The following is a 57,671-nucleotide window of genomic DNA, read 5'->3' on the forward strand; positions in this document are numbered from 1 at the left end:
CTGATGCATTAAATAAATATTTCGGAACAGGACTGGGATTAAAAATCATGGATAAGACAGTTGAAAAAACCACAGAATTCATCTATGGAACTCCGGCAAGACGGTTTGCAGAAAATCTGGCTGATGCTGGCGGAAATGTTTATTTGTTCAGAATTCATTCAAAACTGAAAGACAGTCATATCGGGGCTCCTCACTGTATTGATCTTCCTTTGATCTTTGGCAATGAATCTGCGTGGAAATTTTCCGAACTGCTGAAAGATATACCTTGGAGTCGTATTCATGAAAACGGTAAGAAATTACGAGCACTCTGGGCCGAATTTGCCAGAACCGGGAAAATATCTGATGTCTCCGAAAAACCGGAAATCCTGCAACTCAGAAAAATGTAGCATACTAAGTGTATAAAATCTCTAATCTTAACAAATATCCCTATTGAGGACGTAAACATTCCCCTCCCTCGGAGGGGTGGCAAAAATTCAAAGAATTTTTGACGGGGTGGTTCGTCATATTCTCAATATTTATTTTTAATAATGAAAATTATATATACTAAATCAAGTATTTGGTGATAAATACTTATGCATAATTGTAATTTTTAACGTATATTTAATTACTAAACCATTAAAAATAATAATTATGAAAACAAACAAAGATTTCAAAGTAAAAAAACTTAAACGTGAGCAACTGAAGACCCTAAAGGCGGGAGATCTAAATTGGGGTAAAGTATGCTGTACTTCCAACGAAGACGGACAATGCTGCGAATGGGCTACAGATATTTGGAATTGCCGATATATTTATTGCTAATTGAAAGCCTTGTCAAGGTTTTAAACCTTGACAAGGCTCTTACTCAGGAATCCAAACGCTTACATTTCCTGCCGGAACAGGGAAATTTCCCCATCCATTTTCATCAATGGTTACTTTTTCTTTGAATCTCTTCAAAAGATCTTTAAATTTTTTTCCTGCGTAAAGCTGTCCTACTTCCATAGGTTTGTTGTAAGCATCTTTATTACTTAATACGACAGCACATCCTGAATGTTCATTATCACCTGTACGAACCCACCCAAGGCAGTTGGCATCCTCAAAATAATCATGCTGATCACCATATGCATGATCTTTTCTGGCTTTTAATAGCTCTTCAATTCCATCTATTTTAGGCATAAATATTTCCTGATCGTTGCCCTCTCTATCTTTATCCGTATAATGGGCACCATACAAATCAGGATAGAATACACAAGGATAACCTTCTTTTCTCAATAGAATAAGGGCATAAGCAATAGGCTTAAACCACGGTTCTACAGGAGCTTCAAGATCCTGTAAAGGCTGGGTGTCATGATTAGCTACTATACTTACCGAATGTAGGGGATCTGCCTGGGTAAGAGTTTCATCAAAAATTCTGCGGAGATCATATGAACTTCCTTCTTTTGAAGCATTATGAAAATTGTTCTGAAGGGAACTGTCAAAAAGACTCATACAGCCCTCTGTCACCTCAATATACTTTTGAAGCAGATGAAGATATCCGGGAGCCCAGTATTCACCGACAGCAAAAATATTTTTCCCCGAATTAGAACGAAGCATAGTGAGCCATTCTTTATAAAAGTCGAACGAAATATGCTTCAAGGCATCCAGTCTCACTCCACCGAAATCTGTCTGATCAAAATACCATTTTGCCCAAGTGTTAAGCTCTTCCCGTACAAAAGGATTTCGGTGTTCAATATCGTTGTACATCAGGTAGTCATAATTTCCTTTTTCATCGTGAATCATTTCTTCCCAGTCATCTCCATATTCAGACTGTATTTTATAGATGTGGGATTCCATACCTTCTGCGTAATCTACGCCGCTGAAGCAGGTGAAGTTCCATTCAAAATCAGAATATTTTTTTCCTCTTCCGGGAAAGGTGAATTTAGTGTAAGACTCGATTTCAATGACATCGGAAATAACTTTCTCCCTGTTTTCTTCATCTACTTTTACCACTTTGAATTTTTCCAGCTCATCACCTCCGGCTTTATGCCCCAGAACAATATCTACAATTACCTGTATATTTTGTTTCTTTAAGGCTTTAATAGCTTTTATATAATCGGTTTTAGTGCCGTATTTTGTAGCAACGGTTCCCTTTTGGTCAAATTCTCCGAGGTCATAGAGATCATAAGCATCATATCCGGTAGAGTAACCTCCATTTGTTCCTTTATAGGCAGGAGGAAACCACACAGAAGTAATCCCCAGCTTTGCTAAATATCTGGCCTGTTTTTCGGCTTCTTTCCACAACTTTCCGTCTCCTTCAGAATACCAGTGAAAAAACTGAATCATGGTTGGGTTCATAAATTTGCTGATTTGGTAGATACAAGTTAGCGAAAAAATATGACCTACTCACTTTCAAATTCTTCAAACGGGATTTTTAGTTGAACGGAAACCTGTTTTTTTTCTTCCGTATTCAGGTGGGAGAGAGATAAGCCGAGAAGGCGTACTGCCTTATCAAAAGGGCGGAGTTCCCAGAGCTTTCTTCCTGTATTAAAGTACTGTTCCGGTGATGAGAAATAATCTTCTCTTGTGATGCTCCTTGTAAAAAGAGAGAAATCTTTATATTTTATTTTTAACGTTAAAGTTCTCCCGAGAATATTATTTTTCTGTAATCTCTGATGAAGTTCCTGTCCGAGGCTTTCCAGTTTTTCATTGATCTGCTGATCATCCAGGAGGTCCTCAAAAAAGGTTCTTTCTACAGCCACACTTTTCTGGATACGATGAGGTTTTACTTCGGAAGTATGAATTCCACGTACTACGTTGTAATAATGTTGTCCGGACTTCCCGAAAAGTCTTACCAGATCTTCAAGTGATCTTTTCTTTAAATCTTTTCCTTTATAAATTCCTAAGCTAAACATCTTGTTAGCTGTCACTTTCCCAACTCCATAAAATTTTTCTACAGGTAATTCTTCCAGGAAATGCTCCATTTTATCAGGATGAATGGTTTTCTGGCCATTCGGTTTATTGATGTCGGAAGCTACTTTAGCCAAAAACTTATTCACTGAAATTCCTGCAGATGCCGTCAATCCTGTCTGTTCAAAAATTTTCTGACGGATTTCTTTGGCAATCAGGTTAGCAGATTCCATTCCTTTTTTATTTTCGGTGACATCCAGATAGGCTTCATCCAGAGAAAGAGGTTCTACCAGATCAGTATATTCATAGAAAATTTCCCGGATCTTTTTGGAGATCTCTTTATATCTGGCAAATCGGGGAGGAACAAAAATAAGATGCGGACATTTTTCCTTTGCGGTCTTGCTGGGCATTGCAGAACGGACTCCATATTTTCTGGCTTCATAGCTTGCTGCAGCAACTACACCACGATGCTGACCTCCAACTGCAATAGGCTTGCCTTTCAATGTAGGATTATCATGCTGCTCCACAGAAGCATAGAATGCGTCCATGTCAACATGAATAATTTTACGAAGCGGCAAAGAAAAATCCATATACAAAGATATGGATTCCTTTATTGACGGTAAATTTTTTTGTAGAAAGGAAGTCTGAAGCTGGGAGAGGGAAGTTAATGAAAACGATATAGAAATGGATGATCCATTTATTAAAAGTTAGCTAAAAGACTAGCTGATCATTCATGGTACTTAAATTACTTCCATCTTCGATCTTTCTGCTTCAAACCTCTTACGGTTTCAGTCTCATAGTGAGAAGATGAGGTTCAAAACCTGCTTTTTCATAAGCTTTTATGGCAGATTCATTCTGAGCATATACATCAAGTCTTACCTCACTGATTCCCCTTGATTTTGACCAGGAAACAAGTTCATCTGTAATCACTTTATTAATCCCTTTACCTCTGTGCTCGGGTTTTACGTACATAAAACCGAGATAGGCATATTCTTTAAACTGATAATAATCTTTGGCTGCTTTTTTGATCAGAGCATATCCTGATGCAACGATTTCATCATTCTCCTCTGCAACAATTACAGTTGCATCCGGAGACTGTATAAGATGTTTTAAATCATAATAATGAATTTCTCCTTCAATAAGTGTGCTGTTGAAAGGTCTTTCGGCAGTTACAACTCCCTGTTCGAATTCTAAAAGGGTTTTTAAATCCTGTTCTGTGGCTTCTCTTGTGATCATGGTGTTATCTATGAAATTTTAAAACTCATTGAAAGTTGAGGTTTCCAATGAGTTTTTTATGTTTTTTTGGATTAAAATAAATGAAGTTATTTTAAAAGTTTATCTATGGTTTGCTGAAGTTCAGGATCTTCAGGTGATATTGCATAATATTTTGCGATAGAAGATTTCTGATCGATTACCATATATCTTGGAATCCAGTTAAGATCTACATAATTGTTGAAATCATTTTTCCATCCTGTGGAAAACCAATAATTTTCTTTGTCTTTCATCTCAAATCTTTCCAGACTTTTTTCAAACCCTTCTTTTGAACGGTCTAATGATAAAAATACAAAATCAATATTTTTGTTGTTATCTTCCAGTTCTTTAGCTTTTGGAAGTGCCTTTAAGCAATCTCTACACCATCCTGCCCAAAAATCAATGACTAAAACTTTTCCTTTATGCTGGTCAAGAATCTGCTGGATGGTAACGGCTTTTCCTTCTTCATCTTCCAGTTTCTGCTGTAAAGCCTCTTTTGAAAATCCCGTTTTAAGAACGGCAGGAACTTGTTGTGAATAACTTATCCCAAAAATACCTATCATAAAAATTAGTATCAACTTTTTCATCTCGTACAATTTCATTTGTACAAATCTAAACAATGAATTGCAATCTGAGATTGATTTCTGCTGAATTAGGAAAAATTTATAATATTGATGGATTCTATGGGGTATGAGGATGGGTATGTGTAAACCACTCCGTCAAAAATTCTTTGAATTTTCCCCACTCCTCCGTGTGAAGGGAATATTACATCTTCAGTTGTGATTTTCTGATTGAAATTTTTTACTGATAGTTTTTAATCAAGCCTTTCACAACGGCAATTACATTGGGCATTGCTTTATTGGCTGCATTTAAAACTTCTTCGTGAGAAACGGCAAAAGCTACATCCGGTCCGCCAAGATCTGTGATTACGGAAACACAGAAAACATCCATTCCCATATGTCTGGCGACAATGACCTCAGGAACGGTACTCATTCCTACCATATCACCGCCGATGGCTTTGATCATGCCATATTCAGCCGGAGTTTCAAAAGTTGGTCCTTGTAGTGCTACGTAAACTCCCTGATGGATTTTTATTTGGTGATCTGCAGCAGCCTTTTCCGCTGTGGCAATCATTTTTTTGTTGTATGGCTCGCTCATATCCACAAATCGTGGTCCAAGCTCATCTATATTTTTTCCCCGAAGTGGATGCTCAGGCATCATATTGATGTGATCTTTCAGAATAACAATATCTGCAACGCTGTAAGCAGGATTTACGCCGCCACATGCATTGGAAAGAATAAGGTTTTGAATACCCAATAAATGAAAAACTCTTACAGGAAAAGTTACAGTTTCCATCGAATGTCCTTCGTAATAATGGAAACGGCCGCTCATCATCAGTACTTTTTTACCTTCCAGAAGTCCATAAATCAGTTTTCCGGTATGTCCAGCTACTGTAGTTTGTGGAAAATGTGGGATGTCTTTGTACTCTAAAACATGGATCGGTTCTACTTCATTCTGTAATTTTCCCAGTCCGGATCCTAAAACAACCGCAAAATCAGGTGTTTTCTGAATGATATTTTTAATAAAATCTGCGGTCTCTTTAATTTTTTCTAACATAATCTAAGATGATTTGATTGAATTCTTCTTTCTTATCAATCAGTACATTGATAGGCCAGTAGTAAACAATTTCTCTAAGATAGTCAAAAGTTTTCAGACGTACATAGTCTTTCTCTGTGGTTAATATCAGTTTATATTCCCCTAATTTTTTGTACTCGGCAAGGATTTTTTTAATATCATCATCCGTGAAATTATGATGATCTCTGAACTTTAAATGCTTTACCCTTTTTGAGAATTTTGCCAGATGTTCCAGAAGGGGGTTAGGATTGGCAATTCCGGTGATCAGTAAAATATCATAATAATTCAGGTTATTATCCGGAAGCATTTTATCTTTTCCGTATACATTTTCGTCATAACCGATGGATGAAAAGAATACTTTCTGTCCATAAGAAGGTCTTATTCTTGAAATATAATATCTTTTTGTTTCCTCAGTCAGTTCATCAGGACATTTGCTGACCATAATGATGTTGGCTCTTTTATATCCTGCTCTGGATTCTCTCAGATCTCCTGCCGGAAGAAGGTAGTCTTTGAAAAAAGGATCATTAAAGTCGGTCATCAGAATATTGAATCCTGCCTTGATGGCTCTGTGCTGCATGGCGTCATCCAGTACCAGAACTTCAAGGTCCATATCTTCAATTACTTTTTTGGCTCCGGGAACACGTTCTTCTGAAACAGCAATAACAAAACGGTTTTTAAAACGTTCAAAAAGCTGCATCGCTTCATCACCCACCATTTTGTAATTACTTTCATAATTCGTTACCTCATAGCCTTTTGTCAGCCTTCCATAACCTCGTGAAAGTACTCCTGTTCTGTAATGTTTGGATAAATATTGGGCAAGATACATCACCATGGGTGACTTTCCGCTTCCACCCACAGAAAGATTTCCGACATTGATTATCGGAGTTTTGAATTTTGTCGATTTAAAAATTCCCAGATCATACATTGTGTTCCGGATACCCGTTACCAAATGATAACCAAGGGAAAAAGGATAAAGGTACCATCTTTTCATACGATTGCAAAAATAGGGATTTTCATAAGCATTTGGTATATTATTCTCAAAGACTTTTCAACAAATATTTCGTTAAATTAAAGTATTTTTGTGGAGTTATTACAATACATTGAGATACTTTATAGAATTTTCTTACAACGGGAAGAATTATTTCGGCTACCAGATACAGCCGGATGCCATTTCTGTGCAGGAAGAACTGGAAAAAGCACTTTCCACAATTTTAAGGGAAGAGATTAAAACTACGGGAGCAGGAAGAACTGATACAGGGGTTCATGCCAAGAAAATATTTGCTCATTTTGATACGGAAAAGGAAATAAACGATCAGCTTCCACGCAGACTGAACAGTTTTCTCCCGCCTGATATTTCCATTAAAAGGATTTTTCCTGTAAAAGATGATTTTCACGCCCGTTTTGATGCTACATACAGAACCTATGAGTATTATATCTCACTGGAAAAAAATCCGTTCACTCAGGAATCGGCCTGGCAGCACTGGAAAAGAGGATTGGATATTGATGCCATGAACGAAGCCTGTAAAATTCTTTTTGAATACGAGGATTTTACCAGTTTTGCCAAATTAAAAACCGACAACAAAACCAATATCTGTAAAATCTACAAAGCAGAATGGGAGCAGAATGGCTCAGAACTGAAATTTACTGTTTCGGCTAACCGATTTTTGAGAAACATGGTTCGTGCGATTGTGGGAACAATGGTAGAAATAGGAACCGGAAAACTGAAACCAGAAGATCTTCGTACTGTGATTGAAGATAAAAACCGCAATGCTGCCGGAACTTCAGCTCCGGGACATGGGTTGTATCTGGTGGATGTGGGATATGAATTTTAAATAAAAACTAAAAACAGAATAATAATCATGTTATCAATCTTTATTCTTATCGTTGCCTATCGATATTACGCACAATTAGCAGAAAGGTTTGGAAAAACAAAATGGCAGTACGGTGTTCTGGCAATTGGTATTTATCTGGGAACTCAGCTTTTGTTAGGTTTCGGTTATGGTATGTATTTGGGATTAACAGATCCTGAATCCGCAGAAAATGTGAATTATACAGGTTTTTCCGGAGTGAATATGGTAGGTTGGTTAATCTCTATCGTTGTAGTTTGGGGTGTTTATAAATTCCTTGAAAATAAATTTATAAAAGAAAGACCTGTAAAGCCCATCATTGAAATCGAAGAGATAGGGAAAACTACTGAACAGTAAGATTTCTTTTTTAGTATCGGAAATTAAGATTATTTTTAAATAATGTAAGGAATACTAAAAAAATAACCATGACTGAAATTGATAAACTAGCCTTTGCATTGCATCATTTTGCCGGACTTTCTGAAGAAGATTTCAGTCTGTCTGAAAATTTTTGGATGCCCAGAGAATATAAAAAAGGAGAATTTTACAATCTTCAGGGAAATGTATGTTCTTATCTGGGATTTATAGTTGATGGTGTTTTCCGTTCTTATGTCATCAATGGAGATACGGGTGAAGAAAAGAATGTTTTTCTTTATTCTGCCAATGGATTTGTGGTTCCTTTTAAAAGTTTTCTCAATCAGATTCCCTGTGATTATTTTACTCAGGCTCTTACAGATGCTTCTATTATTTTTATCCGGCACACAGATCTACTTTCTCTTTATCTGCAGTCGCATCAATGGGAGAAATTTGGGAGGCTCCTTGCACAGGCGGCTTTTAATGTTACCATGACAAGGATAGAAGGATTTTTATTAAAGTCTCCTGAAGAGCGTTATCTGGATCTGATGAAAGAACATCCGGATATTTTCAGTAATGTTCCTCTTTATCATATTTCTTCCTATCTTGGCATTCAGGGGCCTTCTTTGAGCAGGATAAGGAAAAGAATTTCAGGTAAATAGTACGATTTTAACCTGAGTTAAAGTTTTCGTCATTTTATCTGCGGAAATTTGTTTCATCAATTTAACAATACAAAAAGTAAAAATTATGAAAACAAAAACAATCGTATTAATTCATGGGTTATTTGTGAATAATACAAGCTGGAAAGAATGGAAAACATATTTTGAGGCTCAAGGGTATACTGTGCATACACCATCCAATCCCGGGCATGCAGGAAATCCTGTAGATTTAAAGAATAATATTCCGGGAGAATTAAGACATGTAGGTTTTGACGATGCAATCAACAATCTTGTGAAACTGATAGACAGCCTTCCTGAAAAACCTATAGTTATTGGACATTCTTTCGGAGGACTTATGGTTCAGAAGCTGATTGATATGGGAAAAGCAGCAGCAGGAGTAAGTATTGATGGTGCTCCTCCGAAAAATATAATGGCTCCTTTTTCTACCATTAAAATCGTTTGGCCGGTGGTGAATTTTTTCAAAGGAAACAGTCCATATCTGGGAACAAAAGAATGGTATCACAAAGCGTTTTTCAATAATTATTCGAAAGAAGAAAGTGATAGATTATACGCAACAGTAGCAGTACCTGAAAGCCGAAAATTAGCAAAAGATCCTTTGTTTAAAGCTTCTGCGAAATTAGATCTGAAGAAACCACACCAGCCACTTCTGTTCATTGCAGGTTCTAATGATCACATTTTTCCGGCAGCATTTTCAAAGAAAATAGCAGAGGCCTATAAAGATTCTAACAGCATTGTAGATTTTAAAGAGTTTGCAGGAAGAAGTCATTTCATCTGTGGAGAAAAAAATTGGGAAGAAGTAGCAGAATATGTTCTGGGGTGGATACAAAAGAATGCTTAATATATTCATATTGTAAATGGTAGGTATCTGAAATTTTCTATGACGATTTGCAAAAGTTGTAAAGGCAGTCCGGTTATAAAGTCTTATTTTTGCATAGAATTTTTATTTTAATTCTTTCTTTCGATTCGTACAATGAAAAAACAAGATACCTGGGGGATTATAAAAAGGCTGTTCTTTATCGGAATGAAGTTCCGTTCATGGTTCATCCTTACGCTTATAATTTCTATTTTCCTTTCCATTGTTTCTACTTACAGGCCGTATCTTACTATGCAGGTGGTGGATAATGATATTACAAAGCTTCATGATAAGGCTTTGATGATGAAACATATCTACATCCTTGTAGGATTGGTGTTTGCTGAAACGATTTTAAACTTTTTCCTGGTTTATTTTTCAAATTTTATCTCACAGAATGTGATCAGGGATATCAGAGAGCGTTTATATGCTAAGCTGATTTATTTTAAGACTTCATTTTTTGATAAAACACCTATCGGACAGCTGGTAACACGTGCGGTAGGAGATGTGGAAACAATTGCCACTGTATATACGGATGGTTTCCTGATGGTTTTCGGGGATATTCTGAGAATCCTGTTTGTGCTGATTATGATGTTCAGTACCAATGTTCATCTGAGTTATATTACGCTGGCTATTTTACCTTTAATGGTAGTCATTACGCGATTTTTTCAGAAAAGACTGAAGAAAGCTTTTGGAGACGAGAGAAACTGGACTGCCAATCAGAACTCTTTTGTTCAGGAAAGACTGGCAGGAATGTCTATTATTCAGGTATTCAACAGACAGGAATCCGAATTCAAGAAATTTGATGATATCAATATTACCCTAAAAACTGCATTGCTGAGAACGGTGTTTATTTTCTCACTGTTCTTTCCTGTAGTAGAACTTATTTCTTCGTTATTCATAGGATTTATTCTTTTCTATGGAGGATATATCACGATCAGTGCCGGAGTCGTGATTGCATTTATTCAGTATATTTCAATGCTGATCCGTCCTTTAAGACAGATTGCAGACCGTTTCAACAATATCCAACGAGGAATTGTGGGAGCAGAAAGAGTACTGGGATTAATGGATGAAGAAAATTCAATGCCGAATAACGGAACGGTGAAGAAAGACCATTTTGCCGGAAAAATTGAATTCCAGAAAGTACATTTTGCCTATGATGAAAAGCAGGAAGTTCTGAAAGGTATTGATTTTAAAGTAAATCCGGGAGAAACAGTCGCTATTGTAGGGGCAACCGGTGCCGGAAAATCTACTATTATCAGCCTGATCACAAGATTATATGATATCAACTCCGGAAATATTCTGATTGATGATGTGAATTTAAAAGATTATGAGCTTTATAATCTGAGAAGCCACATAGGAGTCGTTTTACAGGATGTTTTCCTTTTCCATGGAAGTATTTTTGAAAATCTTTCCTTTGGAGATGACAGCATAACTTTAGATAAAATAAAAGCTGGAGCCAGAGAAATTGAGGTAGATCAGTTTATTCAGCAGCTTCCTGGCGGATATGATTATGTAGTGAGCGAAAGAGGTTCATCAATCTCTTTAGGTCAGAGACAATTGCTTTCTTTTCTGAGAGCCTATTTATCGGATCCGAAAATTTTAATCCTGGATGAAGCAACGTCCTCCATTGACCATGAAAGTGAAAAACTGATCCAGAGAGCAACAGAAAAGCTTACAAAAAACAGGACTTCCATTATTATTGCCCACAGGCTTTCCACTATTGAAAAAGCAGATAAAATTATTGTGATGGAACATGGTAAAATTGTAGAAGAAGGTAAACATCTTGAACTTCTGGATAAGAACGGATATTATTCTACTCTTTACAAAGCCCAGCTGCGTCATGAAGTGGAATTAGAGGAAGAAAAAGAGTCATAATCCATAAGGAATGATAATAAACAAAAAAGAGAGTCATTACGATTCTCTTTTTTATTTAAATATGTAATTCATTAACGCTTTTTAAAACTACAGAAAACAAAATTCTGAACAGTTTCAAAAGGGGTGATATGATCTTCAGTAATGCATTTTATTTTTTCAAAACTTTCTTTAAATCTTTCTGATAATGATTCCTCATCATACTGCTGAATATCCAATCCGCTGCATTTTGTAGGTCCGTTTTTAGAAAAAGTTCCAAGGATTATAAAGTTATTAACATTCTTTTCTGCAATATCAATATATTTTAAAACCTGTTCCGGAGTTGTCAGGAAGTGAAAAGCAGCTCTGTCATGCCATATGTCATAAGTTTCTGTGGGTTGAAAAGCGGTAATATCGGTTGCGATCCATTTTACTTTACCCGCTAAATTTCCGAGTCTTTTTTGTGCTTTTTCCAAAGCGTTGGCAGAAATATCAAGAACTGTAATATTCTCATAGCCTTCTTCAAGAAGAAAATCAACAAGGTTACTGTCGCCGCCGCCAATATCAATAATCTTGGCCTCTTTTCCCAATTCAGAAGATTTGATAAAGTCAAGGGAGGTCTGTGGTTTTTTCTGGGTCCAGCTTACCTGATCAGGATTTTTGGTTTCGTATACGTTTTCCCAATGGTTTTTGTTGTCGGAAGAACTCATGATTCTTTTAATTGATTGTTTATCTCTTCAAATTTATTAATTAATTCATCAAGTTTCCCCTGTTGTTTCTTTATTGTTTTAGGTCTTAAATAAAACCAATTGAAAGCAATCCATGCTAATGTTACCATATAAGTCAGAATCGCTGCGCCTACTGTCATTCTTGAAGTGTATTCATACATATAAAGGCATATTCCCAGAAAAAGCATAATAAAATATAAGTTGAGAATAGTGGTCTGCATCAATTTCTGCTTACTTTTTACCACATATAAACTCTGCAGATATTCATTGTTCGATTGGGTCTGATCAATTTTGTAAAAAACCATAAACATTTTATTATAAGCAAAAAGGAACATAACCATGGCCAGAATCACAAGCACAATCCCGATTTTTGTAGTAATCATCTGAGGCTGGAAACGATACCATATATAAATGATTAATAATGAGGTGATGATTAATGTTATATTGGCCAGAATCAGCTTACGCAGATTTTGATTTCGGAATTTTTTCAACTTACCAATAAGCTCTTCCAGATTGGGTTTGTTGGAAGTCTGCTGCTTCCATATTTTTTTGAAATCGATATTAGAATCCATTTTCTCTAAACTTTTGTGTTAATTTTTCTTTTATTCTGTGAATCTTTACCCGTATGTTGGATTCTGAAAGTCCTACGATATGTGCTATTTCGGCCTGTTTTACCTCTTCCAGCTCCAATGAAATAATAATTCTGTCTGTTTCCGGCAGCTCCGAAATAAACTGATACAGCATTTGTATCTGAGGTTCCATAGATTCCTGCTTTTTTTCTTCCAGATTAGCAGGTAGATCTGTTTTTGTAAATTTCTTTTCCTTTTCAATCTGCCGAAGACAGTTATTAGAAGCTATTCTGAAGATCCATGTTCCTACGCTGGATTCATTTCTGAATTTCGGAAGCTGCTGCCATACAATGATAAATGTTTCCTGGGCAAGATCCTGAGCGAGGTCAGTATCATTCACATATCCCATGCACAGACGGAATATCCTTTGCCAGTAGAGTTCGTATATTTCTTCAAAAGCCATTATTTCGAAGATAAAAAGTGAGTAAGCTGATTAAAGTACCAATCTTTATCATCATACATAATGAAATGCAATCCTTTTGAAGCATACTGCATATTGGCATTTTTTAAATTTTTGTACTGACCTTCAATAGTTGGTTTCAGGTTGGCAAAAAATGATTCCAAAAGAATAAGAGAAGGACACTGTATATTTTTTATTTTTTCTCTCAGATCGGTATTGGAAAAATCACAGTACATTTTAGCGAATGTTTTTCGGTCAGATTTCATGCTCCAGCCGATTACCGTTTCCTGCATAGAAGTATCTGCCAGAAGACGCGGCATCATCTGTGTCTGCATTTTGCGGAACTGGTCTTCACTCATAGCTGTTAATTGAGTAATGGTAGAGGAGCAGTCATTATTTTCTTTAGAGGTAAAATTAGGATCAGATATCGCGGCAAGACAAGGAAGCGTGTCTACAATAACGATTTTCCCTACCAACTCAGGATAATCTGCAGCAATGGCCAGGGCAAGACCGCCTCCCATGCTGTGTCCGATGATAATAGGTTTGTCAATTTTATTATTCTTTATATAAGCGGCAATTCCTTTTTCCCAATCTTTAAAGCTGGCGTCCGCCTGTGGTTTTATTCCGGCAAATCCTGCCATCGTTAAAGTATAACAAGTGAAGTTTTTTTCAAATTTTGAAGTCGTTTCATTCCATACATCTCCTGAAGAGGCAAATCCCGGAACAAATAATAAAGACTGATTTCCTTTTCCGGTTTTCTTTACTTCAAACGGATAGGCTGCTTCCTGACCGAAGATATTGCATACCGCTAAGAAAAATAACATGATGATAAGAAGGAACGTGAATTTTTTCATGATTTCTAAAGTTTTAAGGTTTATTTGCCTTTTAGAGACGAACTTCAAAAAAATGTTACACTAGATTTTATTTTTTTTGAAAAAAATATTTCTCCTTACTCCGAAACCCTTACCATTAGGGGGAAATTATATGAAAATATTTTAGCACTTTATTCTTAAATGATAAACTTTAATGAATTTTTGAATACCATATTGAAAAAATTAGTCTAATATTTTTCCATAAAACCTGCTGATGTCAAAATAAAATCCCGGAATTTTATATTTGTCTTTTTCAAATTCCTGATAATCGCATTTTCCATTATGGCTTTGTGCCTTGGTTTCCATTTGGAATCTGTTCAGAAGTACATATTCATCAGTCACAGAAATAACGTGAAATCCTGTCTCACACTTCAATCCGTCACCAGAAGTAAGAATAGCATTTAATAATCCATGGAAATTTCCTGCAATCTTTTCAGCAGTAGCATCATCATTATTTAAGTGATATAAATAAGCAAGATAGTTCATGGCACGCAGATCCAGCGGGTTTTCATCCAGTGCATCCAGAAACAGCTGGATTCCCTTGGAAAGATCTTTTTGTGAAATACCTTCCCCACGATAATATTTGGCCACTTCTTCGGCTTTCTTACCTGTTTTATAGGGTTGATAGTCTTTTTGAAAGGTGTAGCCGAAGTAAAGATGACGGTATTGACTGCTTGTAAGAAGCGTATCATTCTGTTTTAATCTTTTTAAAAGCTTCGGATAATACAATTCCGAGTTTTTATCTTCAATATTTTTTTGAATTAAAGAATAATCAGGCGCCTTAAATTCCATTTTTTGTGCTTGCAGGAAAGTAAGCAGTGTTAAAAAGAATAAAGAGAAAAATGCTTTAATATTCATAGTTTATATAACGTTGTTGTGATTTTTTGATGACTTGAAAATACGGAATATGTATCAATAAGATAAAAGTTTACGCACTGTTTGCAAAAAAAACAATAAAATGTTATCAAAGTGTTATTTTGTGTCGATAAATTTACTAACTTTATTCGGAATTTAAGAGGTTACCCCTGACATTGAAAGGGGTCAATGGAATTTTTAACTAAAAAACTAAAAATATTAATGAGCAGTAGTATCCAAGATGAGTTTAAAGTCTTCAAAGACGAATTGAGAAAGTTGAATATCGAAGTACAGAAAGTTGTAAAAGTAGGAAACGGTAGTATGGATTTCCACGAGGTTTTCTACAAATCACCGAGGTATGAAGAGGTAAAAAGTATATATGTCCAGCGTCATAATCTGGATAGTATGATTGAAAAATTTAAACAGGCCTATCATTAAAAAATAGAACATGCGCCGCAGATCCTCTGCGGCGCTCAGTTTTTTATAAAGTTATAGAAACTAATCTTTATCCAGAGTGGAAGTTTTTTTAGTGTCTTTCATTCCGGCATAAACAATCAGGGAAAATAAAATACATCCGGTAATATACCAGTAGAAATAGCTTTCTGCTCCTGCCTGCTTAAACCACAGGGCAATATATTCTGCAGTTCCTCCGAAAATAGCTACTGTCAGTGCATACGGGAGTCCTACACCCAGCGCCCTGATCTCTGAAGGGAAAAGTTCCGCTTTTACAACAGCATTGATGGAAGTATATCCGCTGACAATGATCAGAGATGCCATAATCAGGAAAAAGGCAGTCCACATTGAAGTAGTTGTACTTAAAGCGGTAAGAAGGGGTACGGTGAATAGTGTTCCCAAAATTCCAAAGCCCAAAAGAAGCGGTCTTCTTCCAATTTTGTCTGATAATGCCCCGAAAACAGGCTGCAGACAGGCAAATATAAATAACGAAATAAATGAAATAAGGGTAGATTGCTCTTTAGTCAGATGAACGGTGTTCACCAGGAATTTTTGCATGTAAGTGGTATAGGTGTAAAACGCAAGAGTTCCTCCTAATGTAAGCCCGATTACTGTAAGCAAGGCTTTAGGATGTTTGAGAAGTTCCGTTACCGTTCCTTTTTTCTTTTCACTAAGTTCTTTTTTATTCTCAAATGCTTCGGTTTCGTGAAGATTGGTTCTTAAATATAAAGCGATAACAGAAAGTAATGCTCCAATAACAAAAGGAATTCTCCAGCCCCATTCTTCAAGCTGAGTCTCTGTTAAAAGCAGTTTCTGTAAGATCAATTGTATTCCCAGTGCAATCAGTTGACCTCCGATCAGAGTGACATACTGAAAGCTCGAATAAAATCCTCTTTTGTCTTCCGATGCCATTTCGCTGAGGTAAGTCGCGGAAACACCGTATTCGCCTCCTACACTCAATCCCTGTAATAATCTGGCGAGCAGTAATAAGGCGGGAGCCAGGATTCCAATGGTTTTATAAGTAGGAGTAAGGGCAATCAGCAGAGATCCGAATGACATGAGTAATACAGAAAGTGTCATTGCCTTTTTTCTCCCGATCTTATCCGCAATACTTCCGAATATCCAGCCTCCAATGGGACGCATCAGAAAGCCTACCGCAAATATTCCCGCTGTATTCATTAGCTGTGCATTCAGGTCAGAATCCGGAAAAAATGAATGTGAAAAATAAATGGCAAAGGCAGCGTAGGCATACCAATCATACCATTCTACAAGATTTCCTATAGATCCGCCTATGATGGCTTTGATTCTTTGACCAGTAGTGATAGTGGATGAATTCATAAAGTATTATTTCAGACAAGTTTTTGACATCCAAGATACAAATTTCAGAAAAAAATAAATCGCTCTGAAAAAGAACGATTTACAAGTATAAGCTGTGTGTGTTTAAAATCTATACCCAATAGAAAGCCCGCTTCTGAATCCTGCCCACGGACCATCCACTTTTATTTTGGCTCCGTTGGCATTGGTTTCTACAGTATATTTCACAAATGGAATGTCAAGGTTTTCAATTTCTTTTTTAAGCTGAGCCTGCATATCAGGAGTCAATACATAATCTGAGGTCATGGTAAAATCACCTTTTCCACTTCCGTAGTGTGCACCCGCAATCCAGAAATCGAGGACAAGATTTTGACTTCGGGTAAGGAAAAATTGTACGCCGACCATCAGGCCTCCGCTGTTTCCATTGGTGTCTCCCTGTCCTTTAAGCGGAATTTGATAAGTAACTCCATTGGGGCCATTATAATCATAATAAAAATCAAAAGTATTGGAAGTAACACTTGAATGCCGATAGTAAGGAGCAAAATAAAATCCTTTTCCATAGCCCTTACCAATATAAAATCTGGGTTCTATGGTGAAATTGGTGGCTTTTACCCTAAGATTCTGAAATCTTTTTTCATCTTCATCTTTCAGAAATGCATTGATGAATGGTACTTTTCCCTCCGGCATTGTTCCAAAACCGATATTTACTGAAAACCATTGGTTGATGGCCCGCTCATAAGAAAGATTAATATTTCTGAAAGCATAAGCTGTGACATTAGTCTTGATGATATTCATCTTTTCTGCCGAACTGTTTTGAATTTCCTGAGCTTCCGATACTGAAAAAAGAAAGCACGGAAGTAATATGAATGCTTTTTTCATGACTTTATATTTTGTGGTGTTAAATAATACCAGCAAAAAACGGGCTGTATTTAACATAATAATTAGATTTAAAGGAAATTATTAATAATCTTTAATCATTAGTAATCGGCAATGTAATATACATCGGAGATTGATTGTCCTAATAGTATAATTCATCTTTTGAAATGAAAAAAACTATTTATACCATATTCTTTCTTTGCGGAGCTTTTGCTTTTGCTCAGGAAAAGAAAAATGATACAGCCGATGTTGCCGCAACAAAAGAGATTCAGGAAGTTATTTTAAAATCACAACGTAAAAAACAGTTTGCGGATAAAGCAGTTTATACTTTTGATAAAGAAGCGTTGGAAAGGGCACGTTATGCAAAAGATCTGCTTCGTACCCTTCCTGAGTTACAGCTGGATCCGATATCCAATACAATTACCAGTACTAAGGGAGGAACTACGCTCTTTTTAATCAATGGAATTGAAGCTACAGATATGCAGATCCGAAGTGTAGCTCCCGGTGAAGTGGTAAAGGTAGAATATTATGATATTCCGCCGGCAAGATGGGCTACAAGAGCTGACACCGTAGTTAATATTCTGACAAGATCCACAGAAACAGGATATGTTTTCGGTGCTGATGTGTCTACGGCTTTGAATACCGGATTTGTGAACGGTTCTGCTTATGCTAATTATACTAAAGGGAAAAATAATTTCGGACTTGAATATTCCCTGAATGTAAGGGATTATGATGACCGAAGAGTAAACAGCATCTATGATTATCAGTTGAACGGAAAGCGGTATCGTTCTGATGAAAACAGGAAAGATCATTTCGGGTATACTTTTCAGAATGTTGCTTTGCGTTATACAAGACTTGTTCCTGACGATTATGCTTTTCAGGCCAAACTGAATATGGATATTTTCAGCAGGTTTTCAAAAGGAGTTGGGCAGAGTGTCTTTAGTGAAGATAATCTGAAGGAAGAACATGCAATGTTTAAAAATAACGGTTCGGATTATGTGATTCCTAAGCTGGATCTTTATTACTCCAAAAAGATTGGCGAAAAAGATGAGCTGAGCATTAATGTTGTAGGATCTCATTACACCACCAATACTTCAGAAACTGCCAGTGAATGGATTGTAGGCTCAGGACTTTCGGTATATGATAATGATATGGTTCTGAAAGCAAAGCAAACAAGTCTGGTAGGAGAGCTTGCCCATACTCATGATTTTAAAGCTGGAAAACTTTCATCCGGATATCGTATTTCAAGGTCTTCCATTTCCAATGATCTGAGTAACCTTGCCGGATATTCTCAATATAGTGTTACTTATCTGGAACAGTATTTTTATACCGAGTTTGCGGGAAAGGTAAATCAATTCAGTTACCGCCTCGGAGCTGGTCTTACGAATATCCACAACAAAAGTGCAGAGAATACTTTTGATGAATGGACTTTTACTCCGAAGGTTATTTTAGCTTACCAGCTTAAAAATAATCAGAATCTTCGATTTACAGCAAGCTATAATCCGGTAAGTCCATGGAGTAATGCTTTGAGTAGTAATGTGGTGCAGTTGGCGCCAAATATTGTCCAGAGAGGAAACCCTTTTTTAGAATCTCAACAGGTCTTTTCTAACAACCTGACGTATTCTTTTAATAATAAATATTTTGATTTCAATGCAGGTTTATTTTATCGGTATACCAATAGGGTGATCAATCAGTATTATGTGCAGGATGACGTATTGGGAGGCTATGCGCTGACTTATGAAAACGGAAAAAATGGACAACGGTACGGAGTGCAGCTTACAGGATCTTATAAACCGTTCGGGAATAGCCTGCTTGTCATTAAAGCTGTGATTACGCCTACTTCTGAGACGGTAAGAACAAGTACAGGGGCTTTGATTAAGAATGATTATCTGGGAAATTACTTTTCACTTTCCTCAGAATATAAATCTTTCTCACTTCAGTATCAGTTCAATATTCCGGTGTATACCCTTAATGGAGCTTTCCTCAATACAAATGAAAATCAGAATAATATTTTTATAAGCTATAAACATAAGAACTGGACGTTTTCCACAGGAATGTACTGGATAGGAATGCCTTCGGAATATAAAACGAAAAGTTTACCTGAAAGCTTAGTAGACTATAAAGTTCATACCCAGATTATGAACAATAAATCCATGTTTGTATTAGGATTGAGCTATGATTTCTCCAAAGGGAAAAAGACCGAAATTCAGCGAAAACTTAATAATGAAACAGCTCCTGCAGCTACTTTTTAAAGGCAAATTTGAATGTTAATAAGAAATCCCCGCTCATTTGTAGGAGCGGGGATTTTGTTTTTATTATTTCTTGATGAATTTCGTGTTCTTTGTATCTGCAGCATTTTTCCCGCTGATCTGAATGAAATAAGATGCAGGAGGAAGATCTGAGATCTGTATGTTTCCTGATTTTACATCTGAAGTTTTAACCAGTTTACCATCCAGACTATAGATGTTGGCTTTGGAATAATTATCCGTATTTCCTTTGAAACCGATAAAATCCTGTGCAGGATTAGGATAAACCACTAAGTTTTCTTTTTTTACTGCATTATTTACGGCCAGGAATGTTTCACTTAATGCAAATGTAGTTTTTACATTCTGGTTGATGCTCAACAATGGAATGCTGATATTTCCGTTTGTAGAATTTAGCAGGGCATATCTGTGAGAAGCATCGTAATAAGAATATGCTGTATTGGTTATTGTTCCGATAGGGTTAGAATAAGTAACATCCAGAGATGAATACAGATTAAAACTCTGTGTGAATTTTACTCTCAGAACATTACTGTAGGTCTGATTACCTATAATTAAAGTTCCATATGCATCAGAAATGGCAGTCATTGTACCACTGAATAACCCGCTGGCAGAAGATGAGGAAAAAGTACCTTTGGCGGTATCAGTCTGTGTTGGTCCGTACGTTGTTGGATAATTAATATGAGTACCGTTATCCACACTAAAGTTTAAAGTTGCCTGTGTATTTACAATTCCTGTAATTTCCAGTTTAGAAGCTGAAGCTTTGTAATAAACGGTTGTTGCTCCGTCTACCATTTTAAGAGTAGAACCCGGGAAAGTTGCTATTTCAGTAGAAGAAGGAGTTGAATAGGTTGTTTGTGACGCGGCTCCCATTGTAAGTCCTCCATTTGAAAATGTTGCGTTAGGTCCTGTTGCGGAGTTGTTTACGGTACCGGTTGCGTTATTGTAATTGATAGCATTTCCGGAAATAGGATCATTGGCTGCTTTTGTAAGCGTGATCTGCGCAGACATCATGGCAGATGCTCCTATTAAAAGGAGTAAAGATTTTTTCATAGTCAGAATTTTTTGTTAAAAATAATTAAAAAATAGTATTCAAATGTTAATTTTATTGTTTTATTATTAAATTTTCAATAAAAACGCCTGCTGATCATATCAGCAGGCGGCTCTGTGCGTTAAAAATTTTTAAGTCTAGTTGCTTATCACCATTTTACGGTAAGCATAAATATCTTCAATCGTCACGACACTCATCCCTTTTTTGATGGCAAAGTCTACAATTTCAGGAAGTCTAGCCATGGAACCGTCTTCATTTGTGAGTTCACAAAGTACGGCATCGTCGCCCAGGTTAGCCATTTTTACAAGGTCTACACTACCTTCGGTATGACCGCGTCTTTCAAAGACGCCATCTTTTCTGGCAATTAGAGGGAAAACATGACCCGGACTTGCAATGTGCTCTGCCTGAGCATTGGATGCTACAGCGGTTTTGATCGTTGTCACACGGTCTTTTGCTGAAACTCCTGATTCCACACCTTCTCTGGCCTCAATGGAAATGGTAAATGCAGTTTGATTTTTTGAATTGTTGTTTTCCACCATCGGACGAAGGTTGAGGTGGCGGCTTTTTTCCTCAGAAATACATAAGCACACAATACCGCTGCACTCGCGGATCAGAAGTGCCATGTCCTGTTCTGTAATAGTGGAAGCGGGAAAGATGATATCACCCTCGTTTTCGCGGTTTTCATCATCTACCAATAGAATACCTTTTCCCTGTTGTAAAGTTGAAAGTGCTTTTTCTACACGTTCTTTGGAGTTTGCTCCGAATTGTTCTAATAATTTTTCCATGTTATTTTACTTTTAAAAGTTAAAATAGTCTTCGGTACATGGAAATGAAATACAACGCAACAAGAGTCCATAAGGAATCTTATTGGTCATCTCATTTTCTTCTCCCATCCAGACTTTAACTGTCGGTTCCGGAATTTCACCAGATCAGTCCCTTCAAAAGAAAGGAGTCGCGGACTGTAACCGCCGGTAGGGAATTTCACCCTGCCCCGAAGAAAACTTATACTAAGTTTTGCTGTATGTTGTAATTTAAATTTTTATTTCATTGAATAGTATTTAACGCACAGACCGCTAATTTCGGGAAGTTTTTTGAAATGGAGAAGAGATTTGTAAGATTTATAATACCATACAAGAGGTATTTATTTTTTAGACTGTTCTCAAGATTTTCTCCATCTTCTTTCCCTTCGCCAGCTCATCAATGAGTTTATCCATATAGCGGATATTTCGCATGAGTTTATCCTCAATTTCTTCTACGCGATATCCACAAATTACCCCTTTAATCAATGAAGTATTAGGATTCATTTGAGGAGCCTGATCAAAAAAAGTAATAAAATCATTTCTTTTCTCAATCTGTTCCTGTAAGCCCTTTTCATCATAACCTGTCAGCCAGCAGATGATTTCATGAACCTCTGATTTTGTACGTCCCTTTTTTTCTGCTTTTTGAATATAATGTGGATACACACTGGCAAAAGCCGTTGTGAAAATTTTGGTATTCTGCATGACTTTATTTTTATTAATTAATATTTAGATGGAGGTTTTTATTACCATTTCCAGATCTGAGGCTCATCTTTCCAGATCAGCAGTCTGAACTCTTCATAATGTTTCCCATTGCCGATGGTGTGGGTATCTCTGTGTCCTTTTTCTAGTTTTAATTTGTGTAAAATACCTGAGTGTGCTGCTACCCAAAGGGTTTCTTCATCATCAGAAAATGCTATTCCTGTAATGGTAGAACCGAGAAAGTATCTCCAAAGCTGATTTCCATTCTTATCAAAAGCTTTGATATAGCCGTAAGCGTCTCCCAGAATATAATAATCTTTTATAGCAACTCCTTCGTATACTCTCATTTCTTCATCAATGAAAGTAAAGTCTTCACTTTCTGTATATGCTTCAATATCAGCTCCTACATATTGATCGGCATTGATTCCGATGGTAATTCCGTTGTAAAAGTGGCAGGAATTTGTAATCAGCTGGCTGTCATCTTTTGCAAAAAGACAAAAATGTGGATAAGATGATTGAGGTCCTATAGATCCTAAAGTATTACCCTCATGATCTAATATTCTGTGATCATAGCACTGATCTCCTACTACGATATAAGAATTGTCGTTGGAAAGTGCTGCATTTTCCATATCAATCTGAGAGCTCCAGTCTTCTTCATTATCTTCATTGATGGGGTGGATGAGCTTTTTTTCAGTATTTGAAACCAGGAAAATTCCGTCTGAGGAAACAATCACAACTTTGCTTCCATCATTGAAAGGGTATAAATCCGTAATCCCAAAATCTGGATTTTCATCCAGTTCAAATTCATTGATGAGGTCTCCATTCCAGCCTTTGTATAAAGATATTTTATGAGAATATACAATGGCGAAAATGTTTTCCCGTTTGGATTTCCCGATGGCTCGAATATTTTCATCAAGTGGTGTGACGGTATCTTTATCAAGGAGATAAGCCTGTCTTTTTTCATATGATGTGCCTGTCAGGAAAACAATTCTTTCCTCAGAAATAAAGTGCATATGCTCAATATTCTGAGCTTTATTTTCCATTAAAGGAATGATAGGTGCATGAGCAGGCGGGAAATGTTCTCTGAAATTTTCTGTATCTCCGTTTTTATTGGCGGCTTTAAGCAGTTCAAAAACTTCGCGGGCTATATTGGCTCTTTTATCTTCAGGTTCTTCACCTTTCCAGTTTTCCCAGCCATTTTTTTCACCAAACTCAACCATTTCATTGATGTCTTTTGCATAGCGTTCTCCTTCTGAGAACCATTCTTTTTGGATTGTAGTGTTGTACATTGAATTTTTTTATGTTAAAATTTTATTGAAAAATGAGGTTATATTCCTTACCAACTAACTTACAAAAAATCTAATAATCAGGTTTGATAAAACAATTCTGGTTATTGGAGAAATTCGTTTTGTGGATAGCTTCTGGTACTAAAATAATGCCTGCGAACAATAAGATCAAAAAATGTGGATAAGTTATCCACAGAACTTATCCACATGATTTTTTATTTCTGAAATTTTTAAAAAAAATAATATTAATTTAAATCATTTATTTTCAAAATGTTAGGCTGTTTGTTTTCCTGGATAAAAAACTTATCCATACTTTATCCACAGCTGTAATTAGGATGTTGAAAAGTTATCCACAAATATTTAAAAGTGTGGATAACCGATTTTATTCATGTAACTATTTTAAAATCAATTATTTTTGAAATAGTTCTTTACTCTTTTGAAATTTCATGTCAGACTTATCCACAAAATGGATGGCATTATTGCTTATCCTTATAAATATTCCAGAAGTTGAAATCCGTCATAGGAGCATCCGTTATTCCGATATTTCGTCCCATTGTTACGATTTGCCCTCTGTGATAAGTCCCGTGGAGAATGGCATGCTGAATGTATTCATATTTTGAAAAATCACACTGAAACCATTGAGATTCTATTTTTACATTTTTTGTAAGGTCATCTTCAGAGAGACTCTCCACATAATCTACCAGCTTTTGTGAATTGTTTTTAATCGCATTGAAAACATCTTCTTTGTCTGTGGTTTCTGTAGTTTTAGTAAAATCAAAATCATTTTTTTCAGAAATGTGGCTCCACCAGTATTCCTGAGTCTGCCAGATATGGTGTAAGGTTTTTAGGATAGTCGGAAAACTTGAAATTGTTTCCTGATTCAGTTGTTCGTCAGACTTTGTGGATAACCAGTCAATATATTTGTTGACTACCCAATTGTTGTACTGTACGCTTTTGTTGACTAATGCTTTTAAGCTCATAATATTAGTATTTAGTTGGTGTAATAAGAAAATTATAATCCGAAATGTCTGTCTTTATCTATATTTTCGGGATTAATGAGTGCTTTGTTGCTGTATGTTGCGGCTTCAAAATCATTGATATTTACAGAAAGAAATGAAACATCAGTGAGTAATTTAGAAAGTCTGGTGCTGATCTGCCTGGAAAGATGTGCTTTTTGTTCAGTAGTACGGCCTCCCATAATATATCCGAAGACATGCAGAAAATTTTTTTTGCCTGTTCCTAATCTGTAATACTGATAAGGCTGAAGCCTCACTTTGATATCATTGGGAGCAAACAGACCTGTTGCGTCAGCTGTTTCATAAACGGCATCCATTAATTCTTCGGGCGTTCTCAACTGAAGAATATCCTGTGAACAATCTATAATAAAATGAGGCATAGATTATATTTTGCGGTTTGATTTTGTGTGAGATAAAAATAATAAAAAATATCAATGGATATTTAAAATAAAAACCGCCCTATTTTTAGAGCGGTTGAAAAATATGTATTTTTTACTATGTAAATGCCGATTTTTATTGAACTGTTTTTTTGATGCTGAACTGTGGTTTTACAGTATTGGTCATATCGAGAACAATATCATAAGCACCTTCTTCATTGATTGGAAAATCATAGGCATCAAAGGCGATGCTTTTATTGTCATTATTCAACCCGAGGCTGTATCCCCAGTCATTATTCAATCTGAATTTTAAATTGCCTTTATTCAGTTTATAGTTTTTAAGAAAATAAATATTAGGGGTTTCAGGATTTGTCTGCAGTGGAATATCTTTTCCATCCCAGCCGTTAGGAGTAGCATTTCCGATAATTCCCCATGTAGGATTATTGGTATTTCTCTTTGCTGTTTTCACAGTTCCATCCCAAAAATGAATGACAACACTATCTATTTTCCCGTTTTGATCAGGTTTAAATGTACAGGTAAATTTTTCATCCAGTTGAAATGATGTTTTGCTTAATGGCAGCAAGGCATTTCTAGGATAACTGCCTTCTTTAAAAATCAGTTTCCCATCAGCACTGTTTATATAAAAGTTTGAATTTTCAGTGGAATAAACCCCATCCAGTTTTTTTAAATCCTCTGTACTCACTTTTGCAATTGTTGGAATAGTATAAGGTTTATTGTAAAGTATTTTTTCTACCAGAGGAAAAATAAAATCTGTGTGTGAAAGCTCTGAATTTGAAATGACAATCACACAAATATCGTCCTCCAGAATTCTGTAATACCTGCTTCTGTAGCCAGGCCCGCCACCATCATGGCCTATCCTTTTTTTGTCAAAAACAGTCGAAATCTGAAAACCTAATCCATAATGATCTTTAAGATAAGGAGTAAAAGCTCTATCTATCGTTTCTTTTTTCAGGATGGTATAATTCTTTAGTGCTTCATTGAACTTAAAAAGATCTTCAACGGTAGAATACATGGCTCCTGCACCAAAAGGATGATCGGTTTTGAAACGTAATGCTTCGTTTGACCTATTATCGGATAAAAACTCATACCCCAACGCTTTATTTTCATCTGTAACGTTATTGAAGTTGAATCCACTGTGATTCATTTTCAATGGCTTTAGTATATTATTTTCTATCACTGTATCATAATTCAGACCTGTCACTTTTTTAATGATATAGCCGAGAATATAATATCCTGAATTGGAGTAATCCCAATCTTTACCAGGTGAAAAATTCAATGGTTTTGCGGAAATATACTTTAAAAATGTTTCTTCATCTATAGTATACTCAGAGTTTGTGTCATTGGGAATTCCTGATGTATGCGAAAGCAGGTTGGCTATAGTGATGCTGTCTCCTTTCGGAAAGTCAGGATAATATTTTGAAAGTTTGTCATTCAAAGATAATTTTCCCTGCTCTTCTAACTGAAAAAGAACGGTTGCAGTGAACATTTTTGTGGTAGAGAAAACACGATAAAGGCTGTTATTGGTGTTTTTAAGTTTTTTAGGGGCATTTCTATAACCGTAACTTTTTTCAAAAATAACTTTTCCTCTTTCGGCAATGAGAACAGAACCGCTGAACAAACCGGCTTTTTCATATGTGGAGAATAATTGTTCCAGTTTTTCTGATTTCTGAGAAAAAAGTGGACTGGCTGCAAGCAATATTATAATGCAGGTTAAAATAGACTTCATTGATTTTTTTAAATAAGACACTTTTAAGTGTGATAATATTACATGGCCAACGAACTATATTATGCAAAAAATTAAAAATTTATTTAATATTTTCAGTAGTTACAGATTCAAAAGGAATTTGTTGATCTTCGATAAGTTTATTTTTAAATTTTTCAGCGTAGGTATGAGCAAATTTTTCTTTTTCACTTTTTGAAATCCGAAAATAAAAATCCATTTTCTTCTCCTGTGCATCATAGTCTATATCATCATTTATATTGCCCCCAGGTCTCTCAACAATATCTAAATAATGAACATAATGCCCGAACTCGTGAGGCAAAGTTCTGTAAAGTTGAGTATTTCTAGCTGTTTCAGGTATGAGTTCTGCAATAAAGTTTCTTTTTGTTTCAGTGAAAATATGTCCATCTGCTTTTAATCTTTCGAATTCCTGCTGATCTTCAATTGTTTGCTTTTTAGACCATAATAATTGCTTTTCTGTGTCAATTGCATCCAGGATAATGGCTGGATAATAGTCGCCTTCGAAATCATAGCTGTAAATCAATCTTCCCCAAACGGGTGAAAGAATTTCTTCTTTTCGTTTTGGCTGCCGTAGAATAATAAACTTTAATTCTCCATAATCTTTGACCGGAATTTGTTCTATAATTCTTTGAATATCATTTACTGAACAAGGATGGGTTGAGTTTTTACGAGTTTTTTCAATCACAAATATAAATTCATGATTGTTGATGATTCGGATCTCTTTTTGGTAATCAGTAAGTTTTTCATAAAACGATTTCAAATTACCGTAAGGTGAAGAAATAGTCAATTTATTATCCTGACCATAACCTTGATTTTTAGTTCCAATATTTTTATTTCTACGTGTTGGATTATACATTTTAATACCAAATTCTTTTTAATTCACCTGCAATTTCATCCGCTTTATCTTTGGTGAGCCAGTCTACAATTCTTGTTTCGGTTTCTTTTTGTATGAGAATAACGGAATAGGTTGAACCACTTATTGAAAAATGGTAGCGGACTCCCAATTGATGTCTTTCTATTTTAAAATCTTTCGTTTCAAAACGGTCTGTTTCTTTTTTCAGATAGGTTTTGGGACTTGTGAATAATTTGTTTTTATATTCTATGGTCAAAGTTTCGGGATCAATGGTAAGAACTGTTTTTCCAAAATTATTCCACAACCAGATATAGAGAAAGAAAATAAAAAGGCAGATTATAATTGCAGTTATAGAAGATAAACTGGTGAGTGCAAAAAAATCATCATACTGCAGGAGCCCAAGAATGATGATGATAAACCCCATCAAAGACAAAAAAATTAAGCCAATACTTGTGATAAAAGCAGTTAGCCAATTGGTTTTGTTTTTTATTTCAATAATCGTTGGTCTGTCTGATTGATTACTGTGGAGGTTTTCTTTCATACAACTTTGTTTTTTCAAGACCGAAATTATTTATCTCCATAAGTGAATCTTCTTCCCAGTCCGGAAGATAGTTGTAAAGTTGATCGGTAAGCTTTACGATTCCAGGTGTCACACTATAATCGAATTCATAGCTTTTTCTATCGGTAATAATTTCCAGCCCGGATTGTTTTCTTTCACTGAATGGAGATGGAATACGGAAAGAATATATTGAAATAATTTCATCCCATTGTATAAACTCTGTTGTATTTTTTTGTTTAAAGTAAAATCCGTCGTTTGTGTATTGAAAAATTCCGTCATCATTATGCAGCCTGTCCATTTCTTTTTCAACAGAATCATAATCCTCTTTTTCAACAGGAGAATAAAGTTTTGCTACCGAAAATATGATCACAACAAAACACAGAAAAATAACAGCAAATGTAATTTTTTTATCGTCAAAAATAGGATAGTTGTAAAGGGTCAGGATTAAGATAAGACAAGTGGCCGCAATTATTTTTTTCATGGTTACAGATGGGGTAGTTTTATTTTTTGCTCTTTAGCTGAAAAACATTTCCTTCAGGATCGGTTCCGTCACAGAGCCAGAAAGGGTAGTTTTCAAAAGTTTTGATCTCTCTCATCTGGATATTTTTTGAGACCAGTACATTTCTTGCAGATTCTATGTCAATGTCAATTTCAAAAACGAGTTTGGTATTGTTGTCGAAGAGATATCCCGCTTCAATGTTTTCAAGATATTGATCTCCGATTTTATGGAGTCCGATATGAACACCTCCGGCATCAAGCAAAACCCAGATTGGATCTTCCTCAATCACTTTCAGATTAAAATGTTCCACATAAAAGTTCCTTAGCAGTTGAACATTTTTTACATAGAGAATAATAGTTCCAAGCTGAGCATTCATGTCTTGACTGTTTTAAGGCTAAGCCTCGTAAATAAGTTGCACTACTCCTGATCTGAAAACATTGGTTTTGACCAGTTTTAGATTTAATCTTTCCTTTAAATCTTCAAAAAGAGGTTTCCCTTTTCCTAAAGCAATCGGATGAACAGATATTCTGTAGGTATCAATAAGATTGTGCTGAATGAATGTTTTGATAAGGCTCGCTCCTCCATATAGCCAGATATCTTTTCCGTCCTGATTTTTTATTTCTGAAACTTTTTCCACAATATCAGAACTGATAAAAACGGCATTTTCATCTTCTCTGTTTTGACTGGAAAACACAAATTTATTTTTTGAATGAACAGCTTTCCAAAGTTTTTGTTCTTCCGGGCCTGCATTTTCTTCCGGCTGATAATTTCCCCATGCATCATAGCTTACTCTTCCGTAGAAAATAGTGTCTATCCCTGCCAGAAATCCATCAAAATCCATATCATCATCCATGATACACCAATCTGTTTCTCCATTGGGGCCTTCAATAAATCCATCTAAAGTAGTGGCCAGGTCTAATATTACTTTTTTCATTTTTATTTATTAGTGATTTTCAGAACAAATATATTGCTTTCTATTCTTCACAGAATGATAACAAATTCTGTAGTGTCAAATTTAAGGTTTACTTTGAGAAGTTCCATCAAATCTTTTCCGCCAATAATCACAGCTGAAGTTTCATCTAATGGATTTGAATAAGGCCCGTAATCGTAAAAAATAGAATCTTTATTTTTTGTGATAATAATTCCTGCATTACTATTATAGGTATCTAGTTTCAATTGGTTCCAATCTTTAGGAGCCTGAAAGCTAAAGCTGCGAAAATCCATTGATTTTGTTTTTGAGAATTTTTGGAACAGCTCAATAGAGTAAAATTATACTAAAGTATAGACCGTATTTTTTCAATGCTAATGCTTTTTATGATTATATCCAGATCTACATATAAATGTTAGAGAATTTTAGAATGGGAAGTCATTTTTAAGAATAAAAAACCGTTCTGAAAAACAGAACGGTATGGAAATTTATCTGAACATTTGTTATTTACAGATCAAACAGTCATCGCCTCTTTCAATTGTATTGCACCAGGTAGCTTTTCTGACAATATATGACATGGGATTAACTTCATTTCTGACCTTTTCTAACTGTGATTCTGCTTCAGTTTTTGAAAAATATCCCATCAGAACCGTCCTGTATGAACCACCTTTTTTTATAATAGTTGAATTGTGATTGATCTTAATAGCTTTGTCAAGGTTGATATTGGCCCCGCCTATATCATTGTTACCTGCTGCGATAATAAACCATTCTGCATTGTTGCTTGATAAAGGGGTTTCAAATAATTCTACTTTTCTTTTGTTTTCATCAATTTGTTTTATTTGTTTGGGAGTTAAGTTACCTTTGAGAGTGTCCTGTTTTAAATTACTACTTGCTTCTACATAGTCATCATATTCCTTTTTAATGGTATCATAGTAATTGGTCCATGATTTTTTCATTTCACCGCTTGGGGCCACTATGGAAAGGTATTTTGCAAGCTGAAGTCTTACCAATGGTTTTTCTTCATTTTTAACATCGTTTACGTACTTATCAAAATATTGAAGTTCTTTAATATCCTGATCCCTCTCTTTAAAGAGATCCGTTACAATTAAAGTGACAGTACTGATAGCAAGAGTTATGATCACCCATTTAAAGTAGTTTAAAAAGTTCTCAAGCTTATCAGGGGCCAGAGTTCCTTTTTTTATCAGATAATACACTATAAAAATAGACAGTAAACCTATCACAATAAAGAAAAGATACAGATAGAATGAAACGGTTCCGGTGTTTGATAACATGGTATGAGTTTTTATGGTTAGTAAATTTTCTGATTATGTTTTGTTTCAAACATTCAATAATCAAAGTTACCAAGCATAAGTGTACCTGTCAATAACCCTTTTGTGGTAGATTATATAAAAACCATTCTGGTTTTCAGAATGGTTTTTGATGAACTTGTTTTCAGTTCTTTATTTTTTTGATAACTGTTGATTCTCCATTTAAATTAAAGGCTCCCCATTCAAATCAGTAGTAAGTACTTCACTCATATAATCAAAAAAGGGACGCATAGCCAATAAGGTGAGAAGGGCTTCTTTCTGGAAGTTATCTGACAAAACCTCCTTATCAGTAAATTTCCGCATCACCAGGAATTGCTTCTTCCTGATTAAATCTATAGCTGGATGATTTTTATCAAAACCTCGCGGGGCTGTTTTTACAGATTCACCTTTTAGTTCACCAAAATATTTAATAAAGGTTTTATCTGAAGTAATCTTTTCGATTTCTGTGCTGCTGATTTCAAATTCTTTACGGATACGGAGTAAATCCTTTGCCTCCGGACCCCAGAATCCACCTCCCACAAAACTGTTGCCGGGTTCCAGCTGAATATAATATCCACCTCTCAACATTGGTTTTGAACGGGAATATCCAGCTCCGAAATTGGTTTTGTACGGCGTTTGATCTTTTGAAAAACGAACGTCTTTATAAATTCTGAAAATATGGATTCCTTTCAGATTATCATATTCCTGAAGTTCATTATAAATCTGATTAAAAAAAACTTTGTTTTCTTTTGTAATGGCTTCGTATTCAGATTTGTGTTTGGCAAACCATTCCCGATTGTTATTTTCTTTTAAATGAGTGAGAAATTCAAATGCTTTTTTCATATTCAGATCAGGATTTTTCTTCGTTGATATATTCTTTATAGTCTTCTTCTAATTTGTCAATCTCTTTAATTAAGAAGTCATAAATATTTCCTTCAAATACTTCGTAATCTTCCTTGTCATATTTGTCGTACTCAATTTTTATGATTCCGTTATCGGTATACGCTCTGTACAGATTTCCACTGCGTTTGAAAAATAATTGTCCCAAAGGTTTTTCCCGATATTCAAGAGCTTCATCGTGCTTTTCCTCAAAACCCATCCATGAAGGCATCTCTGCATCCTGAGAAAGACCATATACAAAAAAGCCGTATCCGAATTTCCACGCAGGAAGAACGTCAAACTCCTGTGGCCGCGGCCATATTTCTTCTTTAACCTCAAAAATCAGGGAACCAAATGTGGTCAAAAAGTCTTTAATATCTTCACTGAATATAAAACCTGTGCTTTCCTCATACTGTGTAATCTGTTCTTCGGTTGCCGGATTTGCCACAGAGCCCATCACGAAAAAGTTATCATTTAACTTCTTTTTTCTGTCCCAGAATTCTTCTTGTGTTGCCATATTTTGTTTGGTTTTTATGCCGTCATCATTGATCAGACCGTTATTGAAACAAATATAGTGGAAAGTTGGAGGGATAAAAAATGGAGGAAGGAAAATGATGTGGTTTGGGAAATGGAACTGTTGTCATTAGTATCTTCTTTGTGATGCTTTCCTATTTTGGATTAGTTGTTTTTATTAAGTGACTTATTCTTGTGCCCATTGCAGTTCAATATATTTTGTACAATCGTTTTTCATATCATCATATCCATCGAGTAAAATTGCCGAACCTCCATTTTTCGCGACTTCTTTTACTATTTTATAAGTTTCTTGGGCTCCATCGGGTCCTAGTCCAACTAAGTCAAAAATAATATTATTTGTATTTGAAAGGGTAGTATACAATGATAAGAGATTTCTCGGGCTGCCTGTAAGTGTATTGACTTTTATTTTTTTATTAATCCATTCCGTCTCATAAATTTTTTCGGAATAAGGACTAGCAGGATTTGCATTTTTCTTTAAATATTCTCCCACCGTCATAGGATAAAAAATGTCTCTAAACTTTGATTCTCTGAAATGTTCAACAAAAGTCATTTTTTTATGGATGATAACATTTTCATGGGGTATCTTACCACAAAATAGATCTTTAAGAAACATTTCCGTTTCATGAAAGCGTGGTCCGTTGAAAAGATTTATAATAATAATTTCCCCTTCATTGAGTATAAATGGAGGAACGTAAAATTGATCTGTTTTAATTCCTTTGTTTTCGATGATCATTTGGTTATTTTTATTTCAACTTTTCAGGGGTCAGATCGTTTTCAATCAGGTAATTACCTATCATTCTCAAAAATTTATTAAACTGCTTTAGACTCTGTAGAGTTGGGCATCAGCCGTTTTTATTTCCAATTTCTACTATTCACAATTCCATTTGCAACTTGGTGTACCTCTTCAATTATCTCATTTTCTGTTGGATAAGTAGCAATCCGAATGATTTCATTTTTGATAATAGGACTTTGAGTGATAGGACCAAAAATAGTGATAATCCAATATTTCCATACTTCATCATCGTTGCTTTTTAAAATTGAAAGTAACTCTGTTGTAATTTTATCATTAATACTTTCTAAATATTCTGAAACAGGTTTTGCAACCGGCCAGTTCATATCTTGCAGCCATTCAAGTAAATTCGGAATAATTTCTTTGAGTTCTTCGTAGGAATAGTTTGTTAGTTTTTCAGCTGTAGACAAATCACCTTTATTTTTTGGAATTAAATCTCTAATATTTTCCATCATTTTAGCTGTTTTTTATTTGAATTTGCCTGCTTGTCAACCTGTTTTAGTTATTGCTTTTGTTTATCATAAGGAATTCCGTCTTTTGCTCCACACAAAAATATACCAAAATCGGTTTCAATTTCTTCTTCACAATCTGCATTTTTTGAATTGTCCAGAATGAGTTCAAGTTCAGAAATTCTTGGTTTAATTTTTTCAATATTATTTTTTTTCGTAGCATATCCAGGGCCTGAAGCACCAAAAAAGCTAAAAAGACAATATCTGTTTGCTTATCCCTGATCAAATAATTAAACCCTTCAAACATGATGTTTTCCGGTTTACCAAAATGAGTATACAGTCTGGATAAAAAATCTCCATAGGGTGCAGACTCATTTCTTATTTTTCCAAAATCAACTAATTCCAATGTTTTCAGATCCGTTTCTTTGAGTTCTGATTTGCTTATTTTGACGAATTCAGAAGTGTTTTTTACATCCATTTTTTGTGCATTACCATTGATAAAAAGTAATAGAATTATAATTGATAAATATTTCATTTTTATAATAAAGCTTTTCTAATTTTTACTTTGCAGACATTCAGTCAGAGTACTTTGTGAAGTGATGTATTCGTTGATGTTTGTGGCTTACTATTATCTGAAAATTTTAATCTGCTGCAGAACCCCTTTCTCATTTTTAAAACTAAAAATGTAGTTCCCAGGCCGTACTCTGGATAGATCTATCGTTTTATTATAATAGGCAAAGCCCCTGCTGACCACCTCTCCATCCGTGGAGTAAACCGCATATTCAAACTGATTGCTGTTATTTTTATTGCTGATGATAAAACCATCTTTGGATGCATTGGTATAGACTTTTGTTTCCAATATTCGGTTCTCATTGGTTGTATTTGCGAGTACGTTTTCGCTAATATCTGCTACCTGTATGCTTTTAATAGCTGATTTGGTTACAGACGTTGTACTTCCACCGATGATATATAGTTTATCGTTGTATACTTCCGCGGTAGCATGTCTTCTGGGAATCATATTGGATGATAACTGATGGAACTTATTGGTTGTCGTATCAAAATAGGCCAGAAAAGTCTGATTATTATACCCTCCTGCAATAAAAATCTTATTACCGGATACTGCTAATGAATGTCCGGATATCCCGGCGGGCATCGTAAACTGATCGGTCCAGCGATCAGTATTGAGGTCGTAAACATTGATCAGTCGGGATGAAGTACCGTTGAAACCACCAATGACATACAGCTTATCATTCACAATTTTGCCCCTTGTTTCTCTGGCTGTAGGCATATCGGGTAACGGATGCCATGTATCTGAAGCAATATCATAATATTGGAACCTATTAGAAAATTTAGTGGTTGCAGCACCGTTTAGTCCGCTGCCACCAAACACATATATTTTGCCGTTATAGATGGCAGAACCTGCATTTCCTGTGTAGGAACGATTAACTGCTCCCTTCGTTATTTTATTGGTTTCAAGATCTACAATTTCAAGATGGCTATTTCCCCAGCCGTTAAAAATGTAAATTTTATTATTGTAAGTCTCCGAGTTAGCAAATTTTTTGGAAAGCAGAGAAGAATTGAAAACACTCCATTTGTTGTCAGTAATATTATATTTTTCAATATAGTTTGCATTACCGCTGTTTTCCTGATACCCATTACTTACATATATATTATCATCCACAATTACACTAGTTATGGCGCCTCTGCCTGCAGACATATTGGCGAGATTTTTAAAATTAAGCGTTTGTGCCTGGGTGAGTAATGAGCACAAAAATGAAAGGAATAATAATTTTGTTTTCAATGGTAATAAGATTTAGTGTTTGTTTTTAATGATTCTTTGTTCTAACTTTAGGATTCAATCCTATCAATACTTTTATTAAATCATAAGAATATACTTCTGTATCTCTGGATTCAGATATTGTGATTTTGCTTTTTAATTCCTCGTAATTTGAATAGTCAAAACTTGAAATTCTTTCAATAATTTTGTTTTCCTTCACAAGAAACAATGCGTTATATTTCCTATGCTTCGCAAGTTCCTGCTTTTCAAAGAAATATTCTAGATCGTTGAAATTGTATTTTTTAGAGTTAAATATTTTTTGAAATGTAATATCTTCTTTAGTGATTATAATCTTCGTATGAATTTTATAAAAGAAAGTCCATATAAAAAATAAAACACCTGATAGAAAAGCTGCTTTTAATATGAGCATTATACTAAAGGCACTTGTTAGTCCTTTCAAATTAGAGTAAATAACTAGTGAAAAAACTACAGATAATATAAAAGTTAAGAAATGAATAATTAAAAATGATTCAAAATTTATTTTCGATTTTACCATGTTATTTTTACTCAATTGAATTTTGCTAAGTTAAAATATTAAAGTGAGATCATTTTAAAGGACTAAAATTATTTTACCAGTGTAAAGCCGGAAGACTTTACAAAGCTGAAGTATCCATTTTTTGCGCATTACCATTTATAAAAAATAATAATTGATAAATATTTCATTATTTATGTAATTGAACTTTCCTAAATTTTATTTCCCAGCCAGAAGGTTTTGTGATGAGAGGTTATTGTAGGTGTATTTATTTCGTATAATCCCCTGCAACAATAGATTTTTCCATGGAGCCTATAATCTCAGAAACGGGAACGGTAAATATCCCGGCATCTCCTTTATCGAATTCTCTTTTCCAGTAAGAATATCCGTCCATTTCAAGGGAATCCGGTTTTTTATCGGTCTCATTTTTCAGAGTGGTAACACTTTTGTCTAAAGCTTCTTCTGATATGGGAATATGTGTGAATTTGTCTGCAATGCCTGTGGTACTACTGGTATCTTTAATATTCAAACCACTGATGGAAATATGAATCACTTTTCCGGTTTCAGGATATTCTTCAATTTTTAAGATTTTAAGAATGGAGCTTTTTTCCGTAGGGCGGGTTTTGTAATTCCATTCCTGGCCGGCGCGGTATTGGTCTTTTTTTGTACAACTGGAAAACAGTAACAATATTCCTACGATTAAAGTATAGAGTTTCATGAAGGAAGGTTATTAGTTTTGTTTTTATTTCAAATAAGTTTGTTCAAGAAGCTCCACTGATTCCGTTTCAGTTAATGGATTCTTCTTATCTGTATTATTTGTTAAATTGAATGAGATTAGATTGTTGTTTCTAACGGCATACAGCAAATAGGAAGTCTTGTCCTTACTAACATCCTGAGATTTATCTTTTAGGATAATTTTCCAGATGATATAATTTTTTTCTTCGTTTCGCTTTACTTCGGAAACTTCAGCTTTCACTCCGGTTGAAGAGGTCCAGTAATCATATTCCCATTTGTAATATGCATTCAGCAATTCTTTTTCTGTTAACCCTTCTTTATAAAACTCAAATTTTTCAGGTTTTCTTACTGAAATCAGCAAACTTATTTTTTCGTCTTTATTGCTTAGGTGAAATTGTCCGGATTGTTTCAGTTGATTTTTATATTCCCATTTTCCGGGAACTTCAAATAACTCTCCATTGATTTGAAAAGGAGTCTTCTTTTGTGCAAAAGAAGAGGTTGAAACTAAAAAAAGAATGAAGATTGAAAAAGGTTTAATGTTTAATTTCATTTGGGTATAAGTTTCTTGAATGATAGTTATTTTATTTATTGTTATCTATGATTTTGAGCATAAGTTCATTATTTCTCTTTTTGGCTTCTTCTATTGAATTGGAGTTCTGATAAAACTTATTGTAACTAGAAAAAAATAAACGGTTCTGCACAATAAACATATTTCCAATGGTAATCATATTTTTGGAGGTATTTTTCTTTTTGATGGTTACTAATGTAACATATTGCATGGAATTTTTAGATAATGAATAGTTTTCTATTAGTATCGGTTTCTCAAAAACATTGTTTTCATTTATATTTTCCAGCCTTTTTTTTAATGTCTCCCACTTATCAGAATTTAAATAATTTTCGAGGTAATTTTTATTTACTTCAGTAAAATAGGAAATATCCACATCTTTATTTTCATTATGATTGGTAACATAGATCTGGAAAAAATCATCGAATTGATCTTCCCATAAAACTTGTAAATTTTTGTATAGTTTTTTATTTACATAGTAAGCAACAAAAGTATTTCCTGGAAAGTTCTTACTTTGTATGTAATCTTTGGATTCTATATTATTAATTATATTATACATTCCTTCAATTTTTGGAATACATAAGTTTGCTTTTCCAAATTGGAAAGTATTTTCGCAACTTTTATTTCCGGAATTTATATTATAATAGTTACTGTATTTATCGGGATTAGTGCTTGAATTGGATTTTGTACAACTGATGGTAAGAATCAGAAAAAGTAGTTTTAAAAGTTTCATTGTATCATTCGACTTACACATATATTATTTGCTGATATCGTTTTCCAGTTATTTTTGTTATTCAAAATCAGATGGCTATGGAGGGTTTATGTTGCCGGCTCAAAGTCGTAGAACATTTGCCTTTATTTTGTATAAATAATCGGCCCTGGTTTATAATTTTTAATTTGTTCTGGGGTTCCGGTAATTTTAACATTAGGGTCGATATAAAGAATATCCATTTTAAGATTCACATTCTTAGTAATATCTAAAGTTTGAATGTTATTTTTACGGATGTTAATCTGAATTAGGTCAGGATTATGACTCAAGTCCAGTTTCTCAAAATGATTATTGTCAATAGTTAAATATTTTAATTTTTTAAAAGGCTTAAAATCAAAATTATTAATTTGATTATCCATCATATTTATTGATTCTATATTGGGACAATTGATTATAGAAATTGTTTTTAACTCGTTTCTACCAATAGCAAAATCTTTCAACAATGGCATATTGCTTATTTCGAATTCAACTAATTTATTTCTTGCGCAATAGAATTCTTTTAATTTTTTAAAATCACTAAGTTTTAATTTTGTAATATCATTGATTGTTAATGAAAGATATTCAAGATTCCTGAAGTATTGTATATCATCTACATTGGTGAGATTTTGTTTCATTAAATCCAATCTTAAAATTGATTCAGCCTCTTCTTTTTCTATTTTTCCATTCTTGTTAAGATCTATTTCAGGATATTTTAATAAAATGGTTTTTTCTAAGTCTGGATTTGTAAAATGTATAGATTGTGCTAATGTTGATTGGATGAAGAAAAATGAGATAATAAGTATGAACTTTTTCATTTAGTATTTGGCTTTTTACAGATATTATTCAGTTTTGCGGAAAAATAATTACAGGAGTGTTTTATTTCTGAATCAGCTGTTCCAGCCTAGCCATCATTTCATCTTTTTCTTTCAGCATTCTTTCGTACAGCGCAATTTTTTTCTTCGTGTAGTTTTAGTACCTGCTCAATAGGGTTGAAAATAGGATTATCATTTTTCTGATAACCAACACTGTGATCTCCAAAAGTATTTGCAATTACATTTACAGCTTCTTCCTCATCAAAATTCTGAAACGCTTCCACAGGAATTTTCAATACCTCAGAAATCCTTTTCAATAAAGGATCTTCAATGGTTTCTTTCTGCTCCAAAAGCGAAATCTTTTTCTGGTTCCAGTCTTCACCAAGATCAAAAGTCAAAGCCTCCTGCTTGATGCCCAACATCTCCCGAAAACGCTTGATATTTCTCCCCTGATGTATTTTTTTGTTTTGCATATTTGTGTACGTTATAGAAACAAATATAAGTAAAAGTTGGGGGATAGGAAATGGGGGAGTGAGGGTATTTTAGATGGGGTGGGGATATAAAGAATCCGAAGTGGAGACTTCGGATTTTTGTTTTATTTAAAGATGCAAAGTTGGGAGGCTTTGCAGAGCGAAGAGTATGGATTAATATATTCCTTGTTCATATTTTTATTTTTTTGAGTATTTTCTAAATGCAGATACGAGTTGAAAGATTAAATACGCATTAATAATTTTAGCTAAACTATCAATTAACACAGCACCATTAGTACTATCATTTTTTGTAATAGGAAATATTTTCTCAAATAAGTGAACAGGATTTACAAAATTTAAAAAATATCCAATTTCATCTGCAATTAATTCTTTATGAAAATATATATGTCCAAGTTGAATTTTAATTAATGTGTAGCAAATAATTGAAAATATAAAAAGTATCAAAATCGACCTTGTCCATGATAACCCAAAATCATTAGATAAATAATTTGTGATTAAAATAAATTTATCTTTAAAATCACCCTTATTTTCTCTACTTAATTTTAAGAATGTATGCATTTCATATTTTTCATATTTAAGCTTACTATCAATATCTTCATTCTTTTGATTAATTAATTTTAGTTGTCTAAAATTTTCTTTTTTAGCAGTCAAACTTTCACTATATATATTTTTAAAACACCAATTGATATTTACTGGAATTATTTCCATTATATTAGTGTTATTAATTAATATTCGTTTAAATTTAGAGAAATCAATGCTGGAAACTTGAACTTTTCCAAGATTTGAATTTTTTAAGATAATATTAGATTTATGGTCAAGTGCTTCTAAATCTGTTATTTTAAAATTCCCAAAATTGGAAAAATTTTCAAGAATTGCAGTACCTATAGCTACTCTACTTAAGATAATACTGGAATCCTTTATCTCTCCAGCTATTTGAAGTTTCTTTGTTGATAAATTTCTGATAAAATATTCTGTTTTGTATCCTTGATAAGTCAAAAGTAATATTTCATCAATTATTTGATTTCTATTTAAATATGAAATTGTTATAAGATTATTTGATTCTGAACCTTCTAAAATTATTCTCTTAACTTCTGTTGGTTTAAAATGTATATCACTTTTTAAACTATTGTTTAGAAAATAAAAATTTTGACAGCTAAACTCATGTAGTTGAGTTAATTTGTAGTTATTAAAGGTACAATTTTTAAATCTTATACTATCACTGTTTACTTCTTTGAAGGATATATATTGCTCAAATATGCAATTTTCAAAAACAGTATTTAAAGAATTTAATCTTGTCAAATTAAATCTTTTGGAAAATGTACAATTGCTAAATCTAATTGATTTCTTAATATTTAATTCCTTAAGTACTACCTCTTCATTAAAAACACAATTATTAATCGTAATTTCATTCCAAGAAGTTATATTCAAGTTTGTTATTTGTAAACTCTGCGTGATTTGCCTTCTATTTATTTTTGAAAATGTATTTAATACAATTATAAAATCATGGGCAGGTGTTTCAATGTAATTTAATTGATTTGTCATTCTTTAGTTTTATAGTGCTTTTTCAATACTGTTAACTTATAAAAGAATAAAGTTGGAAGGAGTGGTAAATGCGAATTTTGCTTTATAGTTTGTGCTTAGCTCCTTATACGATTTATTCTAACCTTGGATTGATTTATAGAAAAATATTGAGAAACTTTAAGCAATTTTAATAATGGAAAAAAATACCATATAAAACAGAATACTTATTATCCGAAGCCTCCTGACTTTGGATTATTTATTTTTTGCGCAAAGTCGGGAGACTTTGCGCAGCTGGGTACAATTCTTAATTTTTTAATAATTTTTGTACAGCAGTCCTTCTCATTTTTCGTATAAAATATTCAGATATATCAAACGTTTCAGCGATCTCTTGAATATCCATAGGATATCCTGTAAAATGAGGTGAATTTAATCGTAGGATATCTGCCTCTCGAGGTGTTAGTTTTTGCAATGTATCTTCAACCAGCTGTAAATCAATTTTTTTTGTGGTACTTTTTCTATTCAAATCATTAATGAAGATCATTAAATTTTCATCAATTTCTTCTTCCTCTTCCTCTTCTTCTTCAATATTCTTTTGAATATTGGTTGTAAGATTTTTAATTACATCTTCTTCAATTTGAGATTTCAAATATTTATTAGCATAATAAAGAAACTGAGGTAAATTATACATCCAAAAATCAATACCTGAATAATCTTTAATCTCCTTTATTAACTCTTCTCTAGGTGCTTTTATCCTATCATCATGCGGTTTATCGTCAAGATAACACCAATCATTTCCTTTCTTAATATCATTTAATATAAAGATAATTGGTCTTTTTTCTTCTTTAGAAAATGTTAGAATTTGTTTCCAAATGATTAAATCTGCAAAAATTTGGGTGCCAATTTTTTGACCAGAATCAAAATCACCATAACCAGGAGGTATTTTAAACTCATATCTTAGCTTTCCCTCTTCTACAATTTTGATTATTTCTTCAAACGATATTTCATCTCCTACATTAAAATAGGTATTAATAGCATTAAACACATCATCGTCAGCCTTACACTCTTCGATGTTTTTTTCTGCTTCTTGAATATCTTTCAAAATTAAATTTGAAGATAAATTAATATTATTTTTAAATTCATTAGATTTTGTAATAAAATCATCAATATTTTCTTGATTTAAATGAGGATGCTTGTCTCCATTTTTTGTAGCATTTTGTATAGCAATAATTTTATTAATAATTTCTTTCTCATAATTATTAATAATACTTTTGACAATATTTTTTAGTGGCTCATATTTCTCAGAAATTGGTTTAGAAATGACCGATTCTCTATTTTTTAAATATTCATATTCTACTTGAGAAGGTATCCAGAGCCTATTTTTGATTTTTTCTAAAACATCTGTAAATATTTCACTTCTTTTAGACTTAGGTAAAAAATAAAAATCCAAAAGTGCAGAAGAATCAAAAACAAATATGCTATTTTTCCATAAAGTTTCTTCTTTATGATCTGACATTTTATAATAATTAATATTATTCAAATCCATAGTTAAATTGCTAAGTTTTTTGGAGAATTGTATATAATGGAAAAAAGCTTTTGCAAGAAAAGTAAAGTATTTAAACTTGGAATTAGATCCTTATTTTTACAATATTTTGTTTAGGCGATGTTATTTTTTGTAAATTGCTCACATATGTTTTTTAAATCATTTATTAAATGGTTCTTATTAGATAAATTGTGATATAGTTCTTCAAAAGTATTTTCAAGTATTTCTAAATCTGAATCTTCATATAAGAGAATATCTTTGTTATAAGTACTAGTTATTTCCTCTTTAAAATATTCAAATACTTGATATTTTTCTAAAACATTAAATATTTCTAATCTGAAAGTTTTAATATTTAACATTGGTATTTCAAAAGCAGAGCAATAGTCTTTGATTTTTCTCCAGTCATCTCCTGCACATCCTTCAATTTCTTCATAATTTACCTTTTTAGAAATATTTTTAAAAATCAGATCAAAGTCTTTATTTTTAATTGGTTCATTTTTTAAGATTGAATTTATATGTAAATTAAAAAAGCCTCCTAAAAATATATATAAATAAAATGGGCATAAAATATTAATATCAAATTTTTTTAGCTTAAAATTTTTAGTTGTTTCATCAAATTCATCTAAAAGAGTTCCATTTTCTTCTCCATAATAATCCCTAACAGGACCAAATGATTTTATTTTTAGTGGAGGATAAACTTCTTCATTTTTAATATGGGGTGACGTTGTTCTAAAATCAATTTTTAAAGTTTTACCTAAATCAAAGCCCAAATCTTTACTAATAAACTTTCCTATTAAATGGCCGATTTCATGCCAAAAAATATGTTGAATTTTATCTTTTTCAACTTGTTTTTTTTGTTCAATATTATCAAAAAAATCTGATAAGTTTAAGTTTGGATCAAAATCGAAATTTTGTACATTATCATTGTCCATACAATATTAATTAATATCCAAATTTATACATTGAGTGAATATAAAATATATACAATTGCTTAATGTTGTTTTGGTTTTAGGTATCTATTTGTTAATCATTAAATATAAAAGATAAATATGTCATTTCCTTACGGGAAACCATAATCAATAAAAAACCGCCCTACAAAAGCAGAACGGTTAGTATATTAATTTGTCTTAGCGACTCGCTATTACATCATTCCTGGCATTCCACCACCCATTGGCATAGCTGGTTCAGCGCTCTTTACTTCAGTGATTACACACTCAGTTGTAAGAAGCATTCCAGATACAGAAGCTGCATTTTCAAGAGCAACTCTTGTTACTTTAGTTGGGTCAATGATTCCTGCTTCAAGCATATGAACATACTCGTCAGTTTTCGCATTGTATCCGAAGTCTCCTGTTCCTTCTGCTACTTTAGCAACAATTACAGAACCTTCACCACCTGCGTTAGCAACGATTTGTCTTAATGGCTCCTCGATTGCTCTTTTCACTATTTTGATCCCTGTAGTTTCGTCAGAATTGATTCCGGTAAGGTTTTCCAAAGCAGAGATTGCTCTTACTAAAGCAACACCACCACCTGCAACGATACCTTCTTCAACAGCTGCTCTTGTAGCGTGTAGGGCATCATCTACTCTGTCTTTTTTCTCTTTCATTTCTACTTCAGAAGCAGCACCTACATAAAGTACAGCAACACCTCCAGCTAATTTAGCCAGTCTTTCCTGAAGTTTTTCTTTATCGTAATCAGAAGTAGAAGTTTCCATCTGAGCTTTGATCTGAGATACTCTTCCTTTGATTTTCGCTTCGTCACCACCACCGTTTACGACAGTTGTGTTGTCTTTGTCGATCGTTACTTTCTCAGCAGTTCCAAGCATATCCAAAGAGATGTTTTCCATAGTGAAACCTTGCTCTTCAGAGATCACCTGTCCACCTGTAAGGATAGCGATATCTTCTAACATTGCTTTTCTTCTGTCTCCGAATCCCGGAGCTTTTACAGCAGCAATTTTAAGAGAACCTCTTAGTTTGTTGACTACCAAAGTAGCTAAAGCTTCACCTTCAACTTCTTCAGAGATAATCAATAGAGACTTACCACCTTGTGCAATTGGTTCAAGAACCGGAAGTAATTCTTTCATTGAAGAGATTTTCTTCTCTACTAAAAGGATATATGGGTTTTCTAGTTCAGCTAGCATTTTCTCAGGGTTAGTCACGAAGTAAGGTGACTGGTATCCTCTGTCAAACTGCATACCTTCTACAACATCTACAGTTGTATCGATACCTTTAGCTTCTTCTACAGTGATTACTCCTTCTTTTCCAACTTTTCCGAAAGCTTCAGCGATTAAAGCACCGATTGTTTCGTCGTTGTTAGCAGATACAGAAGCTACTTGCTTTACTTTATCTGTAGAATCTCCAACAGCCTGAGACTGTGTTTTAAGGTTTTCAACAACTGCAGAAACTGCTTTGTCGATTCCTCTTTTAAGATCCATTGGGTTAGCACCAGCAGCTACGTTCTTAAGACCTTCTCTTACGATAGCCTGTGCCAATACAGTAGCGGTAGTAGTACCGTCTCCTGCGATATCATTAGTTTTGGAAGCGACTTCTTTTACCATCTGCGCTCCCATGTTTTCTACTCTGTCTTCAAGTTCGATTTCTTTTGCAACAGAAACACCATCCTTAGTTACGTGTGGAGCACCGAAAGATTTTTCGATTACTACGTTTCTACCTTTAGGACCTAAAGTTACCTTTACTGCATTAGCCAATGCATCTACCCCTCTCTTTAGAGCGTCTCTTGATTCAATATCGAATTTTATTTCTTTTGCCATTTTGATTAGATATTAGATGTTAGATGTCAGATATTAGACAACTAACGATAGTTTTTTAATTTGATTTTTTTATCTGAAATCTGATGTCTGTGATCTTAGCCAATAATTCCTAATAAATCAGCTTCTCTTACGATTAAATAGTCTTTTCCTTCAAGCTTCAATTCAGCTCCTGAATATTTTCCATAAAGAACTTTGTCACCTACCTGAACCGTTGTAGGCTCGTCTTTTTTACCAGGACCTACTGCTACTACAGTACCTTCTTGCGGCTTTTCCTTTGCAGTATCCGGGATAATAATACCTGAAGCTGTTTTAGTTTCTGCTGCGATTGGCTCTACCAGAACTCTGTCTGCCAATGGTTTAAAGTTTACTGACATAATATATTTAATTTTTTAATTATTTCTGTCTTCTAATTCTCTAAATGTATGCCATGAGACGTTGATGGATGAAATGGCAGACTTTTATTTCCGAATGTGAAAAATTGGCAGAAAAATTATTTTTTGCGGGCCGGAAATCCGAAGAGATAGCTGGTAGCTACAGGCACTACAAACAAAAGAACGGTAATGGCGGAAACCAAAATTTCCATTGTATGGCTGGCTAAGAAATGAGCGAATGCCGTAGCGGGGTAGAAGTGCTCAAATAAAGACAAACTTAGCTTAATTCCTAAAATAGCAATCACTATAAAAGCGGCCGTTTCCAGAAAAGGAAATATCTGCATCAGGCGGACAAACCACTGCGCAATAAATCTCATGGCTAAAATACCTATAAAAACACCCAGTGTAATCAAAAGTAAATTGTCTGAAAATGCTACGGCAGCAAAAACGTTGTCGATAGAAAAAGCAAGATCCATTACTTCCACAATGGCAACCGTAGCCCAGAAATGTCCCAGCAGCCCAATTGAATTTTTGTACAGCCAGCTGGATTCTTTGTCAGGATTTTCTTCCGTATTTTCTTCATCATTTGTGTTTTTTATTTTTTTGAGAAACCAGTCAAAGGAAATGTAGAGCAGGTATAATCCACCCAATGGTTTCAGCCACCATACGGAAATCAGTACAGAAGCAAAAATAAGGGCCAGGCCGCGAAATACATAAGCTCCAAGGATTCCGTATTTCAGAGCTCTTTTTCTTTGATGTTCGGGCAGATCCATTACGATGGTTGCCAATACTGCAGCATTGTCTACGGAAAGAAGACTTTCTATAAGGATAAGATTGCCGATAATGGCTATAGATTTTGCAGGGTTTTGTAAGATGTCATTAAAAAGGTGGGTAAAATCAGGAAATATCATTTTTGAAAGAAATAGTATTTTGGTTAAGTTTTGAAATAATGGCAGCAGAAACTGAAATGCCTATGAAATTGGTCACAGATCTGGCTTCATTCATAAAGCGGTCTACACTGTATAACAGGGCAAGATCTGTGGTAGGGATTTTTCCAAACCGGCTTAAGGTAAACATCAGGGCAAGAAAGCCTGATCCGGGTACTCCCGAAGCTGTTTTTGAAGCAATTGAAATCGTTATAAAAAGCCAGAAATAATCTTTTACTGTAAGAGGAATATTATAAAACTGGATAAGGAAAATACATGAGATGGAAAGATAAATGCATGCTCCCGCCAGATTAAAATTGTACCCTAGAGGAATGATAAGTCGAAGGATTTTCCGGTCATAGCCCTGTGATTCCATTTTATCAAAAATCATGGGGAACGCCATCTTGGAAGAAGAAGTGGCTACTACCAGAATGATTTCTTCTTTGATGCTGATCAGAAAATCCCATAGATTAATTTTAAAGTAAGCTGTGATAACGCCTAATATTCCGAAAATAAAAAATACGCTCGTAAGGTATACTGTGGCAACAATTTTACTTAATGGCAATAAAGTATTAATGCCGTATACTGAGATTCCATATGCAATATTACAGAAAATGACTATCGGAAGAAATATATAAACATACTTAATGAGTTTAAAAAACAGGTTTCTTCCTCTATCTATAATTTTAAGAATGTTATTCTTTTTTTTCGAAAGGCCAATCAGAACTCCTGCTGATATGGATATTAAAAGAAAAAGTACATAATTGCTGATGTGTAAAGGGTTTGTGGTTTTTGCTAAGAATCTTTCAGGAAGTGCTTTATGAGAAGAAATTATAATTCCCGTATTGGCTCCCGGTTTTAAAAGCAGTCCGGAGCCAATTCCCAATAAAATACTGATGGAAGTGATGATTAAGAAATAGATCACCATCTGGCTTACAATTTTAAATGCATTTTTAGTGCTGAAAATATAGCTTACTCCATACGTTACTGCAATGAAAATAACGGGAATAATCAAAATCTCCAGAAGCATGAAAAAGTAACTGCTTACCGTTTCCAGATGTTTACTGACTTCCGGAAAATAATAGCCCGTTAATGCTCCACAGATAATAGCTGTGAACACATATAAGGTAAGGTTTCTTAGATAGGAGTCTGTAAATGTTTTTTGCTTAAAAGGTTTCATCATCCACTTTTTATATGATAAGATTACAAAATTCAAAGATATAACCTTATATAATACCAAGAACCAATGCACTCAGCAACATTACGATTGATGATCCTATAGCCCATTTTAAGGTGAATTTCAAGTGATCGGAGAATTCAACACCTGCCAGTGAAACCAACAGATAAGTGGACGGAACCAATGGACTTAATAAATGGGAAGCCTGTCCCACAAGACTGGCACGTCCCAAAATATCCGGAGGAATATTCAGCTGGCTGCCCGTTGCTGTAATCACTGGTAATATCCCGAAATAATAGGCATCATTGGTCAGGAAAAATGTAAGCGGTACACTGAATATAGCCGTGATTACATTCAGATAGCCACCCCAGGTTTTAGGAACGATACTGATAATACTGTTTCCCATAGCATTCATAATTCCGGTACCATTTAAGATTCCTGTAAAAATCCCTGCGCCGAAAATCATTCCTGCTACAGATAAGGCATTTCCTGCATGTTTTGAAATGATTTTCTGCTGGTCTTTCAGTTTCGGATAATTAATCAGGGAAGCGATACAGAAGGCAATCATAAAGGCAATTCCCAAAGGAATAATATCAAGGATCATCACGCAAAGCAGGATAATGGTCAGAATCAGATTGATAATAATAAGCTTGGGACGTCTTAGTTCCGGATCATTTTCACCGGCAATATCCTGTCCGCTGTATTTTGTATATTTTCCATGCTTGCTTATTCTTTTTTTCTCTCTTACTCCTAAAATATAGGCAACAAAAAATACCCATACCAACCCAACCAACATTACCGGAATCATAGGAACAAATATTTCTGTGTGTCCCAGTTTCAGAGAACTCATTACTCTTGCCGTAGGTCCGCCCCATGGCAAAATATTCATAATTCCGCCTGCCAGCATGATAATACACGTAAGAACTAAAGGATTCATTCCCTGTTTTTTATAAAGCGGGAGTAATGCTGCAACTACAATAATATAGGTGGAAGAACCATCGCCGTCTAAAGAAACCAAAGTGGTGAGAAGGGCGGTTCCGATGGTTGTTTTTACAGGATTATCTCCCACAGCCTTTAATATGGCATTCACAAGAGGTTCAAAAAGTCCTGTATCAATCATCAGACTGAAATACAGAATGGCAAAAATCAGCATAACCCCCGTAAGCGCTATTTCTTTTACTCCTTCTTTCATCATTTTTCCCAGATCAGGCCCGAATCCTGCTACTACAGCTATCAATACAGGTACAAGTACTAAGGCTGTAAGCGGAGTCATCTTTTTGTTCATGATGAGAATCATAAAGATGAAAATCATTAAAAAACCAAGAAATGTAAGCATAGTTTTATGTAAATATTAATGAGGTATTATTGTTTCTTTTTTCTCCAGTCAAAATTGTTTCTGAAACCGACAAATCCGTAATTACTCGTTTTTTTGGTTTCCAGCTGATTGATGAAGGCAAGCTCCAACGCAGAATTTTTTCCTAATTTTATTCCAAGACCTGCCGTAATACGATTACTGTCGAAAGGTTCCAGCTTATCGACATTCATTCTTATTTCATTTTTAAGAATACCATAGAGTTTTTCCTTTTCTCCCTTTTTATTGAAAGGAATCCTGACCGAGATCAGATAACGGATTCTTACCTCAAATTCATCAGGGTTGCTGATAAAACGTTCCTCTACTCTAAGGCGGTTTGAGATTGATGTTCTGCCGATGTAGTAATCAGCGGTAACCTGTTGAAAAGGTCTTTTTTCATATCTTATTTTTTTAGAATCGTCAGCATTATAGGATTCAAGGATCAAAAACATAGCTCCTGCAGCAGGTTTTATGTTTTCTACCACTTCATAATCTACATAAGCATTCACCAGAAAAAGTCTTGTGTCATAAGCCAGGTCGAAGGAACGGTATTGGGTAAGAGCAGTTAAAGTGCTTTTATCAGTAAGCTTTGCTGACAGGAGGTACTGAAACCACATATTATAATTGTCTTTGCTCTGACTGTGTAAAAGGCCATTTATCAAACAAAATGATAAAATAAGCGTTAATTGTATATTAAGTTTCATGTAATATTTGATTAATATTGCGGTTTCTCAAATATATTTATTCGAAAGAGCGGGCCCGGATTTTTTCAATCAATGACAGTTTTTCTCAACGAACTGCATTTTGAGACAAAAAGATATTATATTTGATGCGTTTCAAAATAAGGTATGGACTATGTTTTTAATCATTAATTTTATTATTATATTATTGATTATCAGGATTTTATTTAGTGGTAAGATTCTGGAAAGTCTTATGAAGTACCGTTGGAAGTTCTTGTTGAGGTTTCAGCATATATTTTTCCTTTTTATCTTCATTTTGATGACTTATTTCACCGAAAACTACTTCCTGGATTCAACTCAGTTGGTAATAAGCATTATTTTGAATACAATTTTCAATGTAGGAATCTATTATCTGGTATATTATTATCTTGTTCCCCGGTTTTATTTATCCAATAAATACCCTGAGTTTATCCTTTACGCTTTAATCTGCTTTTTGGTGTCCAGTCTTTTCAGGATTTTGTGGGAGCCGGCAGTTTTTCAGATGGATTTTAGTGAAAAAGGCTATCACGTTGGGTTTCTGTATAATGTGTACATCTCGCAGGGAATCATCATTCTGGTGGGATCTTTTTTGGGCATTACCAAAGACAAATTTTTAATAGAACAGGATGTAATCAGTCTTGGAGAAGAGAAAGATCAGCTTTATCTTGATTTGCTGAAGTCTAAACTGAATCCTCATTTTTTGCTGAATACGCTTAACAATATCTATGCGAACAGTTTTACACATTCGGAGAAGACATCGGATTCTATTTTGCAGTTGAGCAAACTTCTGAAGTATATTATTTATGACAGTGGGAAAGAAAAAGTCACGGTTTCTCAGGAATTTTCTTCCTTGAAAGCGCTTGCAGCTTTATATCAGCTTAAATATAATAACCAGCTTGATATTGTTATGGATATTGAAGAGCAGGAAGAATTTGATATTGCTGAAATCCCGTCTGCTATCCTTCTTACTTTATTTGAAAATGCCTTAAAACACTCAGCAATAGGAGAGGATGCTCATGGTTTTATAAAATTATTCTGTAATATTGAGCGCTCTGAACTGTATTTTGAAATTATAAATTCTGTAGGGAAAGATAAAATTCATGCAGCTGAATCTGATTATCACGGATTGGGTAATGAAGCAATTATTCATATATTGGATAAATTTTATCCTGATCGGTATGAATTTTATTCCGGACCGAAAGAAAATGATCAATATAAAATTGCTTTAACAATTACTATCAATGGCTAACCTGACTATCGTTAATGTAGATGATGAGTATCCAGCATTACAGCTTGTAAAACAATACTGCGATCAGCTTGAAGGTGTTGAACTGCTGGCTTCATTTCAGAAACCGGAAGAAGCACTGGCGTTTCTGAAAGCAAACAAAGTAGATCTGGTTGTTTTCGATATCAATATGCCTGGTATGAATGGAGTAGAGCTTTTGCAGCAACTCTCCGATCCGCCGTTGTGTATTTTCATTACCCTGGAAACAAAGTATGCGGTGAAAGCATTTGAGCTGGATGTCGTTCACTATCTTATCAAACCTGTGGATTTTGATACCTTTAAAAAAGCAGTCAATAAAGCAAGGGATTTTGTCCAGTTTAAAAGTTCAGCTGGCAGTAAACAACAGGAAGATTTTATTATGTTCAAATCCAATTATGTGATGAACAAGGTTTTTCTGAAAGATATTCTCTGGATACAGGGATTTGGGGAATATATCGTACTGATGACGCCATTGAAAAAGTATATGATTCTGGAAAGAATGTCAAATTTTGAAGAGAAATTTCAGCATTTTGGGTTTATCAGAATTCATAAGTCTTATATCGTATTATCGGACCATATCAATTCTTATAATTCCAGTCATGTTTTCCTGAAAAATGGTGAAGAACTTCCATTGGGAAGAACCTATAAAAAGAATTTAAAAGCACATTTAAGTTAAAAAAATAAAGCCGGAAATTTCCGGCTTTATTCAAAATTGTTATCTCATGACAGAACTATGGGCAATATTGTCCCGGTCCGATCCAAAGGATACATTGTCCTTTGTAATTGTACTCACAGCAAACGCGTCCTGCTGCTCCGCCATTGATTGATTTCTGAGCATCTCTGCTTAATAATTTAGCGTTTTTCATAGTTAGTAATATTTTGATTTATACATCCTGAACATTTAAAGTCAATCAGGATTTTGACATTTGGTGTAAAAGAAGTGGATCAAAGATACTGTTTTTCTATATTATGTGAAATATTTTGTTGCTATTTTTCTTTAATAAAATTTTGATTATCAATTATTAATGAGTTTTAATATTGAGGATATAAAAAGAGAAAGCCGGAACTATCCGGCTTTATTCAAAATTGTTATCAGGTAATAGAACTAAGGACAGTTTTGTCCCGGTCCTATCCATAAAGTACATTTTCCGTTATCGTCGCGTTCGCAGCATACAAGTCTGGCAGCAATTCCGCCATTGATGGTTTTCTGAGCATCTCTGCTTAGTAATTTGGCATTTTTCATAAGTAATATTTTGTTTTTTTTAATCCTGAGCATTTATTGTCAATCAGGTTTTTGACATTTGGTGTTTATCGTAATTCAAATATAAAACTTTTTAAGTCAGGTTGTTATATTTTTTTTGTAGACGAAAATAAGGTGTTGATATCTGATGGTAGTCCAATTGATAAATGAACTCTGAACGAACAGGTTAGGTTTTAAGCAAAAAAAATACTTCATATTAAAAAGGTCATAAGAATTATTCTTTCCCTAGTTAATATGAAGTAGTGCTCTATTTGTTAAAAGTGACAACTTTTTGGTTTTTAACTCTTCCCTGCGGCCTGCATTGGATTAACCTTTCCGGTTGAGCCTCCTCTTACAGATCCTCCTTCCTGTTTTTGTTTAAAGAGTTGGAATTTTGAAGTTTCAGTCCCTGATCCGGTGCTGCTCCAGAAATTATTGTTGGTATCAATATCAGCAGTTTCTCTCATGGGATCAAGCTGAATAGATTTTACTTTCTTATCAAAATAATAGGTCTTGGAAACCTTTTGCTCATTCAGTCTCCAGATCTGTGCAGCAGATTTATCGTACAATTTTGAACCATCTTCAAATGTGAATTCAAGGATGATCGGCATTACGAGTCCGCCTTTGTTTACAAAATCGATCTGATATCCTGTAATATTTTTGAATTTCTCTTTATCCTTAGCATCTAAAGGAAGGCTAGCCTCAGTTTTGATAGTGTATTCCTTATTATTATCTACCTTTTCCTGGCCTCTGTCATATTTATAATAGAAATCCTGAGCAGCTTTGTCAGTATCAACATAGAATTTAATATTCTTGTCTTCTCTGTTTCTGATTTTTGAAAGATCTTCAAAACTGTTTACCAATGGTTTTTCAACCTGATATTTCACTTCAGCAGCAGCTTTAGGATCGGTATCCAGGTTGGGAACGGCTACCGTTACCTTATCAATCGCAATATCTACAGGATCTGTACCGTAGAACCAGCCTCTCCAGAACCAATCAAGATCCTCCCCGCTGGCATCTTCCATAGTACGGAATAAATCTGCAGGTTCAGGATGTTTGAAAGCCCATCTTTTAGCATAGGTTTTAAAAGCTTTGTCAAAAAGTTCTCTTCCCATGATCGTTTCACGAAGAATATTCAATCCCGTTGCAGGTTTTGAATACGCATTCGGACCATATTGAACAATATTTTCAGAATTGCTCATGATAGGCTCCAGCTGATCTTTCGGTAGTTTCATATAATCTACGATCGTCCATGCCGGTCCTCTTTTAGAAGGGAATTTATTATCCCATTTTTCTTCTGTAAGATATTCTGTAAATGTATTCAGACCTTCATCCATCCATGCCCATTGTCTTTCATCAGAATTGATGATCATCGGGAAGAAGTTGTGTCCAACTTCATGAATAATTACTCCAAGCATTCCGTTTTTGGTTCCTTCAGAATACGTTCCGTCTTTTTCAGTTCTTCCGAAATTGAAACAGATCATCGGATATTCCATTCCGTTGGCCGCTTCTACAGATTGTGCTACAGGATATGGATAAGGAATGGTGAATTCTGAATAAGTTTTAATGGTATGTGCAACCGCTTTTGTGGAAAACTTTCTGTAAAGACCATAAGATTCTTTTGGATAGAAACTCATTGCCATTACTTTATTATTGTTTTCAGGAATCGTTACACGCATTCCGTCCCATACAAACTTTCTTGAAGAAGTCCATGCAAAATCACGAACATCTTTGGCTTCAAAAACCCATGTTTTTCTTTGTTTTGAATGATTTTTCTCTGCTTTTTTAGCTTCATCCAACGTTACAATTTCAATAGGTTCAGAGGCATTTTCAGCTTTTCTGTATCTTGACAGCTGATCAGAGGTTAATACCTGATCGTAATTTTTACATTCACCTGTTCCGCCTACAATATGATCGGAAGGAACATTCACTGAAACTTTAAAGTCTCCGAAAACCAAAGCAAATTCTCCTCTTCCGGTAAACTGATGGTTCTGCCAGCCCTGAAAGTCACTGTATACACACATTCTTGGATACCATTGGGTTATCGTATACAGATCGTTCCCGTCTTCAGGGAAATTCTCATAACCGCCACGGCCTCCCATCTTCATTCTGTTGGAGATATTGTAATTCCAGTCTACTTTGAAAACGAATTTTTCACCCTTTTTCAAAACCTTAGGAAGGTCAATACGCATCATGGTTTTGTTGACCGTGTACTTCAAAGCATTACCTGAAGCATCTGTTACTTTTTCAAGACTTACTCCATAACCATTATCCTTAACAGGAAGTTCTGTTACTTTAAGCTGCTGATCAGTCGTTGAAGGGCGAAGAACAGATGAAGTATCATACCCGGCATTCCTGATGTTTGAGTGCTCGTTTTCATCAAGCTGCAGCCAGATATAATCCAGATCATCCGGAGAATTGTTGTAGTATGTTACCGTTTCTGAACCTTTCAGATTTCTTTTATCCTCATCCAGATAAGCGGAAATGTTATAGTCGGCTCTGTTTTGCCAGTATCCGTGTCCCGGAGCTCCTGAAGCTGTTCTGTAAATGTTGGGTGTTGGTAGAATTGTTCCCAGCTGCTCAAACTTGTTACCGTGGTTGCTGCCCGGGTTATTCTGAATATTTTGTGCGGTGAAACCTGTATATGCAAATACAGAAAGTGAAAGTATAACAACTTTTAGTTTCATAACCGAAATGATTTATTAATGATCAAAGATAGTAATAAGCTCTTGAAATAATGAAAATATTTAACTTTTAAAAAGGAATTCTTTCCAAAGTCATTTTTAAGGATAAAGCAAATACCCCGGAAGAAACAAAGAGAATCCAGTCTTTTTTATTCACTTTGAAAAGATTGAGTGAAATAAACAGAATGATTAAGATTGCAGCAACAATTACAATTTGTCCCAGTTCCAAACCAATATTGAATCCCAGCAGAGGTAAAGCAATACTTTGACTTTTTGCAATCATAACCCTTGCGGTATTGGCGAATCCCATCCCATGTACCAGACCAAAGATCAATGCAAGATAATAATTGGCCCGCATCAAGGTCTGCTTTTGATTTTTCATAATAATATTATCCTGTGATGTCAGTACAATCGTTAAGGGAATTAAAAACTCAACCCAGTCAGACGGAACTCTGAAAACATCCAGAATACTTAAAGCCAATGTAATGGAATGCCCGATTGTAAATGCGGTAACAAGAATCAGAATTTTTTTCCAGTCACTGTAAGAATAAACAGCAATCAATGCCAGAACAAATAACTGATGATCTAAGGCATCCAAAGAAATAATATGCTCCCACCCAAGGTTTAAATAAAAAAGAAAATCCTGCATTTTGGTTAAAAAATTTTATATTTTAAATATTTTGTTAAAATGTTGTTAATTTTATTATTTGATTTAATTTTTACGCTTGTTGTTTGTTAATTATTAATAGTATTTATGTTTTAAATAAATATTGTATAATTGTATTGCTTAAAAATGAAATATGGATATTAAAAAATTATTTTTTACAAAAGTAAACATTTCACACGGAGGAGCGAAGCTTCTGAGAAATGCGACAGCAGCCTTTTTGGGATTATATTCCTATGCTTTTTACGGGCAGGTACAGAAACTGGACTCCCGATTTGACGTTTTATTGAAAAATAAAGAGAGTATTGCCAATGGAAGAGCGGTCAAAGAACTGGAACGTCCGGACATGAAACTTGATCAGCATTTGGTGGTGACTTCAAAAGGGGCGCAAACAATGTATTCCTGTATTATTTATACCCAAGAACCCGAAAAACTGAAAGCAGAAGGTTTTATTATTCAGAGCCAGCTGCCGGCTTTTTCCACAGCTTTGGTTACCATTGAAGATATTGAAAAACTTGTGCAGCTTCCGTATGTAACATCTGTAATGGGGCCGGCATTTGATGAGCTTCATAATGATGTAAGCAGAGCTCAGTCCGGAGCAAGCCTTTTGCAGGATGGGGTTTTCAATAATACAGCTTATAACGGTACCGGTGTTCTGGTAGGAATTTATGACAGTGGAATAGACTGGAAACATCCAGATTTCAGAAAAGCTAGTGACCAGACAAAGAGCAGAATTGTTTCTATCTGGGATCAGACCTTAACTGCACAGGCTGGAGAAACTACTCCAACAGGATTTTCAACAGGTGTAGAATATACAAGAGCACAAATTGAAGATGAATTGGATGGAACACCTGTAGGATTCGTTCGTGAAAATGATACAAACGGACATGGAACCCATGTTTCAGGTACAGCTGCGGGAAATGGTGCCGCTTTTACAGATAAAAGACATAAAGGATTTTCATCTGATGCAGATATTGTATTCGTAAAAGGAGGAAATGGCTCTTTTCCAACAACAAATACCATTAATGCTTTAACCTATTTCAAGAATGTAGCAACAGCGCTTAATAAACCTATCGTTGTCAATATGAGTATTGGCGGACAGGGAACTGCTCACGACGGAACATCCAGTCATGAAGTGGCTGTTAATAATTTTACAACGTCTGGACCGGGTAGAGTAGTCGTTATTTCTGCCGGAAATGATTACGGGGCTAACCTTCACAGAAAAGTGGATATCGGAGCTGGTGCAGCACAGACGTATAATTTTACAGTAGCAAGCAATACTTCCGCTACTTCCGTATTTTCATTCATTATGTATGCCAATGATAATACTGCTGTTACAGCAAAACTGACGACTCCTGATGGACAGCAATATACACAGAATATAAGTACGAATACGGCTCATACTATATTGGGGGGAGGTCTTACAGCAACGATGTATAACTATTGGGGAAATGATAACAATAAGAGATACGTACAATTAATAGTAACCAGAACCTCAGGAACTACCAATGTTCAGGGAAATTATACATTAGAAATCACCAATAATGGTGCGCAGCAAATAACAACCCACGGCTGGCTGTATAGTCAGGGCGTGCAAACTACCTTACAAAACGGGGATAATGAATATATTGTGGGAAGTCCGGGAAATGCTTCCAATGCTATAACAGTAGCTTCATATATGGGAAGGGCCAGTTGGTATAGTGGCGCAAGTGGTTATTTTACCCTTACTCCACAGGAATCCATCTCTTCATTCAGTGCACAGGGCCCAAGAGTAGATGGTGTTCAAAAACCTGAAATTGCAGGTTCAGGGCAGAATGTCATTTCATCCAGATCAGGTGATTCTGCTCCAGGAGCAACAGATATTATTGCAGGAACCAATTATTATGTGAAAAACCAGGGAACAAGTATGTCTTCACCTGGTGTAGCAGGAGCTGTAGGATTATTATTGCAGGCCAATCCGGCATTGACAGCAGCTCAGGTAAAAGCACGCCTTACTTCTAATGCAAGAATGGATGGAGCAACCGGAACTGTGCCCAACATGAGATGGGGATATGGTAAACTGGATATTTACAAGGCGGTTACCGATGAATTAGGATGTGTAAAATCTAATTTTGAGACTGTAGGGTACGATGAACCTTATATTATTGCCAATACAGAATCAAATTATTATTTTGATAATATAGCTCTTGCTGTAAGATATACACCAACCCTTACAGGAAAATTGGGAGGATTTTCATTATTAACAGGAACTTCACTCCCTTCAGATATTCCGGTAGATAT

The 57,671-nt window shown here is 34.7% G+C and carries 63 protein-coding genes, 1 pseudogene and 1 riboswitch (2 of these 65 cut by a window edge); of the genes and pseudogenes, 12 read left to right on the plus strand and 52 right to left on the minus strand.

Going from position 1 to position 57,671, the window contains the following annotated elements; translation table 11 throughout:
- A protein-coding gene (locus tag LC457_RS10180; RefSeq protein ID WP_223599732.1) for a carboxylesterase family protein crosses the window boundary here: on the plus strand, nt 1-386 show its 3' end. 952 nt of this gene lie to the left of the window's left edge; 386 of the gene's 1,338 nt are visible here — the last part of the coding sequence; its start codon lies beyond the left edge, outside the window; the stop codon is at nt 384-386.
- A 244-nt stretch (nt 387-630) separates the two neighbouring features.
- Nucleotides 631-798, plus strand: a complete 168-nt coding sequence (locus LC457_RS10185; RefSeq protein WP_223599733.1) for a hypothetical protein — start codon at nt 631-633, stop codon at nt 796-798.
- Between the two features lie 39 nt (nt 799-837).
- Here LC457_RS10185 and LC457_RS10190 read toward each other — a convergent pair whose 3' ends face one another.
- The 6 genes from LC457_RS10190 to lpxK all read right to left on the minus strand — a co-directional run bounded on the left by LC457_RS10190 (nt 838) and on the right by lpxK (nt 6,739).
- Nucleotides 838-2,310 carry an alpha-amylase gene (locus LC457_RS10190; RefSeq protein WP_223599734.1) on the minus strand — a complete coding sequence of 491 codons (1,473 nt, stop codon included), beginning with the start codon at nt 2,308-2,310 and terminating at the stop codon, nt 838-840.
- A gap of 44 nt (nt 2,311-2,354) precedes the next feature.
- Nucleotides 2,355-3,452 (minus strand): DNA polymerase IV, encoded by a 1,098-nt coding sequence (gene dinB, locus LC457_RS10195; protein WP_223599735.1) that lies wholly within the window; start codon nt 3,450-3,452, stop codon nt 2,355-2,357.
- A 190-nt stretch (nt 3,453-3,642) separates the two neighbouring features.
- The gene (locus LC457_RS10200; RefSeq protein ID WP_223599736.1) at nt 3,643-4,098 is read right to left on the minus strand and encodes a GNAT family N-acetyltransferase; all 456 of its coding nucleotides are present in this window, start codon (nt 4,096-4,098) and stop codon (nt 3,643-3,645) included.
- A gap of 86 nt (nt 4,099-4,184) precedes the next feature.
- The gene (locus tag LC457_RS10205; protein WP_223599737.1) at nt 4,185-4,700 is read right to left on the minus strand and encodes a thioredoxin family protein; all 516 of its coding nucleotides are present in this window, start codon (nt 4,698-4,700) and stop codon (nt 4,185-4,187) included.
- A 214-nt stretch (nt 4,701-4,914) separates the two neighbouring features.
- Nucleotides 4,915-5,730: a purine-nucleoside phosphorylase gene (locus LC457_RS10210; protein ID WP_223599738.1), complete on the minus strand. Its 816-nt coding sequence runs from the start codon at nt 5,728-5,730 to the stop codon at nt 4,915-4,917.
- Nucleotides 5,714-6,739, minus strand: coding sequence for a tetraacyldisaccharide 4'-kinase (lpxK, locus tag LC457_RS10215; RefSeq protein WP_223599739.1), 1,026 nt, complete (start codon nt 6,737-6,739; stop codon nt 5,714-5,716). The genes LC457_RS10210 and lpxK overlap by 17 nt, the downstream gene beginning before the upstream one ends.
- Before the next feature lie 109 nt (nt 6,740-6,848).
- Between lpxK and truA the strand changes: the two genes are divergently transcribed.
- From truA to LC457_RS10240, 5 genes are all read left to right on the plus strand, one after another.
- A complete protein-coding gene (gene truA, locus LC457_RS10220) occupies nt 6,849-7,580 on the plus strand; it encodes a tRNA pseudouridine(38-40) synthase TruA (protein ID WP_223599740.1) in 732 nt (243 codons plus the stop codon).
- A 27-nt stretch (nt 7,581-7,607) separates the two neighbouring features.
- Nucleotides 7,608-7,952, plus strand: a complete 345-nt coding sequence (locus LC457_RS10225; RefSeq protein ID WP_223599741.1) for a hypothetical protein — start codon at nt 7,608-7,610, stop codon at nt 7,950-7,952.
- A gap of 68 nt (nt 7,953-8,020) precedes the next feature.
- Nucleotides 8,021-8,608 (plus strand): Crp/Fnr family transcriptional regulator, encoded by a 588-nt coding sequence (locus LC457_RS10230; protein ID WP_223599742.1) that lies wholly within the window; start codon nt 8,021-8,023, stop codon nt 8,606-8,608.
- Between the two features lie 85 nt (nt 8,609-8,693).
- Nucleotides 8,694-9,464, plus strand: coding sequence for a carboxylesterase (locus LC457_RS10235; RefSeq protein ID WP_223599743.1), 771 nt, complete (start codon nt 8,694-8,696; stop codon nt 9,462-9,464).
- Nucleotides 9,465-9,596: 132 nt separating this feature from the next.
- Entirely contained in the window at nt 9,597-11,354 is a 1,758-nt protein-coding gene (locus LC457_RS10240) for an ABC transporter ATP-binding protein (protein WP_223599744.1), read from the plus strand.
- Between the two features lie 71 nt (nt 11,355-11,425).
- Here LC457_RS10240 and LC457_RS10245 read toward each other — a convergent pair whose 3' ends face one another.
- The 5 genes from LC457_RS10245 to LC457_RS10265 form a co-directional block, all read right to left on the minus strand.
- Nucleotides 11,426-12,040, minus strand: a complete 615-nt coding sequence (locus LC457_RS10245) for a class I SAM-dependent methyltransferase (RefSeq protein WP_223599745.1) — start codon at nt 12,038-12,040, stop codon at nt 11,426-11,428.
- On the minus strand, nt 12,037-12,630 hold the full coding sequence (locus LC457_RS10250; protein WP_223599746.1) for a hypothetical protein: 594 nt from the start codon (nt 12,628-12,630) through the stop codon (nt 12,037-12,039). The genes LC457_RS10245 and LC457_RS10250 overlap by 4 nt, the downstream gene beginning before the upstream one ends.
- The gene (locus LC457_RS10255) at nt 12,620-13,090 is read right to left on the minus strand and encodes an RNA polymerase sigma factor (protein WP_223599747.1); all 471 of its coding nucleotides are present in this window, start codon (nt 13,088-13,090) and stop codon (nt 12,620-12,622) included. The genes LC457_RS10250 and LC457_RS10255 overlap by 11 nt, the downstream gene beginning before the upstream one ends.
- Complete coding sequence (locus LC457_RS10260) at nt 13,090-13,941, minus strand: alpha/beta fold hydrolase (protein ID WP_223599748.1); 852 nt, start codon at nt 13,939-13,941, stop codon at nt 13,090-13,092. The genes LC457_RS10255 and LC457_RS10260 overlap by 1 nt, the downstream gene beginning before the upstream one ends.
- Before the next feature lie 201 nt (nt 13,942-14,142).
- Nucleotides 14,143-14,817, minus strand: a complete 675-nt coding sequence (locus tag LC457_RS10265; protein WP_223599749.1) for a DUF4919 domain-containing protein — start codon at nt 14,815-14,817, stop codon at nt 14,143-14,145.
- Between the two features lie 219 nt (nt 14,818-15,036).
- Between LC457_RS10265 and LC457_RS10270 the strand changes: the two genes are divergently transcribed.
- The gene (locus LC457_RS10270; protein ID WP_034696179.1) at nt 15,037-15,252 is read left to right on the plus strand and encodes a hypothetical protein; all 216 of its coding nucleotides are present in this window, start codon (nt 15,037-15,039) and stop codon (nt 15,250-15,252) included.
- Between the two features lie 60 nt (nt 15,253-15,312).
- Here the strand turns inward: LC457_RS10270 and LC457_RS10275 are convergent, their stop codons facing one another.
- Both LC457_RS10275 and LC457_RS10280 read right to left on the minus strand, forming a co-directional pair.
- Entirely contained in the window at nt 15,313-16,605 is a 1,293-nt protein-coding gene (locus tag LC457_RS10275; protein WP_223599750.1) for an MFS transporter, read from the minus strand.
- A gap of 102 nt (nt 16,606-16,707) precedes the next feature.
- Nucleotides 16,708-17,460, minus strand: coding sequence for a DUF3575 domain-containing protein (locus LC457_RS10280; protein WP_223599751.1), 753 nt, complete (start codon nt 17,458-17,460; stop codon nt 16,708-16,710).
- Nucleotides 17,461-17,624: 164 nt separating this feature from the next.
- On the opposite strand from LC457_RS10280, the gene LC457_RS10285 reads away from it, so the two are divergent.
- Nucleotides 17,625-19,709: an outer membrane beta-barrel protein gene (locus LC457_RS10285; protein ID WP_223599752.1), complete on the plus strand. Its 2,085-nt coding sequence runs from the start codon at nt 17,625-17,627 to the stop codon at nt 19,707-19,709.
- Nucleotides 19,710-19,772: 63 nt separating this feature from the next.
- On the opposite strand, the gene LC457_RS10290 is transcribed toward LC457_RS10285, so the two are convergent.
- From LC457_RS10290 to LC457_RS10460, 35 genes and pseudogenes are all read right to left on the minus strand, one after another.
- Nucleotides 19,773-20,771: a T9SS type A sorting domain-containing protein gene (locus LC457_RS10290; protein ID WP_223599753.1), complete on the minus strand. Its 999-nt coding sequence runs from the start codon at nt 20,769-20,771 to the stop codon at nt 19,773-19,775.
- A gap of 135 nt (nt 20,772-20,906) precedes the next feature.
- On the minus strand, nt 20,907-21,554 hold the full coding sequence (gene ribB / locus LC457_RS10295) for a 3,4-dihydroxy-2-butanone-4-phosphate synthase (RefSeq protein WP_223599754.1): 648 nt from the start codon (nt 21,552-21,554) through the stop codon (nt 20,907-20,909).
- 92 nt (nt 21,555-21,646) lie between these two features.
- Nucleotides 21,647-21,772: riboswitch (FMN riboswitch) on the minus strand.
- 145 nt (nt 21,773-21,917) lie between these two features.
- Nucleotides 21,918-22,271, minus strand: coding sequence for a DUF2200 domain-containing protein (locus LC457_RS10300; RefSeq protein ID WP_223599755.1), 354 nt, complete (start codon nt 22,269-22,271; stop codon nt 21,918-21,920).
- A gap of 41 nt (nt 22,272-22,312) precedes the next feature.
- Complete coding sequence (locus tag LC457_RS10305; protein ID WP_223599756.1) at nt 22,313-23,557, minus strand: hypothetical protein; 1,245 nt, start codon at nt 23,555-23,557, stop codon at nt 22,313-22,315.
- 473 nt (nt 23,558-24,030) lie between these two features.
- Entirely contained in the window at nt 24,031-24,534 is a 504-nt protein-coding gene (locus tag LC457_RS10310) for a DinB family protein (RefSeq protein ID WP_223599757.1), read from the minus strand.
- A gap of 32 nt (nt 24,535-24,566) precedes the next feature.
- Nucleotides 24,567-24,950, minus strand: a complete 384-nt coding sequence (locus LC457_RS10315; protein WP_223599758.1) for a 5-carboxymethyl-2-hydroxymuconate Delta-isomerase — start codon at nt 24,948-24,950, stop codon at nt 24,567-24,569.
- A gap of 133 nt (nt 24,951-25,083) precedes the next feature.
- The gene (locus tag LC457_RS10320; RefSeq protein ID WP_223599759.1) at nt 25,084-26,694 is read right to left on the minus strand and encodes a serine hydrolase; all 1,611 of its coding nucleotides are present in this window, start codon (nt 26,692-26,694) and stop codon (nt 25,084-25,086) included.
- 79 nt (nt 26,695-26,773) lie between these two features.
- Complete coding sequence (locus tag LC457_RS10325) at nt 26,774-27,565, minus strand: hypothetical protein (protein ID WP_223599760.1); 792 nt, start codon at nt 27,563-27,565, stop codon at nt 26,774-26,776.
- A 1-nt stretch (nt 27,566) separates the two neighbouring features.
- Entirely contained in the window at nt 27,567-28,103 is a 537-nt protein-coding gene (locus LC457_RS10330) for a hypothetical protein (protein ID WP_223599761.1), read from the minus strand.
- The gene (locus tag LC457_RS10335; protein WP_223599762.1) at nt 28,081-28,602 is read right to left on the minus strand and encodes a hypothetical protein; all 522 of its coding nucleotides are present in this window, start codon (nt 28,600-28,602) and stop codon (nt 28,081-28,083) included. The genes LC457_RS10330 and LC457_RS10335 overlap by 23 nt, the downstream gene beginning before the upstream one ends.
- A gap of 19 nt (nt 28,603-28,621) precedes the next feature.
- On the minus strand, nt 28,622-28,996 hold the full coding sequence (locus LC457_RS10340; RefSeq protein WP_223599763.1) for a VOC family protein: 375 nt from the start codon (nt 28,994-28,996) through the stop codon (nt 28,622-28,624).
- Nucleotides 28,997-29,014: 18 nt separating this feature from the next.
- A complete protein-coding gene (locus LC457_RS10345) occupies nt 29,015-29,554 on the minus strand; it encodes a dihydrofolate reductase family protein (RefSeq protein ID WP_223599764.1) in 540 nt (179 codons plus the stop codon).
- A gap of 47 nt (nt 29,555-29,601) precedes the next feature.
- The gene (locus LC457_RS10350; RefSeq protein WP_223599765.1) at nt 29,602-29,844 is read right to left on the minus strand and encodes a hypothetical protein; all 243 of its coding nucleotides are present in this window, start codon (nt 29,842-29,844) and stop codon (nt 29,602-29,604) included.
- A gap of 207 nt (nt 29,845-30,051) precedes the next feature.
- Nucleotides 30,052-30,840: a hypothetical protein gene (locus LC457_RS10355; RefSeq protein WP_223599766.1), complete on the minus strand. Its 789-nt coding sequence runs from the start codon at nt 30,838-30,840 to the stop codon at nt 30,052-30,054.
- A 198-nt stretch (nt 30,841-31,038) separates the two neighbouring features.
- Nucleotides 31,039-31,698, minus strand: a complete 660-nt coding sequence (locus LC457_RS10360) for a DUF2461 domain-containing protein (RefSeq protein ID WP_223599767.1) — start codon at nt 31,696-31,698, stop codon at nt 31,039-31,041.
- Nucleotides 31,699-31,705: 7 nt separating this feature from the next.
- Nucleotides 31,706-32,251: a hypothetical protein gene (locus tag LC457_RS10365; RefSeq protein ID WP_223599768.1), complete on the minus strand. Its 546-nt coding sequence runs from the start codon at nt 32,249-32,251 to the stop codon at nt 31,706-31,708.
- Nucleotides 32,252-32,434: 183 nt separating this feature from the next.
- Nucleotides 32,435-33,001, minus strand: a complete 567-nt coding sequence (locus tag LC457_RS10370; RefSeq protein WP_223599769.1) for a hypothetical protein — start codon at nt 32,999-33,001, stop codon at nt 32,435-32,437.
- 119 nt (nt 33,002-33,120) lie between these two features.
- Nucleotides 33,121-33,513 carry a DUF5071 domain-containing protein gene (locus tag LC457_RS10375; protein WP_223599770.1) on the minus strand — a complete coding sequence of 131 codons (393 nt, stop codon included), beginning with the start codon at nt 33,511-33,513 and terminating at the stop codon, nt 33,121-33,123.
- Between the two features lie 43 nt (nt 33,514-33,556).
- Nucleotides 33,557-34,042 carry a hypothetical protein gene (locus LC457_RS10380; RefSeq protein WP_223599771.1) on the minus strand — a complete coding sequence of 162 codons (486 nt, stop codon included), beginning with the start codon at nt 34,040-34,042 and terminating at the stop codon, nt 33,557-33,559.
- A gap of 93 nt (nt 34,043-34,135) precedes the next feature.
- Nucleotides 34,136-35,308, minus strand: coding sequence for a T9SS C-terminal target domain-containing protein (locus LC457_RS10385; RefSeq protein ID WP_223599772.1), 1,173 nt, complete (start codon nt 35,306-35,308; stop codon nt 34,136-34,138).
- Between the two features lie 25 nt (nt 35,309-35,333).
- Nucleotides 35,334-35,840, minus strand: coding sequence for a hypothetical protein (locus tag LC457_RS10390; RefSeq protein WP_223599773.1), 507 nt, complete (start codon nt 35,838-35,840; stop codon nt 35,334-35,336).
- 244 nt (nt 35,841-36,084) lie between these two features.
- Nucleotides 36,085-36,534, minus strand: coding sequence for a hypothetical protein (locus LC457_RS10395; RefSeq protein ID WP_223599774.1), 450 nt, complete (start codon nt 36,532-36,534; stop codon nt 36,085-36,087).
- 24 nt (nt 36,535-36,558) lie between these two features.
- Entirely contained in the window at nt 36,559-37,101 is a 543-nt protein-coding gene (locus tag LC457_RS10400; RefSeq protein WP_223599775.1) for a hypothetical protein, read from the minus strand.
- 31 nt (nt 37,102-37,132) lie between these two features.
- Nucleotides 37,133-37,675 (minus strand): hypothetical protein, encoded by a 543-nt coding sequence (locus tag LC457_RS10405; protein ID WP_223599776.1) that lies wholly within the window; start codon nt 37,673-37,675, stop codon nt 37,133-37,135.
- A gap of 296 nt (nt 37,676-37,971) precedes the next feature.
- Nucleotides 37,972-38,679, minus strand: a complete 708-nt coding sequence (locus LC457_RS10410; RefSeq protein WP_223599777.1) for a hypothetical protein — start codon at nt 38,677-38,679, stop codon at nt 37,972-37,974.
- A gap of 61 nt (nt 38,680-38,740) precedes the next feature.
- Nucleotides 38,741-39,149 (minus strand): annotated as a pseudogene (locus LC457_RS10415) (XRE family transcriptional regulator).
- A gap of 195 nt (nt 39,150-39,344) precedes the next feature.
- Complete coding sequence (locus LC457_RS10420) at nt 39,345-40,709, minus strand: hypothetical protein (RefSeq protein ID WP_223599778.1); 1,365 nt, start codon at nt 40,707-40,709, stop codon at nt 39,345-39,347.
- A gap of 283 nt (nt 40,710-40,992) precedes the next feature.
- Complete coding sequence (locus tag LC457_RS10425) at nt 40,993-42,201, minus strand: PIN-like domain-containing protein (protein WP_223599779.1); 1,209 nt, start codon at nt 42,199-42,201, stop codon at nt 40,993-40,995.
- Nucleotides 42,202-42,341: 140 nt separating this feature from the next.
- Nucleotides 42,342-43,160, minus strand: coding sequence for a hypothetical protein (locus tag LC457_RS10430; protein ID WP_223599780.1), 819 nt, complete (start codon nt 43,158-43,160; stop codon nt 42,342-42,344).
- Nucleotides 43,161-43,369: 209 nt separating this feature from the next.
- Nucleotides 43,370-44,995: a chaperonin GroEL gene (gene groL / locus LC457_RS10435; protein ID WP_223599781.1), complete on the minus strand. Its 1,626-nt coding sequence runs from the start codon at nt 44,993-44,995 to the stop codon at nt 43,370-43,372.
- A 95-nt stretch (nt 44,996-45,090) separates the two neighbouring features.
- Nucleotides 45,091-45,369, minus strand: a complete 279-nt coding sequence (gene groES, locus LC457_RS10440) for a co-chaperone GroES (RefSeq protein ID WP_034696138.1) — start codon at nt 45,367-45,369, stop codon at nt 45,091-45,093.
- A 116-nt stretch (nt 45,370-45,485) separates the two neighbouring features.
- On the minus strand, nt 45,486-46,277 hold the full coding sequence (locus LC457_RS10445; RefSeq protein ID WP_223599782.1) for a TerC family protein: 792 nt from the start codon (nt 46,275-46,277) through the stop codon (nt 45,486-45,488).
- A complete protein-coding gene (locus tag LC457_RS10450; protein ID WP_223599783.1) occupies nt 46,264-47,472 on the minus strand; it encodes a cation:dicarboxylate symporter family transporter in 1,209 nt (402 codons plus the stop codon). The genes LC457_RS10445 and LC457_RS10450 overlap by 14 nt, the downstream gene beginning before the upstream one ends.
- Nucleotides 47,473-47,518: 46 nt before the next feature.
- Nucleotides 47,519-48,805 (minus strand): CitMHS family transporter, encoded by a 1,287-nt coding sequence (locus tag LC457_RS10455; protein ID WP_223599784.1) that lies wholly within the window; start codon nt 48,803-48,805, stop codon nt 47,519-47,521.
- A gap of 26 nt (nt 48,806-48,831) precedes the next feature.
- The gene (locus LC457_RS10460) at nt 48,832-49,437 is read right to left on the minus strand and encodes a DUF2490 domain-containing protein (RefSeq protein ID WP_262904063.1); all 606 of its coding nucleotides are present in this window, start codon (nt 49,435-49,437) and stop codon (nt 48,832-48,834) included.
- 442 nt (nt 49,438-49,879) lie between these two features.
- On the opposite strand from LC457_RS10460, the gene LC457_RS10465 reads away from it, so the two are divergent.
- Together LC457_RS10465 and LC457_RS10470 are read left to right on the plus strand one after the other, a co-directional pair.
- Nucleotides 49,880-50,788: a sensor histidine kinase gene (locus tag LC457_RS10465; RefSeq protein WP_223599786.1), complete on the plus strand. Its 909-nt coding sequence runs from the start codon at nt 49,880-49,882 to the stop codon at nt 50,786-50,788.
- On the plus strand, nt 50,781-51,479 hold the full coding sequence (locus LC457_RS10470) for a LytTR family DNA-binding domain-containing protein (RefSeq protein WP_223599787.1): 699 nt from the start codon (nt 50,781-50,783) through the stop codon (nt 51,477-51,479). Before LC457_RS10465 ends, LC457_RS10470 begins: the two co-directional genes overlap by 8 nt.
- A gap of 55 nt (nt 51,480-51,534) precedes the next feature.
- On the opposite strand, the gene LC457_RS23380 is transcribed toward LC457_RS10470, so the two are convergent.
- From LC457_RS23380 to LC457_RS10485, 4 genes are all read right to left on the minus strand, one after another.
- Entirely contained in the window at nt 51,535-51,669 is a 135-nt protein-coding gene (locus LC457_RS23380; protein ID WP_262497574.1) for a hypothetical protein, read from the minus strand.
- Between the two features lie 239 nt (nt 51,670-51,908).
- Nucleotides 51,909-52,046: a hypothetical protein gene (locus LC457_RS10475; protein ID WP_165790518.1), complete on the minus strand. Its 138-nt coding sequence runs from the start codon at nt 52,044-52,046 to the stop codon at nt 51,909-51,911.
- 296 nt (nt 52,047-52,342) lie between these two features.
- Complete coding sequence (locus LC457_RS10480) at nt 52,343-54,730, minus strand: M1 family metallopeptidase (RefSeq protein WP_223599788.1); 2,388 nt, start codon at nt 54,728-54,730, stop codon at nt 52,343-52,345.
- Between the two features lie 67 nt (nt 54,731-54,797).
- The gene (locus LC457_RS10485; RefSeq protein ID WP_223599789.1) at nt 54,798-55,376 is read right to left on the minus strand and encodes a HupE/UreJ family protein; all 579 of its coding nucleotides are present in this window, start codon (nt 55,374-55,376) and stop codon (nt 54,798-54,800) included.
- 151 nt (nt 55,377-55,527) lie between these two features.
- On the opposite strand from LC457_RS10485, the gene LC457_RS10490 reads away from it, so the two are divergent.
- Nucleotides 55,528-57,671, plus strand: partial view of a S8 family serine peptidase gene (locus tag LC457_RS10490; RefSeq protein ID WP_223599790.1) — the 5' portion only. It continues 1,075 nt past the right edge of the window; the window shows 2,144 of its 3,219 coding nt (coding positions 1-2,144); its start codon is at nt 55,528-55,530; its stop codon lies off the right edge, out of view.

Origin of the sequence: Chryseobacterium sp. GVT01B, from assembly GCF_019970045.1 — a bacterium.
In the GTDB taxonomy this organism is placed as follows: domain Bacteria; phylum Bacteroidota; class Bacteroidia; order Flavobacteriales; family Weeksellaceae; genus Chryseobacterium.

Bases quoted from the DNA above. Each gene is read 5' to 3' on its own strand.
- LC457_RS10390 (WP_223599773.1), bottom strand. From the start codon at position 35,840: ATGGTAAAATCGAAAATAAATTTTGAATCATTTTTAATTATTCATTTC.
- LC457_RS10260 (WP_223599748.1), bottom strand. From the start codon at position 13,941: ATGAAAAAATTCACGTTCCTTCTTATCATCATGTTATTTTTCTTAGCG.
- lpxK (WP_223599739.1), bottom strand. From the start codon at position 6,739: ATGAAAAGATGGTACCTTTATCCTTTTTCCCTTGGTTATCATTTGGTA.
- LC457_RS10205 (WP_223599737.1), bottom strand. From the start codon at position 4,700: ATGAAAAAGTTGATACTAATTTTTATGATAGGTATTTTTGGGATAAGT.
- LC457_RS10310 (WP_223599757.1), bottom strand. From the start codon at position 24,534: ATGAGCTTAAAAGCATTAGTCAACAAAAGCGTACAGTACAACAATTGG.
- LC457_RS10405 (WP_223599776.1), bottom strand. From the start codon at position 37,675: ATGTATAATATAATTAATAATATAGAATCCAAAGATTACATACAAAGT.
- LC457_RS10450 (WP_223599783.1), bottom strand. From the start codon at position 47,472: ATGAAACCTTTTAAGCAAAAAACATTTACAGACTCCTATCTAAGAAAC.
- LC457_RS10210 (WP_223599738.1), bottom strand. From the start codon at position 5,730: ATGTTAGAAAAAATTAAAGAGACCGCAGATTTTATTAAAAATATCATT.
- LC457_RS10330 (WP_223599761.1), bottom strand. From the start codon at position 28,103: ATGAAAGAAAACCTCCACAGTAATCAATCAGACAGACCAACGATTATT.
- LC457_RS10255 (WP_223599747.1), bottom strand. From the start codon at position 13,090: ATGGCTTTTGAAGAAATATACGAACTCTACTGGCAAAGGATATTCCGT.
- LC457_RS10395 (WP_223599774.1), bottom strand. From the start codon at position 36,534: ATGAAACTCTATACTTTAATCGTAGGAATATTGTTACTGTTTTCCAGT.
- groES (WP_034696138.1), bottom strand. From the start codon at position 45,369: ATGTCAGTAAACTTTAAACCATTGGCAGACAGAGTTCTGGTAGAGCCA.
- LC457_RS10425 (WP_223599779.1), bottom strand. From the start codon at position 42,201: ATGTCAGATCATAAAGAAGAAACTTTATGGAAAAATAGCATATTTGTT.
- LC457_RS10445 (WP_223599782.1), bottom strand. From the start codon at position 46,277: ATGATATTTCCTGATTTTACCCACCTTTTTAATGACATCTTACAAAAC.
- LC457_RS10430 (WP_223599780.1), bottom strand. From the start codon at position 43,160: ATGGACAATGATAATGTACAAAATTTCGATTTTGATCCAAACTTAAAC.
- LC457_RS10460 (WP_262904063.1), bottom strand. From the start codon at position 49,437: ATGTGGTTTCAGTACCTCCTGTCAGCAAAGCTTACTGATAAAAGCACT.
- LC457_RS10250 (WP_223599746.1), bottom strand. From the start codon at position 12,630: ATGGATTCTAATATCGATTTCAAAAAAATATGGAAGCAGCAGACTTCC.
- LC457_RS10365 (WP_223599768.1), bottom strand. From the start codon at position 32,251: ATGGCAACACAAGAAGAATTCTGGGACAGAAAAAAGAAGTTAAATGAT.
- LC457_RS10370 (WP_223599769.1), bottom strand. From the start codon at position 33,001: ATGATCATCGAAAACAAAGGAATTAAAACAGATCAATTTTACGTTCCT.
- LC457_RS10475 (WP_165790518.1), bottom strand. From the start codon at position 52,046: ATGAAAAATGCCAAATTACTAAGCAGAGATGCTCAGAAAACCATCAAT.
- LC457_RS10355 (WP_223599766.1), bottom strand. From the start codon at position 30,840: ATGTTATCAAACACCGGAACCGTTTCATTCTATCTGTATCTTTTCTTT.
- LC457_RS10290 (WP_223599753.1), bottom strand. From the start codon at position 20,771: ATGAAAAAATCTTTACTCCTTTTAATAGGAGCATCTGCCATGATGTCT.
- LC457_RS10225 (WP_223599741.1), top strand. From the start codon at position 7,608: ATGTTATCAATCTTTATTCTTATCGTTGCCTATCGATATTACGCACAA.
- LC457_RS10300 (WP_223599755.1), bottom strand. From the start codon at position 22,271: ATGCAGAATACCAAAATTTTCACAACGGCTTTTGCCAGTGTGTATCCA.
- LC457_RS10455 (WP_223599784.1), bottom strand. From the start codon at position 48,805: ATGCTTACATTTCTTGGTTTTTTAATGATTTTCATCTTTATGATTCTC.
- LC457_RS10270 (WP_034696179.1), top strand. From the start codon at position 15,037: ATGAGCAGTAGTATCCAAGATGAGTTTAAAGTCTTCAAAGACGAATTG.
- LC457_RS10190 (WP_223599734.1), bottom strand. From the start codon at position 2,310: ATGAACCCAACCATGATTCAGTTTTTTCACTGGTATTCTGAAGGAGAC.
- LC457_RS10235 (WP_223599743.1), top strand. From the start codon at position 8,694: ATGAAAACAAAAACAATCGTATTAATTCATGGGTTATTTGTGAATAAT.
- LC457_RS10305 (WP_223599756.1), bottom strand. From the start codon at position 23,557: ATGTACAACACTACAATCCAAAAAGAATGGTTCTCAGAAGGAGAACGC.
- LC457_RS10230 (WP_223599742.1), top strand. From the start codon at position 8,021: ATGACTGAAATTGATAAACTAGCCTTTGCATTGCATCATTTTGCCGGA.
- LC457_RS10280 (WP_223599751.1), bottom strand. From the start codon at position 17,460: ATGAAAAAAGCATTCATATTACTTCCGTGCTTTCTTTTTTCAGTATCG.
- LC457_RS10245 (WP_223599745.1), bottom strand. From the start codon at position 12,040: ATGAGTTCTTCCGACAACAAAAACCATTGGGAAAACGTATACGAAACC.
- LC457_RS10200 (WP_223599736.1), bottom strand. From the start codon at position 4,098: ATGATCACAAGAGAAGCCACAGAACAGGATTTAAAAACCCTTTTAGAA.
- ribB (WP_223599754.1), bottom strand. From the start codon at position 21,554: ATGGAAAAATTATTAGAACAATTCGGAGCAAACTCCAAAGAACGTGTA.
- LC457_RS10320 (WP_223599759.1), bottom strand. From the start codon at position 26,694: ATGAAGTCTATTTTAACCTGCATTATAATATTGCTTGCAGCCAGTCCA.
- LC457_RS10410 (WP_223599777.1), bottom strand. From the start codon at position 38,679: ATGAAAAAGTTCATACTTATTATCTCATTTTTCTTCATCCAATCAACA.
- LC457_RS10375 (WP_223599770.1), bottom strand. From the start codon at position 33,513: ATGATGGAAAATATTAGAGATTTAATTCCAAAAAATAAAGGTGATTTG.
- LC457_RS23380 (WP_262497574.1), bottom strand. From the start codon at position 51,669: ATGAAAAACGCTAAATTATTAAGCAGAGATGCTCAGAAATCAATCAAT.
- LC457_RS10240 (WP_223599744.1), top strand. From the start codon at position 9,597: ATGAAAAAACAAGATACCTGGGGGATTATAAAAAGGCTGTTCTTTATC.
- LC457_RS10315 (WP_223599758.1), bottom strand. From the start codon at position 24,950: ATGCCTCATTTTATTATAGATTGTTCACAGGATATTCTTCAGTTGAGA.
- LC457_RS10185 (WP_223599733.1), top strand. From the start codon at position 631: ATGAAAACAAACAAAGATTTCAAAGTAAAAAAACTTAAACGTGAGCAA.
- LC457_RS10350 (WP_223599765.1), bottom strand. From the start codon at position 29,844: ATGGATTTTCGCAGCTTTAGCTTTCAGGCTCCTAAAGATTGGAACCAA.
- LC457_RS10340 (WP_223599763.1), bottom strand. From the start codon at position 28,996: ATGAATGCTCAGCTTGGAACTATTATTCTCTATGTAAAAAATGTTCAA.
- LC457_RS10360 (WP_223599767.1), bottom strand. From the start codon at position 31,698: ATGAAAAAAGCATTTGAATTTCTCACTCATTTAAAAGAAAATAACAAT.
- LC457_RS10275 (WP_223599750.1), bottom strand. From the start codon at position 16,605: ATGAATTCATCCACTATCACTACTGGTCAAAGAATCAAAGCCATCATA.
- LC457_RS10265 (WP_223599749.1), bottom strand. From the start codon at position 14,817: ATGAATATTAAAGCATTTTTCTCTTTATTCTTTTTAACACTGCTTACT.
- LC457_RS10335 (WP_223599762.1), bottom strand. From the start codon at position 28,602: ATGAAAAAAATAATTGCGGCCACTTGTCTTATCTTAATCCTGACCCTT.
- dinB (WP_223599735.1), bottom strand. From the start codon at position 3,452: ATGGATTTTTCTTTGCCGCTTCGTAAAATTATTCATGTTGACATGGAC.
- LC457_RS10480 (WP_223599788.1), bottom strand. From the start codon at position 54,730: ATGAAACTAAAAGTTGTTATACTTTCACTTTCTGTATTTGCATATACA.
- LC457_RS10485 (WP_223599789.1), bottom strand. From the start codon at position 55,376: ATGCAGGATTTTCTTTTTTATTTAAACCTTGGGTGGGAGCATATTATT.
- LC457_RS10400 (WP_223599775.1), bottom strand. From the start codon at position 37,101: ATGAAATTAAACATTAAACCTTTTTCAATCTTCATTCTTTTTTTAGTT.
- LC457_RS10345 (WP_223599764.1), bottom strand. From the start codon at position 29,554: ATGAAAAAAGTAATATTAGACCTGGCCACTACTTTAGATGGATTTATT.
- LC457_RS10325 (WP_223599760.1), bottom strand. From the start codon at position 27,565: ATGTATAATCCAACACGTAGAAATAAAAATATTGGAACTAAAAATCAA.
- LC457_RS10380 (WP_223599771.1), bottom strand. From the start codon at position 34,042: ATGAAATATTTATCAATTATAATTCTATTACTTTTTATCAATGGTAAT.
- LC457_RS10285 (WP_223599752.1), top strand. From the start codon at position 17,625: ATGAAAAAAACTATTTATACCATATTCTTTCTTTGCGGAGCTTTTGCT.
- LC457_RS10470 (WP_223599787.1), top strand. From the start codon at position 50,781: ATGGCTAACCTGACTATCGTTAATGTAGATGATGAGTATCCAGCATTA.
- groL (WP_223599781.1), bottom strand. From the start codon at position 44,995: ATGGCAAAAGAAATAAAATTCGATATTGAATCAAGAGACGCTCTAAAG.
- LC457_RS10420 (WP_223599778.1), bottom strand. From the start codon at position 40,709: ATGACAAATCAATTAAATTACATTGAAACACCTGCCCATGATTTTATA.